The organism is Pseudomonas sp. NFIX10, from assembly GCF_900111955.1.
Classification (GTDB): domain Bacteria; phylum Pseudomonadota; class Gammaproteobacteria; order Pseudomonadales; family Pseudomonadaceae; genus Aquipseudomonas; species Aquipseudomonas fluorescens_AA.
This window is the reverse complement of record NZ_FOKH01000022.1, coordinates 1-56,510: the sequence shown is the minus strand read 5'-3', so window position 1 is coordinate 56,510 and position 56,510 is coordinate 1. Positions and strand designations below refer to the sequence as shown.

Genomic DNA, 56,510 nt, shown 5'->3' with positions numbered 1-56,510 from the left:
AAAAACCCGGCGCCTTCTACAGGGGCCGGGTTTTCCAGTGACGCAACCCTTAGCGGGCGGCGCCGAGATGGCCTTTTTCGTCGGAGAACACAATTTCAACGCGACGGTTCTGTGCCCGGCCCCGCTCGGTAGCGTTGACGTCCACCGGGTACTCATCACCGTAGCCTTCGACCTGGATGCGCTTTTCATCGATCCCCAGGTCCACCAGCACATCCGCCACCGACTGTGCGCGGTCTCGGGACAACTTGAGGTTTTCCTGCTTGCCGCCCGTGCTGTCGGTGTACCCCTCGATACGCACCACGCGCTTGGGATTGAGCTGCAAGAACTGCACAATCTTGAGCACCACCCGGTTGGCCGAATTCTTCAGTTCCGCTTCGCCGGTGTCGAACAGCACGTCGCCCAGGGTCATCACCAGGCCGCGATCGGTCTGGGTGGTCGCCATCGCCATGATCTGTTCTTCGAGCCATTTGCCCTGCTGCTGCACACTCAGCAACTTGGATTCACGCAGGGCCAGCTGCAAGCGCTGGCGCTCCAGTTCAAGCTTCGCCGCGCGCTCCTCGTTGAGCACCTGATTGCTGTGCTCCCGGGCGATCGCACTGTAGCGCTGGCTCAGGTAGGCGTAATGCTGCACATCCTCGCCACTGCCCCAGTAACTGGACAAGCGATCGGCACGGGCCAGGGATTCACCGGCGCGGATCACGTCCCGGGGGGCGGCACGCAATACGTTGGCGTCTTCCTTGACCTTCTGGAAATCGGTGCTGGCCTGCTCGAGCGCCGCTTCGCTGCGTTGGCCGGCGCAGCCATACAGGCTGGCCAGGCCGGCGAGGACCAGGCCGCCCAATACGCGGGAGTGCTTCATTGGGCATCCTCCCTCAGCTGTTTGCGCAAGCGCTTGATGCGGGTGTCGAGCACGTTCAGTTGCTCCTGGCTCTTGAGGGTCAACACCTTCGCTTCGGCCAGGCGGGCGTCGAGCTCAGCCTGTTCGGCCCGCATGCGCGCCTTCTTGTAGGATTCGTCGGCCATGTTGGATTTGGCGCGGGCGAATTTTTCTTCCGCCAGTTTCAATTCGGGCACTTCGTCGGCAGTAGCGCCAACGGCCCGGGCTTGCTGTAGTGCCTGTTCGGTCAGGCGGATCTGTTCATTCGGCGCCGGATCGGCTGCGCAGCCCGCCAGAGCCAGAACGGCCAGGGCAGCGAAAAGAGGTCGAATAGTCACTAATGTTCCCTACTGTTTTGGGGCACTGACAGGTGGCTGCAACTGTGTTTTCCACCGCTCGAGATTGCGCTGCAACACAGCCTCCGTCAGACCGGACGCGGCCAATTCTGTCATCTTTTGCGCCAGCTGTCCGCGTAACCATGGGTCGTTGCAGGCGGAGTTATGGGAAACCGCGAGGAACAGCCCGGGTTTGTCCACCGGTTGCGGTGCGGCTTGCAGGTCGTTGGCCATGCCCAGTGTCTGCGCCATCGCCAGGCCCGAATAGCGCCCCGCCAGGACATATTCCACTTCTCCCAGCAGCAATTTCTGAAAAGCCTGGGTCAGGTTGGGCGTGCGCACCAAGGTTAATTTCTGCTCGGCAAAAACGCCAAATCCCTGGGTCATACGCGCCTTTTCCGACAGGGCCCCGGGATGTCCTTGGAGGTCTTCGGGCTGGTTGATGACCAGTGCCGAATCCTTGCGGGTCCAGACCAGGTAATCGTTTTCCAGCAAGGGCGGGTGGACGTAGTCCAGCGCTTCAAGCCCCGTACTGGTCAGTGGCGCATCGGTGAGCAGGTCCATGCGCCCACTGCGCACTTCGTCCAATGCCTGGGCACGCTTGCCAGCGTAAAGCAGCTCGACCTTGATCCCCAGTTCGCCCGCCACTTGCGCCAGCAAGTCAGCACTGGCGCCGATCAGGTGCTTGGGATCCTGAGGGTCTTGCCAGAGGTAAGGCGGCGCGTCCGGGCTGCCGGTGGCGATCAGCCGTTCACATTTGCCGGCGGCGACAGACAGGCCCGGCATGACCGCCAACGTCCACAGCAACGACCAGTCGGTCAAACGACGCAGATCCATGGCGATACGCTCCCCTTGCAGCGAAACAATCAGTGCGGAAAATAAAAAGCCCGGCCAAAGGGCCGGGCTCTTTATAAGTGAAGACGCCGGATTAGACCAGCTTCTCCAACTCAGGGATGGCTTCGAACAGGTCCGCTACCAGGCCATAGTCGGCCACCTGGAAGATCGGCGCTTCTTCGTCCTTGTTGATCGCTACGATCACCTTGGAGTCTTTCATGCCGGCCAGGTGCTGGATCGCGCCGGAGATACCGACGGCGATGTACAGCTGTGGCGCAACGATCTTGCCGGTCTGGCCGACCTGCATGTCGTTGGGTACGAAACCGGCGTCGACCGCCGCGCGGGAAGCGCCGACAGCGGCGCCCAGCTTGTCGGCCAGGGCGTACAGATGCTTGAAGTTGTCACCGTTCTGCATGCCACGGCCGCCGGAAACGACGATCTTGGCAGCGGTCAGTTCAGGACGATCGGACTTGGCCAGTTCTTCGTTGACGAAGCTGGAGATGCCGGCGTCGTGGGCAGCGCCGACGGCTTCGATGGCAGCCGAGCCACCTTCGGCGGCAACCGGGTCGAAACCGGTGGCGCGGACGGTGATGACCTTGACCGACGCGTTCGACTGCACGGTGGCAATGGCGTTACCGGCGTAGATCGGACGCTTGAAGGTATCGGCGCTTTCTACCGAGATGATCTCGGAGATCTGGTCGACGTCCAGCGCAGCGGCGACGCGCGGCAGGATGTTTTTGCCGTTGGAAGTGGCGGCTGCCAGGATGTGGCTGTAGCCCTTGCCCAGCTCGGCTACCAGTGGCGCCACGTTTTCCGGCAACTGGTGCGCGTAGGCGGCGTTGTCGGCCGACAGCACTTTTGCCACGCCCGCGATTTTAGCGGCGGCTTCGGCAACGGCGCTTGCGCCCTCCCCGGCCACCAGGACGTGCACATCGCCACCGATTTTGGCGGCAGCAGCAACGGTGTTCAGCGTGGCCGGAGCCAGCACCTTGTTATCGTGTTCGGCGATTACCAAGATAGTCATGATCAGATTACCTTCGCTTCGTTTTTCAGTTTCTCGACCAGTTCAGCCACCGACTTGACCTTGATGCCCGCGCTGCGTGCAGCCGGCGCTTCGACTTTGAGGGTCTTGTTGGTGGAGGCGGTGGAAACGCCCAAAGCGTCAGGCGTCAGCACTTCAAGCGGCTTCTTCTTGGCTTTCATGATGTTTGGCAGGGACGCGTAGCGCGGCTCGTTCAAACGCAGGTCGGTGGTGACGATGGCCGGCAGTTTCAGGGAAACGGTCTGCGCGCCGCCGTCGATCTCGCGAGTCACGGCAACGCTGTCGCCGCTGACTTCGACCTTGGACGCGAACGTGCCCTGACCGTAGCCGCTCAGTGCAGCGAGCATCTGGCCAGTTTGGTTGTTGTCGCTGTCGATGGCTTGTTTGCCGAGGATCACCAACTGAGGCTGTTCCTTGTCGACAACGGCCTTGAGCAGCTTGGCCACGGCCAGGGAGGTCAGGTCTTCGGCGGATTCGACGAGGATGGCGCGGTCGGCACCCAGAGCCAGCGCGGTACGCAGTTGTTCCTGGGCGGTGGTCGGGCCGATGGAGACGACGACGATCTCAGTCGCCACGCCTTTTTCTTTCAGGCGCACGGCTTCTTCTACGGCGATTTCGCAGAAAGGGTTCATCGACATCTTGACGTTGGCGAGGTCGACGCCGGAGTTGTCCGCTTTGACGCGGACCTTGACGTTATAGTCGACCACTCGTTTGACAGCTACAAGAACCTTCATGGATTCCTCGTTACTCTCCGGTGAAAAAAAGTCGCCTAGGCGAACCTGGCGGTTGATGCTCATGGGCGCAAGGGCACCTCTAAAAACGCCGGCATGAACCACACATGACCCTGCTCACGGGAGTGAAGACCATTCGTCAGTGATGACCGATGGGTCATTCATTATCGCGGCGTGTAAACTGCGCCTCGGAACCGCGCAATACGTCACTTTGTGCTGCCTTCGCCCTGTCTTTAGAGGTGCTCTTGAAACCAACAGTCAGCCTACGGCGAGCGCAAAACCGCCCGTATCTTGACCGGAACGCCTATTCCGGTCAATACGGCAAAATGGTCAGTCATAAGCCGTACGTCAGTGATTTATCTGGGCTGCGGCAATTTCAAACAAACGTTTGTATTGGACCCTGAGAGTGGTGTAGATATAATGCGCCGCTTAAGAGAGACCCGCGGTTCATCCATTGTCGCTTTCGTCGCTTTTCGCGAAGGAAACAACGGATGCGACGCCAAACCTCCAATTAGAAAAACTGTGAGCCTTGAGTAGGAGATAGCCTGTGGAACGCGAATACATGGAATTCGACGTGGTCATCGTCGGTGCCGGCCCCGCTGGCCTGTCTGCCGCTTGCCGACTGAAACAGAAGGCCGCCGAAGCCGGTAAGGAAATCAGCGTCTGCGTGGTCGAAAAAGGTTCCGAAGTCGGTGCGCACATTCTCTCCGGCGCGGTGTTCGAGCCCCGCGCCCTGAACGAACTCTTCCCGGACTGGAAAGAACTCGGCGCGCCGCTGAATACGCCTGTCAAACGCGATGACATTTATGTCCTGAGAAACGCCGAGGCCGCGAGCAAAATCCCTGACTTCTTCGTGCCCAAGACCATGCACAACGAAGGCAACTATATTATTTCCCTGGGCAACCTGTGCCGCTGGCTGGCCCAGCAGGCCGAGAACCTGGGCGTGGAAATCTACCCCGGCTTCGCCGCCCAGGAAGCGCTGTTCGACGAAAACGGCGTGGTGCGCGGGATCATCACCGGCGACCTGGGTGTCGACCGCGAAGGCAAGCCGAAGGAAGGCCTCTACACCCCCGGCATGGAGTTGCGTGGCAAGTACACGCTGTTCGCCGAAGGCTGCCGTGGTCACATCGGCAAGCAGTTGATCAAGCGTTTCAACCTGGACAGCGAGGCCGACGCCCAGCACTACGGCATCGGCCTGAAGGAAATCTGGGAAATCGATCCGGCCAAGCATCAACCCGGCCTGGTGGTGCACACCGCTGGCTGGCCCCTGGACATCATGGGCACCGAGAACACCGGCGGCTCCTTCCTCTATCACCTGGAAAACAACCAGGTGGTGGTGGTCGGTCTGATTATCGACCTGTCCTACAGCAACACCTTCCTGTCGCCGTTCGACGAGTTCCAGCGCCTCAAGCATCACCCGGTGCTCAAGCAGTACCTGGAAGGCGGCAAGCGCGTCAGCTACGGCGCCCGTGCCATCTGCAAGGGCGGCCTGAACTCGTTGCCAAAAATGGTCTTCAAGGGCGGCGCGCTGATCGGTTGCGACCTCGGCACCCTGAACTTCGCCAAGATCAAGGGCAGCCACACCGCCATGAAATCCGGCATGCTCGCCGCCGAGGCCGTGGCCGATCGCCTGTTCGCCGAGTCCGAAGGCGGTGATGAACTGACCGCCTACGTCGACAATTTCAAGAACAGTTGGCTGTACGAAGAACTGTTCGCCAGCCGCAACTTCGGCGCGGCGATCCACAAGTACGGCGCGATCGTCGGCGGTGGTTTCAACTGGCTCGACCAGAACATCTTCGGCGGCAAAATACCGTTCACCCTGCACGACAACAAGCCGGACTATGCCTGCCTCAAGCTGGCCGCCGATTGCAAGAAGATCGACTACCCGAAACCGGACGGCAAGCTCAGCTTCGACAAACTCAGCTCGGTGTTCATCTCCGGTACCAACCATGAAGAAGAACAACCCTGCCACCTGAAGCTGACCGACCCGAGCATTCCGATCAGCAAGAACCTGCCGCTGTACGACGAACCGGCCCAGCGTTACTGCCCGGCTGGTGTGTACGAAGTGGTGACCAAGGAAGACGGCGAGAAGCGCTTCCAGATCAACGCCCAGAACTGCGTGCACTGCAAGACCTGTGACATCAAGGACCCGGCGCAGAACATCACCTGGGTATCCCCGGAAGGCGCTGGCGGGCCGACTTACCCGAACATGTAAGCCGCCACGCTGAACATCGAGGCTCCCGCAATGGGGGCCTTTTTGTTGCCTGCCATTCCAGGAACACCACAACCCAATGTGGGAGCGAGCTTGCTCGCGATGACGTCAGCCCATTCAACATTGATGCAAGCTGAACCACCGCTATCGCGAGCAAGCTCGCTCCCACAGGTGAACATCACAGGATCAGGCGGCGCGCTCTTCCCCGGGGTTGCGCTCGAAGTAGCGTTTGTACTCCCGACTGAACTGCGACGGGCTCTGATACCCCACCTGATGCGCCACCTGGGCCACGCCCATGCCCTCGATGAGCAGCAGCCGCTGGGCCTTGAGCAGGCGCAACCGCTTGAGGTACTGCACGGGCGAGAGCAAGGTGCTGCGCTTGAAATGCTCATGAAACGTCGAAGCGCTCATGTTGGCGCAACTGGCCAGTGTCTCGACGTTCAGCGGCTCGGTGAAGTGCGCATGCAGATGGCTCAAGGCAGCGGCAATCCGAGCGAACTGGCCCTGCTGCTCCACCAGCGCCCGCAGCACATCGGCCTGGGGCCCGCGCAACGCGACGAACAGCAACTCCCGCAGCCGCGCCTGGCCCATGACCTGGCGCTCCAACGGATCGTGCAAGCAGCGTAACAAGCGTTCGACACATCCACGCATGGCGTCATCGAGCACTGCGCAGGTCATTGATTCCGGCGTCTGCGGCGCCAGGTTTCGACCCGGTACCAGCCCCATGGCCAACACCAGTTCCCCCAGCATCGCCCGATCGATCGCAACGGAAACCCCAAGCAGGGGAGCATTGGGCATGGCGTAGGTTTCGCATTCGAATGGCACCGGCAAGGCCTGGATCAGATAATGCCCGGCGCCATATTCCAGCGTGCGCGGCCCCAGATACGCCAGTTTGCTACCCTGGGCAATGATCACCAGACTCGGTTCGTAGAGCTGCGGGCCACGCGCGACGTCCTGGCTGGCCCGAAGCACATGTACGCCGGGCTGTGGCGTCGGGACGAAACCGTCGCGGGTCGCCAAGGGTTCTATCAATGAGACCAGCGTAGCGTTGGCATCGAGATGGCGGGTCAACAACATGGCGAAAACTTCACGAAAAAAGGGATGAAACCATCATCGCAGGTCTGGCGCCACATAGGATCAAATCCTGGCCAAGACCGGAGGATTAGGCATGACAGGCGGAGGAATTACCATCGCCGCCTGCCGCCAGGACTCCCAGAATGAAACCCTCACCGTTCACTGCTTTAGCGAGGTTCATCATGTACACAGCCATCGGATATGCCACCCAATCGCCCACCGCTCCCCTCGCCCCGATGAAGTTCGAGCGCCGCAGCCCGCGAGCCGACGATGTGGCGATCGATATTCTTTACTGCGGTGTCTGCCACTCCGACATTCACCAGGCCCGCAACGAATGGGGCATCGCCGTTTACCCGCTGATGCCCGGCCATGAAATCATCGGCAAAGTCACCGCCGTCGGCGCGGACGTCACCCGCTATAAAATCGGCGATCTGGTGGGCGTTGGCTGCATGGTCGACTCCTGCCGCGAGTGCGAAGCCTGTCGCGCCGACCTGGAACAATACTGCTACCAGGGCATGACCCAGACCTACGCCAGCCCGGATCGTATCAGCGGCGGCCACACCATGGGCGGCTACTCCAACAGCATCGTGGTCAAGGAGCACTTTGTGCTGCGCATCCCGGAAACACTTGACCCGGCCGGCGCCGCGCCGATTCTTTGTGCCGGTATCACCACCTACTCGCCCCTCAAGCACTACGGTGTGAAGGCCGGCGACAAGGTCGGCGTGCTGGGCATGGGCGGTCTCGGTCACATGGGCATCAAGTTCGCCAAGGCCATGGGCGCCGAAGTGACGTTGTTCACCCGCTCGGCCAGCAAGGCCGAAGAAGCCCGTCGCCAGGGCGCAGACCATGTGATCGTGTCCACCGACGCCGAGCAGATGGCCGCCGCGGCCGGACGCTTCCACTTCCTGCTGGACACCATTCCGGTGCAGCACGACCTCAACCCCTACCTCAGTACCCTGCGGTTTAACGGTGTACACATCCTGGTGGGCCTGATCGAACCGATCGATCCGCCAGTCCATGCGGCCAACTTGATCATGGGCCGTCGCGTCCTGGCCGGCTCGTTGATCGGCGGTATCGCCGAAACCCAGGAAGTGCTGGACTTCTGCGCCGAACACAACATCAGCTGCGACATTGAAATGCTCGACATCCGCCAGATCAACGAGGCCTACAGCCGCATGATCGCCGGGGACGTGAAGTACCGCTTCGTCATCGACATGGCAACGCTCAAGGCCTGAGGTTCGTCAGACCTTGGCGCCCAGTTCCGCCGACAGCCGGGCTGTGACCCCTTTGACCAGGGGAATCAGCTCGGCCATCTTTTCCAGGGGCATGTACGGCACGGTGCTGGCGATGCTGATACCGGCGACGATGCGCTTGCCAGCGTCACGGATCGGCGCCGCCACACAGCGAATCGACGGTTCGTTGTCTTCCAGGTCGAAGGCATAGCCCCCCGCCACGTACTCCAGCATCCGTTGCTGGAACTGCTCCCAGGATTGCTCCTGATGCTGGGGCCAGAACTGATTTTTCCCACCCGCCGGCAGGCTGATTTCATACAGCCGCTTCCATTGTTCCTGAGTGTCATCGAGCATCAGCGCCTTGCCGATCCCGGTACGCGCCAACGGCATGCGATGGCCTACGCGCGAACGCATTTCCGGGCCGTTACGCCCCGGATTCTTCAGCAGGTACAAGACTTCGTCGCCCTCGCGAATCGCCAGGTGAACGGTGTCCCCGGTCAGCGCCGACAGCTCGTCCAGGTACGGCCCCGCCAAGCTTACCAGTGGCAGTTCTTCCCGGGCCTGGAAGCCCAACTCGATCAACTTCGGCCCCAGCAGGTAGCCTACTTGCGGCACCACGCGCAGGTAACGCTCGTCCACCAGGCAACTGGCCAGGCGATGGGTGGTGCTGCGGGTGGTGCCGATCAGCCGGGCGATTTCCTTCAAGTCACGGGCGCCACTGGCGACCGCCTGGACCACGCCCAGACCACGCAGCAATGTCTGCGTGCCTGTCGGCGCGGCGTCCTTGGTGATTTTTGGATCGTCTTGCTGCATAGCCGGCCTTCAACAGTGAGCGGGGAACGGGCGGCATTATGGTCGCCCGCCCCGTCGGACTACAACTCGATGCGCTCGACCTTCCCCACCAGCAGGATGTAGGACAGCGCGCCAGCCAATGCCAGGACAGAGATATAGGTAATGGCCGGGGCGAACGAATCGCCGCTGGCGAGGAAGCCAATCACGATCGGCGTGGCGATGGCCGCCAGGTTACCGATGAAGTTGAACACCCCGCCGGTCAACCCGAGCAATCGTGCCGGCGCCAGGGTCGACACCAGCGACCAGGTGATCGACGCCAGGCCATTGCCGAAGAACGCCAGGGCCAGGAAAGCGATCACCAGCGGCGTCGACTCGACAAAGTTGGCGCCGATGATCGAAGTCGAAATCAGCAGCCCGCCAATGATCGGCAGCTTGCGCGCGAACCCCACGGTGGCGCCGCGACGAATCAACCAGTCGGAGAAGAACCCGGAGCACAGCACGCCGACAAACGCCGCGAGGAACGGCAACGACGCCAGCAAGCCGGACTTGATGAAGTCCATGCCGCGATACTTCACCAGGTAGGTGGGGAACCACGTCAGGAAAAACCACAGCGTGGAGTTGAGGCAGAACTGCCCCAGGTAAATGCCCCACAACTTGCGTTGCGTCAGGACGATGCCCAGGTCGGACCAACTGAATTTCGCCTTGGCCTTGGCGGTATCGGCCTGGATATCCACCAGCCCGCCGCCTTCACGGATCAACTCGATTTCGGCGGCGTTGGCGCCTTTGAAATCCCGGGGCTCGCGATACACCGCGTACCAGATCACCGCCCAGAGAATGCCCACCGCGCCGGTGGCGACAAACACCATGTGCCAGCCGAAGGCGTGTTGCAGCCAGGCCAAGACCGGCGTCAGGAAGGCCAGCCCGACAAACTATCCGGAGGTGTAGAAACCGATGGCCGTGGCCCGCTCGCGCTCGGGAAACCAAGTGGTCACCACGCGACTGTTGATCGGATAAGCCGGCGCTTCCAGGGCACCGACCGCCATGCGCAACACGAACAACGCGATGAAGCTGGCGGCGAACCCCAGCATCACCGTGGCCACCGACCACAACAGCAACGCCACGCTATAGAGAATGCGCGGCGGCACTCGGTCCACCAGCCAGCCACCGGGAATCTGCATGGCGGCGTAGGTCCAGCCGAACGCCGAGAAAATCAGCCCGACGTGGATGGGGTCGATGCCCAGGTCGCTGGTCAGCGCGGGGGCGGCAATGGAGAGGTTGCTGCGATCCAGGTAATTGATCACCACGGTGATGAACAGCAGGACCATGATGAAAAAACGCTTGCGGCTGGGCGTCACCAACGACGCCTGCGCGCTCAGGGTGTGCGCTTGCATGTGAGGTGCCTCTTCTTATGTTTATTGAGGAGTCGAGCACGCCCGATCGTTCCCACGCAGAGCGTGGGAACGATCAAATGGCTTGCACAGGGTGATCAGGCGTGACTCACCACTCGGCAAAACTGCCATCGGCATGGCGCCAGATCGGGTTGCGCCAGCGGTGGCCGATGGCCGCGCGTTCGATGACGTATTCCTCGTTGATCTCGATGCCCAGGCCCGGGCCATTGGGGATCTTCACAAAACCCTTGTCATAGTCGAACACCTGCGGATCCTTGATGTAGTCCAGCAGGTCGTTGCTCTCGTTGTAGTGGATGCCCAGGCTTTGCTCCTGGATGAACGCGTTGTAGCAGACCGCATCCAGTTGCAGGCACGCCGCCAGGGCGATGGGGCCCAGCGGGCAGTGCAGCGCCAGCGCCACGTCGTAGGCCTCGGCCATGTTGGCGATCTTGCGGGTTTCGGTGATGCCACCGGCGTGGGATGCGTCGGGCTGGATGATGTCCACGTAGCCCTCGCTGAGCACGCGCTTGAAATCCCAGCGGGAAAACAACCGCTCGCCCAGGGCAATCGGGGTGCTGGTCAGCGGCGCCAGTTCCTTGAGGGCTTCATAGTTTTCGCTGAGCACCGGCTCTTCGATGAACATCAGTTTGTAGGGGTCGAGTTCCTTCATCAGCACCTTGGCCATCGGCTTGTGCACCCGGCCATGGAAGTCCACGCCAATGCCGACGTTCGGTCCGACCGCATCGCGCACCGCCGCCACATTGGCCAGGGCCAGGTCGACTTTTTCGAAGGTGTCGAGAAACTGCAGCTCTTCGGTGCCGTTCATCTTCACCGCCGTGAAGCCCCGCGCCACCGCCTCTTTCGCTGCGCGAGCGGTGTCCGCCGGCCGGTCGCCGCCGATCCACGAATACACACGGATCTTGTCCCGCACCTGGCCGCCCAGCAGGTCGCTGACCGACACGCCCAGGGCCTTGCCCTTGATGTCCCACAACGCCTGGTCGATGCCGGCCAGGGCGCTCATGTGAATGGCCCCACCACGGTAAAAGCCGCCGCGATAGAGCACGGTCCAGATGTCTTCGATGTTGCGGGGGTCTTTGCCGATCAGGTAGTCGGACAACTCCTCGACGGCGGCCGCCACCGTGTGGGCACGGCCTTCGACCACTGGCTCGCCCCAACCGGTCACGCCCTCGTCGGTCTCGACCTTGAGGAAGCACCAGCGCGGCGGAACGATAAACGTGGTCAGCTTGGTGATTTTCATCTTGTTGTCTCTCTTGTCAGATGCAGCGCGCGGGGCGCTGGAAAAGTCTTCAGTTCAAGGCGTTCCATGCGGCTACATAGGCCTTGGCGCGCACCGCCACTTCATCCGCTGTCAGGCCCGGCTTGAACAACCCGGAACCAAGGCCGAAACCCTTGACGCCGGCTTCGACGAACACCGCCATGTTGTCCGGCGTAATCCCACCCACCGGCACCAGCACGGTCCCGGCCGGCAGCACCGCGAGCCAGGCCTTGACCACCGCCGGGCCCATTTGCTCGGCGGGAAACATCTTCAGCACATGGGCGCCCTCGGCGAGTGCGGCAAAGGCTTCGGTGGGCGTGGCGACGCCTGGCGACAAATACAAGCCCGCCGCTTTCGCCGCACGCAGCACCTTCGGATCGCTGTGGGGCATGACGATCACTTGGCCACCGGCGGCTTTCACCTGTTCCACCTGTTCCGGCGTCAGCACGGTGCCGGCACCGATCAGGCAATCGGCGGGCAAGGTACTGCGCAGGATGCGAATACTTTCGTACGGCTCGGGGGAATTGAGCGGTACTTCGATGACGCGAAATCCGGCGCCGTACAGTACCTCGCCAATGGCCGCCGCCTCTTCGGGACGCAGGCCACGCAGGATCGCGATCAGCCCGTTGTGCGCCAGTGCTTGTGTGAGCATGTCAGACCTCCAGTCAGGTTCAGGGGGCGGTGGAATCGAGCAACCCGGCCGCCACGGCCAGTTGCCACAAACCGCGTTCGGTGGCCTGTTCGGCCAGGACCACCCGGGCGAAGCCGCAGGCGTCGAGGGCCCGTTGATAACGGACACAGAGTTGGGAGTTGCCGATCAGCACCACCGTCGGCAGGTGCAGGCTGTCGCGGCGTCGGCGTTGTACCTGGGCCAACGCCGTCAGCTCATGGCCGATCAACAGGCCCGAGAGGTAGTCCGCTTGGGCACTGGCGCTCAACTCGCCGGTCAAGCCCAGGCTGCGGGCGCTGAACACGGTGGACAATGGGCCGATCTGGCCGTCCACCGACAACGCCACTTGCACGCCGCGATCAAAGGCCGCGCCATCGAAGGTCGCACTCCGTTGCTGGGTGCGGCCGAGAATGCTGTGGTCACTGAGCACGGCGAAGATCTCGCCGGTCATGAAGGTATCGAAATGCACGATGCGGCCATCGGCCACTTCCACCCATTTCGAATGGCTGCCCGGCAGGCCGATCAGCACCGCTTCGTCCGGCAGGCTGGCCAACGCACCGAGCACCTGGGTTTCTTCGCCGCGCATGACATTGGGCAAGCGTGAACGCTGAATCACGCCCGGCACGATGTGCACATCGACACCGCGAAGGCTGCGAACGGTTTGTAGGGAATGTCCGAGATTGGCGACGTTGGCGGGTGTGTCGCAGTACGGCGCTTCACGCCAGCCCTGAGCACTGCCGACCATACCGCAGGCAATGACAGGCAAGCCTGGCTGGGCATCGAGCCAGTCGCCGCAGGCCTCGTCGAAGGCCAGCTCGAAACCGTCGATGCACATCTGGCCGGCCACGTTTCGCGGCCCGGAGGGCAACTGCATGATCCCCGACGACAGCGAACGCTGCTCGAGCACCTCGCCATCGGCTGCGAGTTTGTAAGCCCGTAATGAGGTGGTCCCCCAGTCGAGCGCGATCAATTGCGCCTGCATCCGCTTCACCTGTTTTGTTTTTTGGCAGTGAGTGAGACGGACTATAAACCTGGGGGCAATTAAATCTCAATATATAAATATCACTCCCATATATTGGGACAAAAATACATTACCTACAAAGCCAATCGCCATCCGCCCAAGACCCTGCTACGTTTTCTGACCGGACACCAGACAACAGGGAAAAAGTGATGGGACAACTGCTGAAAATCCTCGGCCGCACGTCTTCGATCAACGTCAGAAAAGTGCTGTGGACCTGCCAGGAACTGGACATCGCCTACGAGCGCGAAGATTGGGGCATCGGCTTTGCCTCGACCCAGGACCCGGCGTTCCTGGCCCTGAATCCCAATGCCCAGGTGCCGGTGATCATTGATGAGAACGGCGTGTTCTGGGAATCCAATACCATCTGCCGCTACCTGGTGGGCAAGCATGGGCCCAGCGATCTGCTACCTGTCGAGCCTGCCGCCCGGGCGCGGATCGAACAGTGGATGGACTGGCAAGCCACGGAGCTCAACCCATCCTGGGGCTACGCCTTCCACGCCTTGGTGCGCAAGAATCCGGACTTCCAGGACCCGCAGCGCATCGCCACCGGCATCAAGGGCTGGAACGAGAAGATGGGGTTGCTGGAGCAGCAGTTGAACCGCACCGGCGCCTACGTGGCCGGTACGGCGTTTTCCCTCGCGGACGTGCTCATCGGCCTGTCCGTACACCGTTGGCGCCAGGCGCCCATGGAGCGTCCCGACTATCCGGCCGTGGCGGCCTACTGCAAACGCCTCGAGCAACGACCGGGGTTTGCCGAGTACGCGTCTGCCGCACACTCATGAAGTGCTCAGTGGCCGTTAGCGAAATCCCTTAGCACCTTGCCGTCCATTCGGTAGCGCACCCACTCTTCCTGGGGTTGCGCGCCGAGGGATTTGTAGAACTCGATGGCCGGTGTGTTCCAGTCCAGCACGCTCCATTCGAAGCGACCGCAATCGTTGTCGCAGGCGATCTTCGCCAGGTGGCGCAATAGCGTCTTGCCCGCCCCGCCACCGCGCTGCTCAGGCGTGATGTACAGGTCTTCGAGGTACAAGCAGTTACTGCCCAGCCAAGTGGAATAACTGAAGAAAAACACCGCGAAACCAATCGGCACGCCATCACGCAGGCAGATCAACCCGTGGGCGGTCGCGCCTTCGCTGAACAGGCTGCGCTCGATGTCGGCCACACTGGCGATGACTTCGTGGCGGGCCTTTTCGTAATCGGCCAACTCGGTGATGAAGGCAAGGATTTGAGGCGCATCGCTGGGTTGCGCAGGACGGATCTGGATCGACATGAACAGGCCTTGTAGCCAATTGAAAGCGCCATACTAAGCCGCTGCGCGACGCTCGTCACATACCGATCCAACTATTTGATCGCCGACGCGAGCTTCCCTCACACGTGCCATTCGTCGCGCCCAAGGCACCAACCCCAAGCCACCACGGCCCAAGATCAGGTAAGCATTCTGAAAAATGGAGGCGACACCATGATCACTTCAAGGCTGACTGCATTCACACTCGCCACGCTGCTGTCTTCGGTGGCTTTCGCGGCTTCCACTTCCGGCACCGGCCCCACCGACCCGGTACAGGCGCCCAATTCTCCAGCCACGCAAGGCCTGCCCAAGTTGAACACCGACGGCACCGGCGGCGGCCTGAACAACGGCCAGCCACCTGCCACCGGCACCGATCCCCGCGTGCAGGGTAATGACATGGGGCGCCAGGGCGGCATGAATACGCCTGACTCCACCGCCCCTGACAACGCCGAGACCGGCGTGGGTTCGAAAACCACGACCGGTGGCTCGGGCTCCGAAGGTGGCGCTGCCAGCCAGTAAGCAGCCTCTGCCCGGACATTTGAGGAGGAAAATCCCATGCCTCGTGGAAGCAAAGACAAATACACCGCCGAGCAAAAACGCAAGGCCGAACACATTGAAAAGAGTTACGAGAAAAAAGGCGTGTCGGAGAACGAAGCCGAGGCACGGGCCTGGGCGACGGTGAACAAGCAGTCCGGCGGCGGCGAACGCTCCGGTGGTTCGGGGAAGACCAAACCGGCTGTGGAAAAGAAAACCGACCGCAAGGAATCGGCCCGCCGCGCCGCCAAGACCCGCGAAGGTCACCCGCGCAGCAGCAAGGCCTCCCATGGGACCCAGACGGTGGACAGCCTGATGAAGGAGGCCCGGGCGAAAAACATTCCCGGACGGTCGAAGATGCGCAAGCAGGAATTGGTCGAGGCGTTGCGCAAAGCGGGATGATCGTTGGCGTCAGGGAGGACGCCATCGCGGGCAAGCCCGCTCCCACATAGGATCGGCGGTGTGTCGCGATGTTGTGCCGGACACAAAAACCTGTGGGAGCGAGCTTGCTCGCGATAGCGGTGGGTCAGCTTGTATCAATGCTGAATGTACCCCCGCCTTCGCGGGCAAGCCCGCTCCCACATAGGATCGGCGGTGTGTCGCGATGTTGTGCCGGACACAAAAACCTGTGGGAGCGAGCTTGCTCGCGATGGCGGTGGGTCAGCTTGTATCAATGCTGAATGTACCCCCGCCTTCGCGGGCAAGCCCGCTCCCACATAGGATCGGCGCTGTGTCGCGATGTTGTACCGGACACAAAAACCTGTGGGAGCGAGCTTGCTCGCGATAGCGGTAGATCAGTCACAAATGATCTTCAGCGTTGCTTCAAACGGTCGATCACCACCGCCAGCAACAGGATCGAGCCGCGGATGACGTATTGGTAGAAGGTGTCGATGTTCTTCAGGTTCATCGCGTTCTCGATGATCGCCAAGATCAACACCCCGGCGATAACGTGGCGAATCATGCCGATGCCACCGCTCAACGACACCCCACCCAGCACGCAGGCCGAGATCACGGTCAATTCGAAGCCTTGGCCGATCATCGGCTGGCCCGAGGTCATGCGCGACGCCAGGATGACCCCGGCCAAGGCACCGATCAAGCCATGCACGGCGAAGATGATGATCTTGGTGCGATCGACGTTCACCCCCGCCAACAACGCCGCTTCCTGGTTACCGCCGATGGCCATGGTGTTGCGCCCGTAGGTGGTGTAGTTCAGCAGCCAGCCGAAAAACAGGAAGCAGACGATGGTGATCAGGATCGGCACCGGCACGCCGAACAATTGGCCGTTGCCGAACACGAAGAACGATTCCTGCGAGACACCCACCGCCTTGCCGTTGGCAAAGATATAGGCCAGGCCACGGACGATCTGCATGGTCGCCAGGGTGGTGATCAAGGCGTTGACCCGCAGCTTGGCGATGACGATGCCATTGATCAGGCCGACAATCAGCCCCATCGCCAGCGCCGCGCTGACGCCGAGGAACACGCTGTTGGTGTCGCGCATCACCACCGCCGCGACCACGCCGGCACAGGCAATCACCGAACCGACCGACAAGTCGAAATGCCCGGACGCCAGGCAATACAACATGGTGCACGCGGCGATGCCGGTGGTGGAAATCGCCAGGCCCAGGCCGCGCATGTTCAACGGCGACAGGAAGTTGTCGATCATCAAGGTGCAGAGCACGAAGATACCGATGGCCGCCAGCAGCATGACCCAGTCATCCAGGAAACGACGCAGGTCCAGGGGTTTGCGTGCCGTTGGCAGTGCATTGTTTTGAATGGTCATGATTTACCTCTCAGTTCGCCGCGTCGGCAACGCGTTGGCGCGGCAGCGCCAGTTGCAGCAGGTTGGATTCGTTGGCCTGGTCACGCGACAGCTCGCCGCGCATGGCCCCTTCGCAAAGCACCAGGATTCGGTCGGAAATGCCCATCACTTCCATCAGGTCGCTGGACACCACAATTACCGCGATGCCATCGGCCGCCAGGTTGTGGATAATCTGGTAGATCTCCGCCTTGGCGCCGATATCGATGCCACGGGTCGGTTCGTCCAGCAGCAGGACTTTCATCGGCATCGACAGCCAGCGACCGAGGATCGCCTTCTGCTGGTTGCCGCCGGACAGGTACATGATTTTCTGGCTGGCCGCCGGGGTCTTCACTTTCAGCGACTTGATCTGCTTGTCGGCATTGCCCCGCTCCCAGTCGCCGCGCAGCAAGCAGCCGAGCGCGGAATGAGCCGGACGGGCACTGATGTTGATGTTCTCGCCCACGCTGCCCAGTGGGATGATGCCTTCCTTCTTGCGATCTTCCGGGCACAGCAGCACGCCAGCGGCGATGGCATCCCGTGGCGAACGCAGTTTCAATTCCTTGCCGTGCAGCACGAGGCTTCCCTCGCTCTGGCGCTCCAGGCCACTGAGCAAGCGAAACAGCTCGGTACGACCGGCACCGACCAGCCCGAACAATCCAAGGATTTCACCCTTGTGCACCTGGAAACTCACCGGTTCGCGCAAACCCGGCCCCAGCAGGCCCTTGACCTGCAGCGCCACATCGCCGCGCTCCCGAGGGCGGTAATCATAGATGTCCTGGATATCGCGACCGACCATGCACGTGACCAACTGATCGTGGGTCAGCTCGCTCATGTTTTCGAAGGTCCGGACATAACGACCGTCCTTGAATACCGTCACCGCGTTACAGATACGGAACACTTCTTCCATGCGGTGGCTGACGTACAGCACCACTTTGCCCTCGTCGCGCAAGCGGGCGATGATCGCCATCAAACGGTCGATCTCCCGGGCCGACAGGCTACTGGTGGGTTCGTCGAAGGCAATGACGTGGGCGCCACGGGACAAGGCCTTGGCGATTTCCACCAATTGGCGCTGGCCGAGGGACAGGCGACCGACTTTTTCCTGCGGGTCGATTTCGTCGGCCAGGCCTTTGAGCAGCGCCAGCGCCTGCTGGCGCAACACGCCACGGTTGACCAGGCCGAAACGCGCCGGCAAATGGCCGAGAAACAGGTTTTCGGCGACGGTCATTTCCGGCACCAGGTGCAGCTCCTGGTGAATCACCGCCACCCCGCTGGCGATGCTGTCGGCGGTGCCTTTGAAGGCCATCGTCTGTTCGCCGATCTGCAGGTCGCCGCTGCTCGGGATGTAGGCGCCACCGAGGATCTTCAGCAACGTGGACTTGCCCGCGCCATTCTCGCCCATCAAGGCATGCACCTGCCCCGGATGCGCGACGAAACTGATATTGGCCAGCGCCTGCACGCCGGGAAAGGATTTGCCGATCCCGTTGAACCGCAAGCTACCGCCGATGTTGTGTTGCAGTGTCGCTGTTTGCGCTTGCATAACCACCTCGAACTTACAGAGATCAAGCGACCCCGCCACTCATGTGGCCAGGGCCGCTTTTGAATCAACCGACCGTCAGTTCCACAGGCCGATCTTTTCCAGCTCCTGCTTGAAGTTCTCCCGGGTGATCAGCGTCACCTCGTCCATGGCGGTGTACTTCGGCGGTTCCTTGCCGGTGGTGATCCACTCGTACATCATCTCGGCGGTCTTGTAGCCTTCGATGTGCGGGCTTGGCAGCATCGAACCGAAGAAGCCGCTGTCGGGCTTCTTCAATTCACCGATGGCGTCGGTGCCGTTAATACCGATGCCAATCACATTGGCCGCCTTGAACCCGGCCGCTTCGGTAGCGCGCACGCCGCCCAGCACGGTGTTGTCGTTCATGCCGCCGATGATCAGGTTTTTCGCGGCGCTTGGCAGCTTCACCAACGCCGAGTTGGTGGAGTCCATGCTACCGGGTACGTCGAGGGTCTTGAGTGCCGAATAAAGGATGTGGTCTGCCGGCATCCCGGCCTTCTTCAGGGCATCGACCGAACCGTCGGTGCGCTTCTTGCCGGTGTCCAGCTCGTTGAAGGTGTTGATTACCGCGTAGGTATCTTTCCACTCCCAGTTGCGCTTTTTCGCTTCAGCGGCCATGGCGGCACCCTGCTTCTGGCCCACCTCGAACGCGGCCATGCCCAGGTACGGCACGTCCTCCATGAATTTGCCGTTGGCATCGACGAACCGGTCGTCCACGGCAATCACCTTGAGATCATTGAGCTTGGCCTTGGCCATGATGGCCGGGCCGAGAGACACGTCCGGCGGGCAGATCACAAAGCCCTTGGCACCGTTGGCGGCCAGGCTGTCGATGGCCGAGAGGGTCTTCTCGCCGTCAGGCACGGCGATCTTGATCAACTCGAAGCCTTTGTCCTTGCTCGCCTTCTCGGCGAACGCCCATTCGGTCTGGAACCAAGGCTCCTCAGCCTGCTTGACCAGGAAACCGATTTTTACGGGGTCGGCCGCCAGCAAGCTGCTGCTGAGGCTGACCGCGGTGACCGCCAGGGCGGCGCGACACAGGGAACGGATCCCACGACGATGATTCATAGTTGACTCCTTGTTTTTTTTATTGAAAGCCAAACGTCCAGGGTCTGCTCCACCGACGGTGGAAGTGCGCAGGCTGGGCGGTTACATCAAGTTGCTACACAGCATAGGCCTAAATAGTCATATCGTATGATGATTGGATTACAGACGAAGTTTCCCACTGCAATCCAGGCATATTCAGTCGTGGTACATGACCGAACGTCCTCCATCGATGGTGATGCATGAGGCATTGATAAACGGTGCTTCGTCACTGGCCAGGAACACGGCCGTCATTGCCACTTCGATCGGTTGCCCGATGCGGCGTGGCGGGTGCAGATCCCGTGCACGCTGGCGTTCGGCATGGGGGTCGGCAAAACCATTCCAATAGTCGATGTTCAGTTGGGTTTCGATGTAGCCCGGGGCGATGGCGTTGACCCGTATGCCCTTGGGGGCGTACTCGATGCCCAGGGCGCGGGTCAGGCCGAGCAGGCCATGCTTGGCCACCGGGTAAGGGAAACAGCCGGGAATGATGTGAGACGAATGGGTCGAGGCGATGTTAATGATGCTGCCCACGCCCTGCTCGATCATCTGTGGCAACACCGCCTTGCAACCGTACCAGGCGCCATCCAGGTCGATGGCGAAGCAGCGGCGCCAGTCCTCTTCGGTCATTTCCAGCGGGTCACGGAAGACATTGACGCCCGCGCAGTTGACCAACACATCGATGCGCCCGTGCAGCTCGACGGCACGACGGGCCATGGCCTGCAAATCCTGCTGCTTCGACACATCGGCCTGCAGTGCGTGCACATCGGCGCCGCGTTCACGCCAATGGGCGGCCACCGCCTCGACCTTCTGCGCCTGGATATCACTGATCACCAGCCGGGCCTGTTGCGAAGCGAATGCCGCGACGATGGCTTCGCCAATGCCCTGGGCGGCGCCGGTCAACAGCACCACCTTGTCCTTCAGGCGTTCGCCCTTGGGTGGCTCCGGCACGGGTGGCAAGACCAAGGGCTCAGCCATGGCTCAGGACTCCTGTCCCCAGGCACGACAAAAACCGGGCATCCACGGATGACCGGCGCGAAGGCGCTTGAAAGAACAGTGGCCGGCGTACGCCGCCGGGGCGTACGGGGAAAGATCGTTGCATCACTTCACCTGTCTTGTTTTTTTAGTGTGAGTGCGTATTGCCGATGGAGCCGACTATAAACCCGGCCGCCAAACAATCTCAATATATATATTTACATCCCATATTTTGGGATTCAGCCAGCAAACCTTGTACAGGCCACCCCAGGCACGTCGACACGCATCGACAGCACGGCACCGTCCAGCGGATGACCCAATAGGCTCGCCGCGCTGGTGATGTACAACGTCTTGAGGTCTTCGCCGCCGAATACACAACTGGTCGGGCGGCTGACGGGCAATTCGATCACCCGATCAACCTGCCCGTCCGGGGTCAGCCGCAACAGGCAACTGCCGTCCCAGCGGGCGTTCCAGATATGCCCTTGGGCATCCATCGCCGAGCCATCCGGACCGCCACGCGGGTGCGGACCGAACCAGACCTCGGCAGGCGCCAGGTTGCCTTCCGGGTAAATAAAGTGCCGATACAACGTGCCATCCAGGCTGTCGCCGAAATAGACCGTGGTGCCATCGGGGCTCCAGAGCAAGGTGTTCGGGATGCCCAGCCCGCGCAACAAGGGCAAGACCCGGCCATCACTCGCGACGCGAAACAGGCCGCCAGACCGATGCTCGATCGGCAAGTCCTCGCCTTCTGCACCGAGGTTGTTCTGCATCGTGCCGAGCCAGAGTTGACCCAGGGGGTCGCAACGGGCCTCGTTGGCGCGGTTGCCTGGCTGAGGGTCGGCCATGCACAGCAATCTCAGGCGCGGTTCCAGGCCCGGCGAATCAAGATCGAGGCGGTAGACGCCACTGCTCAGGGTCACCAGCGCGTCGCCACTTTGGGTCGGTATAAAGGCGGAGACATGCTCGGGCATCTGCCAGATCTCCACATTGGCGCCGATCAGCCGCAGGGCCTGCTTGCCGGCGATATCGACCCAATACAACGCTTGGGTCGGCGCATCCCAGAACGGCCCTTCGCCCAATTTCGCCCGGTGTTCCGTCACAGCCATCCACTTCATTGAAACCTCCCGTTCCCGACTTGCCCGGCGGCGTCTGTTCGACCCGCCATGACATTGGGGTAAAAGCGTTTGATCGCCAGGTCAGCGTTATCGATCAGGGTCATGCAGGCCCAGACGCCCCGCGCCGCGTCACGGGCGGCGATGGCGTCGGCGATGTCCTTGTGGATGGGCAAGGTGCGGCGCAGCTCATCCGGGTCGGCCGCCGACACCTCGAATGACACCGCCAGCAGCGCCCCCAGGGCCGGGACCATTTGTTCGATGAATTGATTATGGCTGGCGGCCAGAATGCACTCGTGGAAAAACTGGTCCGCGCGGTTGTAATCGGTGCCGCTGTCCACCGCCCGTTCCAGCGCATGGTAGGCCAGGCGGATCGCCTGCACCTGATCGGCGGTGGCCCGCTCGCAGGCCCAGCGCACCGCCATCGGCTCGATGGTACGGCGCAGGTCCAGCAAATCATCGACGAAGTTTTCCGGCAGGCCGCTGCGTGACAGCCAACCCACCACCTGGGGGTCGAACAGGTTCCAGCGGCGCACCGGCAACACCCGTGTGCCGACTTTCGGCCCGACCTCCAGCATCCCCTTGGCCACCAGAGTCTTGATCGCCTCGCGAATCACCGTGCGACTGACACCCAGTTGCTCGCCCAAATCCGCTTCGACCTTGATGGTTTGCCCAGGCTTGACCTGGCCGGCGGCTATCCAGCCCCCCAGCCAATCGACGGTCGATGCATGAAAACTGCTGGACATGACAACCCCGCGGGCCACTCTTGTTGGAGGCTCACGCTAATCATCATACGATTGGGTGTCAATTTTAATTTGACTTGACCACTGTGGGAGCGGGCTTGCTCGCGAAAGCGGTGGGTCAGTCAAGAAGATACTGGATGTGCCGACGCCTTCGCGAGCAAGCTCGCTCCCACAGGGTTTGGTGGCGTACACAGATATTGCAGGCGCCCCAAATTCACTGTGGGAGCGAGCTTGCTCGCGATAGCGGACGTCCAGCCAACACAGACGTTGGATCAGCCATCGCTCCCACAAGAGCTCAGGGTTCCAGGCCTATCGGGAAGAACACGCCACCACTCCACACGCCCAGCCAGCGCTGCCCGTCGATCTCGCGACTGACCGCCAGCTCCACCAATTGGTAGAACACATTGCGATGGACCAGCGCTTCGAGATTGCTGCGCACATGTACGTAGGGCGCCGGTTCCTGGGTCTGGGGATCGATCATCACCCGCAACGGATGCTCGGCGCCAGCCTCAGTGGTTTCCTCGACATTGGTGGTGAAGCGCAACAACTGCCCTTCCCCCTGCCCTTCAACCTCAAGGGTCACGGCCACGAACGGCGCGTCGTCGACCTTGATGCCGACTTTTTCCACAGGGGTAATCAGGAAGTAATCATCGCCGTCGCGGCGGATGATGGTGGAGAACAGCTTGACCATCGGTTTTCGCCCGATGGGCGTGCCCAAGTAGTACCAGGTACCGTCCCGGGCGATACGCATGTCGATGTCACCGCAGAAATCCGGGTTCCACTGGTGGACCGGCGGCAGGCCTTTGGTCTTTGGGATCTGCCCCAGCAAGTCATTGGCTTTTTGCGGTCCGCTCATGGTGACTCCTTGTGATTACTCGTCGCTCATCCCCAGCAGGCTGCGGGCATATTCACGCAACGGCGTGGCGATGAGGTCCTGGGGCTGTTTGTCGTGCAACGTCAGTAAACCGCCACGACTCTTGATCCGTGCAGTATCAATCAAATACTGGGTACTGGTCTCGATCAACATGATTTGAATCACGCTGGTATCGACACCGAGGCGATCCACGGCTTCTTCATCCAGCCATTCGTCGGAGTTGCCGATGCGGTTATCGGCCTTGGCGAAGCGGGTGTACAACAGGTAATGAGCACCCGCGGCACGGGCTTCGCCCATGGCCTGGTCGAGGCCTTCGGGAACACGGGCGCGACGGACCATGGGGAAATATTCGATGAAGCCATTGAAGGCTTCTTCGGCCACCACGTTGGGACGCGGATAGGCACTGCCCGGCGGAGCGAAGGCGCCCTGGGCGATGTAGATGAACGAGTCAGGCTGAATACGCAGGTTGTTTATACGACGGCTGTCGCTATGGTCCAGCAGGCCGGCGTCGCTCATGTGATAACGAACGCCCTCTCCCATGTCGCTGACATTCATGCAACCGCCAAGCACCAAAACGGCCAGCAGCAAAACCAGGCTACGCATCCTACCCTCCAGAAACCGGTGTCGGAAAACCGGCGAATGGTCGTGGGATGCAGCTTTTGCGCCAGCTCATCGAGATGGGGAGTCAGATGTACCCAGGGAAATGGAAAATTGCTATCGCGGGCAAGCCTTGCTCCCACAGGGTAAGCATCGTACTTGTGGGAGCAAGGCTTGCCCGCGATAGCAATGGATCAGCCGCCGATGATCTTCATGATGGTCGCACCACCGGAGAACGCCACTTCCTGCTTGTCTCCCAAGGCTTTGACCAGCAAGCGCTGAAGAGCGGGCAACGCCTGGTGACGCGGCTTGTCCAGGAGATCGCCGACAAAGTGACGGTTACTGGAGGAAAGACAGCCATGCAACCACCCCGTAGAGGACAGCCGCAGGCGCGAGCAGGTCCGGCAGAAAGGCACGCTTTCATTGGCGATCACGCCGAAATACCCCAGCCCCGGGATTTCATAGCGCACCGCCGTGGCATCCACCGGCGCGTCGGCTTGCAGGTATTCGTACTGGTCGCCGATCAGGCTGAGCAGTTGCTGGAGGCTGACGAACTGCTGCAGGAAGGCGTTGGAGTCGCTGGCCAGGTGGCCCATGCGCATCAACTCGATGAAACGCAACTCATAACCACGTTCCAGGCAGTATTCGAGCAACGGCATCACCTGGTCCAGGTTCTGTCCGCGCAACGGCACCATGTTGACCTTGATCTTCAACCCGGCGGCCCGAGCCTGTTCCATGCCGTCAAGCACGGTCGCCAAGTCGCCGCCACGGGCGATGCTGCGAAACGCAACGGGGTCCAGGGTATCGAGGGAAACGTTGATGCGACGAATACCGGCGTCCACCAGCAGGGGCAGTTTTTTCGCCAGCAACTGGCCATTGGTGGTCAGGCTGATGTCTTCCAGCCCCATCTGCCCCACAGCCGTCATGAAACGCTCGAGCTTGGGGCTGACCAGCGGCTCGCCACCCGTGATGCGCAGCCGCTCGATACCGGCGGCCTCGATCAAATAGGCCACGCCGCGCGCCATGGCGTCGGCCGACAATTCATCCTGCGCAGCCACCAACCGCTTGCCATCAGGCACGCAATAGGTACAGGCGTAATTGCAGGCTGAGGTCAGGCTGATCCGCAAATTACGGAAACGCCTGCCTTGACGGTCAACGATCATGGATCACTCCGGCACAAGAAAAATCGGACTCGCGATAATTGACCTGGAAATCAAGATTTCGCAAGACCCAAGCCTGAGTATATTACTGGGGCACTGCGCCATGTAAGCGGACATGGCGCAATAAGGCAGCTGAATGTCTCGTTGCCGTGCGGCCAGTCAGTTGCTCGGGACGTCGGTGTCGCGCTTGCGCTTGTTGCCCATGCGCACGCCGATGTCCATCAGGAACTGGAAGAAACCTTCCTGGTCTTCCAGCACGTTGCTCCAGAACGGCGAGTGGTACAGCGCCACCGCGCCATGCACCAACGCCCAGGCAGCGCAATAGTGGAAATAAGGCGGCACGTCCTCGAGCTTGCCCTCGCTGATCCGGCCCTTGATCAGCAGGGTCAGGCGTTCGAAGTTCGAGGCGCGGATCTTGTGCAATTCCTCGACCATCTCCGGCACCTGGTTGCCCTTGACCACCTTCTCTTCCAGACGGTCGAACAAGCGGTAGCGCTGCGGGTCGCGCATGCGGAACTCGAAGTAGGCCCGGGACAGGGCCTCCTTGTCCTTGTCCACATCGGCCGAGTGCAACAGCTCGTTCAAATCGCGCTCGTAGTCGAGCATCAGGCGCAGGTAGATCTCCGCCTTGGATTTGAAATGTTTATAAATCGTGCCTTTGCCGATACCCACGGCATCCGCAATCATCTCGACGGTGACACTGTCTTCACCCTGGTCGAGGAACAACTTGAGCGCGGTGTCGAGAATTTCCTGCTCGCGGCGGCGAAACTCACGGACCTTACGGGGTTCTTTGTGCATAAGAAAAAGGTCTGAAGGGTCAAAATTCGAAGCCGGGTATTATGCCTAACTTACGCAAAAATGCACGGATCATCCGTTCCCGGCCACTGTTCTTCACAAAACCATACACACCCGGCTCGCCGTTTCCCGGGTCAATGCGCCGCCCTGGCGAGCTTTGCCGACAGTGAGAACTTATCCGAAGCGAGCGTATTCCAAATTTGTTTAAAAACCGCCCCGGCCCGACTGGACGCGTTGGCATACTGATCAATACTTGAACTGTCGGCGCGACATCTCCCCCAAGTGACGCGCTGATAAAGGTACCAACGGACCGCGTGCCTTTGTTTTACTCCTAATGGTCTTAACCCGGATTCACCCCCCAGAACCCGGGTTTTTTTTGCATGGGATTCAGGTATCCACCGAACGGACGTGAGCCAGCGGAAACAATTGCTTAAAGTTTTCCGTCGTCTGCTCGGCAAACCGCTCGTAGGATTCCCCGCGCAACATCGCCAGAAATTCTGCCACTTCCCGTACGTATTGCGGAAGGTTCGGTTTGCCGCGATACGGAATCGGCGCCAGGTAAGGCGAGTCGGTTTCCACCAACAGCCGATCGGCCGGCACTTTGCTCGCGACGTCGCGCAAGGCATCGGCATTGCGGAACGTGACAATCCCGGACAAGGAAATGTAATAGCCCATGTCCAGGGCGGCCTTGGCCATGTCCCAGTCTTCGGTGAAGCAGTGCAGCACACCGGCCTGGGGCAGCGCGGCGTCACGCAGCAGGGCCAGGGTGTCGGCCCGGGCGCCACGGGTGTGGATGATCACCGGCTTGCCGGTCTGCCGGGCAGCTTCCAGGTGCAGCCGGAACGAGGCCTGCTGCACGTCGGCGGCTTCTGGCTCGTAGTGATAGTCCAGGCCGGTTTCGCCAATGGCGACCACCCGTGGATGATCGAGCTCATGCAACAGCCAATCGAGCGCCGGCGCGGCGTCGGGCTGGACATCCAGTGGGTGGACACCGACTGAACAATCGACATCGGCATAACGTTCGGCCAAGGCCTTGACGTCGGCGGCGTTGTCGGCACTGACGCCGATGCACAGGAAGTGCCCCACACCCCGCTCACGGGATGCGTCCAGCGCAGCATCCAGGGAACCGCCGTGGGCAACGAGGTCGAGACGGTCAAGGTGACAATGGGAGTCTACAAGCATAAAAGGCCAGGCTACATCGTATGGGTGGGACGGTCGGACTTCAGGGAGCCGGCCAAGTGGGTTTCGATCTGATTGCGGGCCGAATTGTCGCCGTCGTTGAACTGCACGCCCACGCCGGCGGCCCGATTGCCCTGGGCGCCCTTGGGGGTCAGCCAGATCACCTTGCCGGCGACCGGGATTTTCTCCGCCTCGTCCATCAGACTCAAGAGCATGAACACTTCATCGCCCAAGCGATAATTCTTGTTGGTCGGAATGAACAGGCCGCCGTTCTTGATGAAGGGCATGTAGGCGGCGTAAAGCACCGACTTGTCCTTGATGGTCAGGGACAGGATGCCGTTGCGTGGACCGGGACTGACAGGTTCGTTCATGCTGATCTCCGCTGCGGTTGAGCTGAGTTTAGTCGCTAGCTCGTGTCTGTCAGTTTCGACCAGGCAAACTCGCCCACTGCACCAACAGCGCCTCGAGCAACAGCACCCGATTGAGGTTCGCCTTGCTCAGCACCTTCTGCCGTTGGGCAAGAATCCAGTCCTGGATGTTCAAGATTTTATCCTGGCTGCTTTTCTGCGCCAGGTACTGGATCACCTTGCGCATGTCCGCCAGCCCCAGGCCCGCCTCGTCTTCGGTCAACTGGTAACGCAGGATCAGGCTCGACCAGTCGCAGAACCAGTCAAACAGCAGGAGTAGCGGGATGGCGTTCCAACCCTCGGCCAGCTGCGTGGGGGATTGTTGCTGCTTGAGCAGTTTCTTCACTCCGTCCACCACCAAGGCCCGCTGTTCACGCACGCCTTGGGCCTGAAGGCTGACAGCCGCCAGGGGCGAACCGGCCGCGAGGGTCAGCAGCTCGATACGTTCTTCATCGGTGTTGTCGGGCAAGGCTTGGGCCAGCCATTGCAAGCTCATCGCTTCGCTCGGCAGCGGACAGGCCTGTTGCACGCAGCGACTCTTGATGGTTGGCAACAAGCGACTCGGCTGGTGACTGACCAACAGCAGCACGGTATCGCCGGAGGGTTCTTCGAGGCTCTTGAGCAAGGCGTTGGCAGCGTTGATGTTCATCGACTCGACCGGCTCGATCAGCACCACTTTGCGCCCGCCCATCTGCGAGGTCTGAACCACGAAGCTGACCAGGTCCCGGACCTGGTCGACCTTGATCGCCTTGTCCGCCTCTTCCGGTTCCAGCACGTAATTGTCGGGATGGCTGCCGGCCTTGAGCAGCAGGCAGGACTTGCATTCACCACAGGCGTTCGAAGCCCCCGGACGCAGGCACAGCAGGCTGGCCATCAGGCGTTCGGCCAGTGCCCGCTTACCGATACCGACCGGGCCGTGCAGCAGATAGGCGTGGGCATGCTGGGCACGACCGGCCAGTTGCTGCCAGAGACCGTCTTGCCAGGGATAGGCTTCAGCCACGGACACGCTCCAGCAAACGTGGCAGCAAGCCGTCCAGGGATTGCTGGACCTGGGTCAGCGGCTGCGCGGCATCGATCAGCAGGTAACGCGCCGGATCGGCCTTGGCGCGCCCCAGGAAGGCGTTGCGCACGGCATTGAAGAAATCCTGGCCCTCAAGCTCGAAACGATCCAGCCGGCCACGGGCGCTGGCGCGGGCCAGGCCAATTTCCACTGGCAAGTCGAACACCAGGGTAAGGTCCGGTCGCAGGTCACCCTGGACGAAGGTTTCCAGCGCGGCGATGCGCTCCACGGACAAGCCCCGGCCGCCGCCCTGGTAGGCGTAGGTCGAATCGGTAAAACGATCGCAGAGCACCACGGCGCCACGGGCCAGCGCCGGGCGAATCACCTCGGCCAGATGCTGCGCCCGGGCAGCGAACACCAGCAGCAGCTCAGTGTCAGGGTTCATGACCTCTTCAAGGGGAGCCAGCAGTACCTCGCGAATACGCTCGGCCAGCGGCGTACCGCCCGGCTCACGGGTCAATACCACCTCGATGCCGGCGGCCCGCAGGCGTCCGGCCAGGTATTCGCGGTTGGTGCTCTTGCCGGCGCCTTCCGGGCCTTCCAGCGTTATAAACAAGCCAGTCACGGGGCGATCCTTAATCAAAGTCATTGCGGGCTCGGCGGCTCGCTGGCGTCCGGTTCGGGGGCCGGTACCTGGGGCGGCACCTGGGGCACCGCTTCGGGGGCCGTGTCGGGCGATGCCGCCGGGATCGGCGCCTGCTCGTCCGGCGTTGCCGGGGCCGGGCTGGAGCGGTAGTCGGCACGGCGCTTGAGCTGGAACTCGCGCACCGCGTTGTTGTGCGACTCCAGGTCATCGGAAAACACGTGGCTGCCATCGCCACGGGCGACAAAGTAAAGGCTGTTGCCCGGTGCCGGGTTCAACGCGGCGTGAATCGCTTCACGTCCCACCATCGCGATCGGCGTCGGCGGCAAGCCCGGGATCAGGTAGGTGTTATAGGGGTTTTCTTCTTTCAAATGGGCGCGGGTGAGTTTGCCCGTGTAACGCTCGCCCAGGCCGTAGATCACCGTGGGATCGGTCTGCAGCAGCATGCCCAGGCGCATGCGCCGTACGAAGACGCCGGCAATCTGCCCGCGCTCCTGGGGCACGCCGGTTTCCTTCTCCACCAGGGACGCCATGATCAGCGCCTGGTACGGCAAGGTGTAAGGCACATCGGCGGAACGCTGTGCCCACTCTTTGGCGAGCACGTCTTCCAGGCGGTCGTAGGCTTTCTTCAGCAGGTCGACATCCGAGGTACCGCGCACGAAGCGATAGGTGTCCGGGAAGAACCGACCCTCGGGAAATACGCCCGAATGACCGAGACGGTCCATGACCTGGCTGTCGCTCAGGTCGGTGAGGGTCTGCTGGAGCTTTTCATCCTTGGCCAGTGCGGCGCGCACCTGGCGGAAATTCCAGCCCTCCACCAGCGTCACGCTGTACTGCACCACTTCGCCGCGCTTCCAGACGGCGATCAGACCTTCCATGGTCATGCCCGGCACCATACGGTATTCGCCGGAGTGCAATGGCTGGTCGGCAAGATTGAAGCGCCAATAGATCCGCAGCCAGAAAGCGTCCTTGATCAAGCCATCGGCTTCGAGGCGCTTGAGGGTTCCGGTCGGGGTGGTCCCGTTGGGCACGTCCAGCAATTCTTCCTGGGTGATATTCAGCGGCTGTTGCAGCGCCGAATGAATCTTCCAGGCCGAAGCACCCAACAACAGCCCCGCCAGGACCAGTCCGGTCTCCAGCAGCAGCAAGAATTTACGTCTCACGAATCAAACATCCAATAGCGCACGGGCAAGGGTCTGCAGTTTACGGGTGAGCGGGCCAACCGACCAGCGCGCCGAACCGCATCCGCGTACCGGCCACACGCCATAAACGCTATTACAGACGAAGACTTCATCGGCCTGGTGCAGTTGTTCGAGGCTGATGTCGGTGATTTGCGTGACGATGCCTAGGGACTTGGCTTGAAACAATAATTCGGCGCGCATCACGCCGGCCACACCGCAACGGCTCAGGTCCGCCGTGAACAAGACGCCATCGCGCACCAGGAACAGGTTGCTGAACACACCTTCGATCACTCGTCCGGACGCGTCCAGCATCAAGCCTTCAGCGTACTGCGTATCGCGCCATTCGGCACGAGCCAGCACTTGTTCCAGGCGATTGAGGTGCTTGAGTCCGGCGAGCAAGGGCTGCTCGGACAAACGCACGGTGCAGGGAAACAGCAAAATGCCTTGGTCGCCATGGACGGCGGGATAGGCAGCCGGCGGACTGCCTTGCAGGATGCGCCTGGCCGGAGCCGAGGGATCGGCGGCATAACCGCGCAGGCTGTCGCCACGGGTCACGATCAACTTCAGCACACCGTCGCCCAGGTCGCGGGCGTAGGCGTCCAGCTCTGCGCTCAACGCGCTCATGTCGACGTTGAACGCCAACCGCTGGCAACCTGCTTCCAGGCGCTGCAGGTGACGCTCCAGCAACAGCAGGTTGCCACCGCGCACGGCGATGGTCTCGAACAACCCATCCCCGTAAGCCAGGCCGCGATCTTTCAGCGACAGGACGTCGGCTGGCTGACCGTCGACCCAGCTTTCCATCATCAACCGGCGAACCGGCGGAACACCAGCGAACCGTTGGTCCCGCCAAAGCCGAAGGAATTGGACAGCACCACATCGATGTCCATGCCGCGGGCAGTGTGCGGCACGAAGTCCAGGTCGCAGCCGTCGTCCGGCTCATCGAGGTTGATGGTCGGCGGCGCCGTCTGGCTGTTGATTGCCAGTACGCTGAAGATCGCTTCCACCGCCCCAGCCGCACCCAGCAGGTGACCGGTCATGGACTTGGTCGAGCTGACCGCCAGCTTGTAGGCGTGCTCGCCGAACACGGTCTTGATCGCCTGGGCTTCGGCCAGGTCGCCGGCCGGTGTGGAAGTACCGTGGGCGTTGATGTATTGCACCTGCTCGCCGTTGATTTTCGCGTCACGCAAGGCATTGGCGATGCAACGGGCCGCACCGGCGCCATCGGCCGGTGGCGAGGTCATGTGATACGCGTCGCCACTGGTGCCGAAGCCGATCAGTTCGGCGTAGATAGTCGCGCCGCGCGCCTTGGCGTGTTCCAGCTCCTCGAGCACCAGCGCACCGGCCCCGTCGGACAGTACGAAGCCATCGCGGCCCTTGTCCCATGGCCGGCTCGCGCGGGCGGGCTCGTCGTTGCGGGTCGACAGCGCACGGGACGCGCCGAAACCGCCCATGCCAAGACCGCAAGCGGCCATTTCAGCGCCACCGGCGATCATCACGTCCGCTTCGTCGTACATGATGTTGCGCGCGGCCATGCCGATACAGTGGGTACCGGTGGTGCACGCCGTGGCGATGGCGTAGTTGGGCCCCTGGGCACCCAGGTGGATGGACAGGAAACCGGAAATCATGTTGATGATCGAGCCCGGCACGAAGAACGGAGAAATCCGTCGCGGCCCCGAATCGTGCAGCGTGCGGCTGGTTTCTTCGATATTGGTCAAACCGCCAATACCCGAACCCATGGCCACGCCGATGCGTTCACGGTTGGCGTCGGTGACTTCCAGGCCAGCGTTACGCACTGCCTGGAAACCGGCGGCCAGGCCGTATTGAATGAACAGGTCGAGCTTGCGGGCCTCCTTGACCGACAGGTACTCCTCGACATTGAAGCCCTTTACCGAGCCGCCAAAACGGGTGGAATAGGCAGAAAGGTCGGTGTGTTCGATCAGACCAATGCCACTGCGGCCAGCCAGAATGCCCTGCCAACTGCTCGGCACATCCGTACCCAGTGGCGACAACATACCCATACCGGTGACTACGACGCGTCTACGCGACACAGCACTCTCCTTTTTCTAATGACGACTTTGCATCAGGCCTAAAGAAAAAACCGCACGCCGTGACGGCAGTGCGGTTTTTCCATGACAGCTAGCGACGACTAAAAACGATTACGCCTGGTGGCTGGTAACGTAGTCGATAGCAGCTTGTACAGTAGTGATCTTCTCAGCTTCTTCGTCAGGAATCTCGGTTTCGAATTCCTCTTCCAGAGCCATCACCAGCTCAACGGTGTCAAGGGAGTCGGCACCCAGGTCTTCAACGAAGGAAGCGGTGTTCACAACTTCTTCTTCTTTAACGCCCAGTTGCTCGGCAACGATTTTCTTGACGCGCTCTTCGATGGTGCTCATACCTTGTTTTCACTCCTAATGGACAAATTCAGGCAGCTGGCCGGTGGGTAAGTGTATAGAAGAACTTTTCGGTTTTTCAACCGAAAGCTTCACTCCTCAAACCCCGCGGCCCGCCGTCTATAAATTGATTGCAGCTTTATAACGGATTTTAGACAGCTCGTATGACATTTTTTTGAAGCAATCCGTCACATTTAACTCATGTACATCCCGCCGTTCACCGGGATTGTAGCCCCGGTCACGTATGCCGCACCGTCCGACGCAAGAAAAGCGACCACGGACGCGATTTCTTGAGCTTGCCCCAGACGACCCAGCGGAATCTGTGTCAACAAGGCGTCGCGCTGTGCTTCCGGCAGTTCACGGGTCATGTCGGTGTCGATGAAACCCGGTGCTACCGAGTTCACCGTAATCGAGCGCGAACCCACTTCACGCGCCAGCGCACGGCTGAAACCTTCCAGACCGGCCTTCGCCGCAGCATAGTTTACTTGGCCTGCGTTGCCCATGGCACCCACAACCGAGCCAATACTGATAATTCGCCCCCAGCGAGCCTTGGTCATGCCACGCAGAACGCCCTTGGACAGCCGGTACAGACTGTTCAGGTTGGTGTCGACGACGTCGAACCATTCGTCATCTTTCATGCGCATCATCAGGTTATCGCGGGTGATACCGGCATTATTGACCAGGATCGCCGGCGCGCCGAACTGCTCCTGAATACTTGCCAGCACCGCCGCAACGGACTCGTCGCGGGTGACGTTCAGCTCCAGGCCAGTGCCCTGGATGTCGTTTTCCTTCAGGGTCGCGGCGATACGCTCGGCGCCCGAAGCGGAAGTCGCGGTGCCGATGACGATGGCGCCTTGACGACCCAGCTCCAGGGCGATGGCCTGGCCGATGCCACGGCTTGCACCGGTCACCAGTGCAACTTTACCTTGCAGACTCATGCAAGTTTCTCCTGTTCAGGCCTGCGCTGCACGGGCGGCGGCGAAGGCATCTGGGGTATTGAGGTTGGAAGTCGACACGCCTTCGGCGCAGCGTTTGTTCAGGCCTGCCAGCACTTTGCCAGGACCGCATTCGACCAGTTCGGTCGCGCCCTTGGCTGCCAGGGTCTGCACCGACTCGACCCAGCGAACCGGCTTGTAGAGTTGTTCCAGCAGATCACGCTTCAAGGTCTCGAGATCAGGCGCCACGTCGGCGCTGACATTCTGCACCACGGGAATCTGCGGGGCCTGCCAATCGATGGCAGCGATGGACTCGGCAAAGCGCTCGGCGGCCGGACGCATCAGTTCACAGTGCGACGGCACGCTGACCGGCAGTGGCATGGCGCGCTTGGCACCACGGGCCTTGCAGCCCTCGATGGCACGCTCGACAGCCGCCTTGGCGCCGGCGACGACCACCTGGCCCGGGGAGTTGAAGTTCACCGCGCTGACCACTTCGCCTTGCGCCGCCTCGGCACAGGCCGCCAGCACATCGGCGTCTTCCAGGCCGAGGATCGCGGCCATGCCGCCCTGCCCGGCCGGAACAGCTTCTTGCATCAACTGGCCACGACGCTCCACCAGTTTCACCGCGGCGCCCAGGCTCAGGCTGCCAGCGGCCACGAGGGCGCTGTATTCGCCCAGGCTGTGACCGGCGACGAATGCCGGGCGCGCGCCGCCTTCAGCCAGCCACAGGCGCCACAAGGCGATCGAGGCGGTGAGGATGGCCGGTTGGGTTTTATCGGTTTGATTGAGCTGCTCTTCCGGCCCTTGCTGGGTCAGTGCCCACAAGTCATAGCCGAGCGCATCGGACGCTTCTTTGAATGTTTCGAGGACCAGCGGGTATTGCGCGCCCAGCTCGGCCAGCATGCCGAGGGACTGCGAGCCCTGCCCTGGAAAGACGAATGCGAGGGAAGCAGACATGAAAACAAAGCCCCTAATGATCTTGTCGTCAAAAATTGACGCCCCTGGGGGCGCTAGCAAACTGCAAGTTGGATGGCGGGTTGAACCGACCGGTCACATTTAAGCATTGTCGGACGAAAACGCCTAAGTTAACAAATCCTCAAGGCGACCGTGCAAGCGCTCCGGCAGGTTCTCCTGGATCTCGATCACCGCTCGGTTGATCGCACTTTGGAAACCCTGCACGCCCGCCGACCCGTGACTCTTGATCACGATACCTTGCAGCCCGAGGAAACTCGCACCATTGTGCCGCGCCGGCGCCAGGTCCGCCTGCAAGCGACGCATCAACGGCAGCGCCAGGGCACCGACCACCCGCGAAGCGAGGCTCTGCCTGAACAAGGTCTCGATGCGCTGGCCGATCATGGTCGCCAGCCCCTCGCTGGACTTGAGCAGGATATTGCCCACGAAACCGTCACAGACCACCACATCGGCCTCGCCACGGTACAAACCATCGCCTTCGACGAAACCGATGTAGTTGATGCCCCGCGCAGCCTGCAACAACGTGGCCGCCAGCTTGACCTGCTGGTTGCCCTTGATGTCTTCGGTGCCGATGTTCAGCAACGCCACGCGAGGACGCACGATGCCCAGGGTTTCGGCCGCGACCGAGCCCATCACAGCAAACTGCAGCAGATGCTCGGCACTGCAATCGACGTTCGCCCCCAGGTCGAGCAACTGACAGAATCCACGCTGGGTCGGGATCGCCGCCACCATCGCGGGCCGGTCGATACCCGGCAAGGTCTTGAGCACATAGCGCGACAGCGCCATCAGCGCACCGGTATTGCCCGCGCTGACACAGGCCTGGACCTTGCCATCACGCAGCAGCTCAAGGGCCACGCGCATCGAGGCGTCAGGCTTGCCGCGCAGGGCCTGGGCCGGCTTTTCGTCCATGGTGATGATTTCGGACGCTGGGACAATCGTCAGGCGCGCGCGATCCACAGCCGATTGGCCGCTGAGCATGTCTTCCAGGAGGGGGGATTGACCGACGAGGGTCAAGTGCAGCGAGGGTGTAGCATTCAGACAAGCAAGGCTGGCCTGAACAATGCTGCGGGGACCGAAGTCCCCGCCCATTGCGTCAATCGCGATGACTTGAGCGGACAAGTGATTACTCGTCGGCGCCCTTGTCGATCACTTTACGGCCACGGTATACGCCTTCTGGCGATACGTGGTGACGCAGGTGAACTTCACCGGTGGTCTTTTCTACGGACAGGGTGCTAGCCTCGAGAGCGTCGTGCGAACGGCGCATGTCACGGGCAGAGCGGGATTTTTTGTTCTGCTGAACAGCCATAATTGATTAACTCCTAAACGTTTGGGTCACGCTTTAACTGCGCCAATACACTGAACGGGTTGGACCGCGTTACCTCGTCCTCGCTCGGTTCGGGCTCATCTGCTCCCGCCGGCTGCTGGCATTCTTCCGGATGATGAGCAGGCACAATGGGCAAGGCGAGCAGAAGCTCCTCCTCGATCAGTGACTGCAGATCCAATGGATCTTCGCCCAGTTCCAGCACGTCATAACCTTTCGGCAACGACTGGGTATTCGCACCCTCCTTCACCACGGCGTAACTGCATTCGCTGTGGATCGGCAGGGTGACCAGCTCAAGACAACGCTGGCAAACCATTTTGACTTCAGTGTCGATAAAGCTGTGGATAACCACAGATTTACGTTCATCTCGTTCAAAAACGAATTTGGCCTGGACCGTACCGACATCGTCGGAAAGCGGGTCGCAGAGTCTCTTCAAATCGGCCAGCAGCAGTTCACCTTGAAGGGTGGTGCCACGGTCAGCCAATTTGCGCGGGTCAACGTGAGGTGGAATCGGGTCATTCAACATAGGCGCAGCATTATAGGGATGCCCCCGGCCATGTCAAAGGAAATTCAGCCCTGTCCGTCACTTGCGTGCCTCGCTAGAATTCGTCGCCGACTCCTGGAGATGCCCATGCTGCCTTTATTACTTGCCTCAAGCTCGGTCTATCGCCGGGAATTGCTCGCCCGCCTGGGACTGCCGTTCGTCTGCCACTCACCCGATATCGACGAAAGCCATCGGCCCGGCGAACCCGCCCTCGAACTGGTCAAGCGCCTGGCCCGGGAAAAAGCCCTGGCATTGGCTCAAAGTTATCCAGGACACCTGATCATCGGCTCAGACCAGGTCGCCGTGCTCGGCGAGCGCATCCTGGGCAAGCCTCACACCTTCGAGAACGCCCGCGAACAACTGCTGGCCGCCAGCGGCGCCCAGGTCACGTTCCTGACCGGCCTGGCACTGCTCAACAGCCAGACAGGCGCCTGCCAGGTCGATTGCGTTGCGTTTACGGTCAATATGCGCCCCCTGGATCCAGGGCGCGTCGAACGCTATCTGCGCGCCGAGCAACCCTATGATTGCGCCGGCAGCTTCAAGGCCGAGGGACTGGGCGTAAGCCTGTTCCAGAGCACCGAAGGATCGGACGCCACCAGCCTGGTCGGGCTGCCGCTGATTCGTCTTGTGGACATGTTGCTGGCCGAGGGCGTGCAAATTCCCTGAAGCGCCGGCATTGAGGGTAACCACTGCCAAATACAAAACTTGTAAATACAAAACTTGTGGCGAGGGGATTTATCCCCGTTGGGCGCTAAGCGCCCCTTAATCTGTCGCCTCGGTGCGCGGCTCCATTGATAGGGCCGCTTCGCGCCCCAGCGGGGATAAATCCCCTCGCCACAAGAGAGGCTGTCAGCCTCCCCTGCATTGAAACTCCAAGGCAATCAGCGCAACGCCGGGCCCTGGAACCCCATCCACATCGCCAAATGCTCGGCAATGCTTGCCCCCAGCTTCTTCGAGAAGCGGTCGAACGGCGATTCTTCGATGGTGAAGTCCACGAGATCTTTCTGGCCGATCACATCCCGCGCCACTGAGCTGGCACTGCCCAACCCGTCGATCAGGCCCAACGGCAAAGCCTGCTCTCCAGACCAGACCAACCCGGAAAACAGCTCGGGGTGCTCCTTGTCCTTCAGGCGCTCGCCCCGCCCCTTCTTGACGCTGGCGATGAACTGCTTGTGAGTGGTGTCGAGCACACCCTGCCAGAAAGCGGTCTCTTCAGGTTTTTGTGGCTGGAACGGATCGAGGAAGGACTTGTGCTCGCCAGAGGTGTACACCCGACGCTCCACGCCCAGCTTTTCCATGGTGCCGACAAAACCATAGCCGGCCGCCGTCACGCCAATGGAGCCTACCAGGCTGGCCTTGTCGGCATAAATCTGGTCCGCGGCACTGGCGATGTAATAGGCGCCGGAAGCACCGAGGTCGGCAATCACCGCATAGACCTTGATATCCGGGTGCAACGCTCGCAAGCGGACGATCTCGTCGTAGACGTACCCCGACTGCACGGGACTGCCGCCCGGGCTGTTGATCCGCAGCACCACACCCTTGACCTTCGAATCCTCGAAAGCCGCCCTCAGGCTGCCGACAATATTGTCCGCACTGGCAGGCTCCTTGTCGGCGATCATGCCTTCGATGTCGATCAACGCGGTGTAGGCCGAGCCGCTGACGGCGCTTTTCTCCATATTCATCAGCGGCGTGAACAAGGCCAGCGCGGCAAAGAGATAAATAAACGTCAACAACTTGAAAAAAATACCCCAACGACGGGAGCGGCGCTGCTCCTGGACACTCGCCAGCAAGGTCTTTTCCAACAGCTTCCAGCTCTTGTCGTCACCGCTTTCGGCGCTCGCCTTGACGGGTGCCTTCCATTCATCGGTCATGCGTGGATCCCCAGCAAACTTTATTGGGCGCGCCGGCTCAGCCAGGCGTGCAACTCAGGAAAATGGTCGATGGCCAATCGCGGCTCGAACACCCGTAGCGCCTCTATCGTTTGGGCCCCGTAGCTGACCGCCACCGACCCCATGCCAGCATTGCGCGCCATCTGCAGATCGAACGACGAGTCCCCCACCATCAGAGCCTGTTCCGGGCGCATGTTGCAGTGAGCCAGGATCTGCTCAAGCATCAGAGGGTGTGGCTTGCTGGCGGTTTCATCCGCAGCGCGGGTGATGTCGAAATAATTGTCCCAGCCATGGGATTTCAATACGCGATCCAGACCACGACGGGCCTTGCCGGTCGCGACAGCCAGGCGATACCCCTCGGCACGCAAGGCATCCAGGGTGGCCGCCACTCCATCGAACAACGGCGAAGGCTCGGCCTCCAGTGCAATGTAGTGATCGGCATAGTGCTGGCGAAAAACCACCAGCTCATCGTCATCGATCTCCGGGTACAAACTGCGAATCGCTTCCGGCAACCCCAAGCCGATGATGCCCTTCACCGCGAAATCGTCGCACCGGGCAAAACCCGAGCGATCCGATGCGACATGCATCGACTCCACGATCCGACCGATGGAATTGGCAAGAGTGCCGTCCCAATCGAATATCAGCAATTTGTAGTCAGGATGCACTCAACCGCTCCACCGTCTTGGCCCACATGTCGTCCACCGGGGCCTGCAATTTCAGCTCGCCGCCATCGGGCAGCGGCACAGTGAGCATATAAGCGTGGAGAAACAGGCGCTTGCCGCCCAGGTCGCGGATTTCCTTGGTGAAATCGTCATCGCCGTATTTGCTGTCACCGGCGATGCAGTGGCCGGCGTGCAGGGTATGTACGCGGATCTGGTGCGTGCGCCCGGTCACCGGCTTGGCCTCGACCAAGGTGGCGAAGTCGTCGAAACGGCGCAATACCTTGAACACCGTCAGCGCCTCCTTGCCCTCCTCGTTGACTTCGACCATGCGCTCGCCGGAACGCAGGTTGCTCTTGAGCAGCGGCGCACGCACTTGCTTGATGGAAGTTTCCCAGCGGCCACGCACCAGCGCCATGTAGCGCTTGTCGACGCCGTCGCCGCGCAACTGCTCGTGCAGGTGGCGCAACATGCTGCGTTTCTTGGCGATCATCAGCAGGCCGGAGGTGTCGCGGTCGAGGCGATGGACCAGTTCCAGCTCCTTGGCGTCCGGACGCAACTGACGAAAGGCTTCGATCACACCGAAGTTCAGGCCACTGCCGCCGTGAACCGCAATGCCCGCGGGCTTGTTGATCACGATCAGGGCCTTGTCTTCGTAGACGATCGAGGCTTCAAGGCGTTGCAACAATCCCTGGGCCAAGGGCACCGGCTCATCGCGCTCGGGCACGCGAACCGGCGGCACGCGCACGATATCACCGGCCTGGAGCTTGTATTCGGGCTTGATCCGACCTTTGTTCACACGCACTTCGCCTTTGCGCAAAATGCGGTAGATCAAGGTCTTGGGCACGCCTTTGAGCCGGGCCAGCAGGAAATTGTCGATTCGTTGGCCGGCATATTCCGGCGAGACCTCGAGCAGTTGAACGCCAGGGGTCGAAGGGGCAGTAGTTGTCATGGCGGCGATCATAACAATTTTTTATGGAATTGAAGCACTTAATCATTGCTGCTATAGTCGCGAACGCCGCCAAAAGTGGCTGGACAGTGGACCAGCGGTTAAAAACCGGCCCTGACCAACGCAATTCACGAGGACGAGAGGCCGTCCTACGGGGCTTTCGCTACGTAACGGTAGAGTTTTCAGGTGTAACGAGCGCAGGTGACATGAGGCCTGAAATACGCCGCAAAGCAGAGTTTTGACTCGCCTTGCGCGCCACATTCACGGCCAGTTCACAAAGTGCAGTCAGCTGCGAACGACCCCGAGCGAGAGCTTCGGAAACAACGCCTAAATTAGCCATGATGCGTGACCTCCCCTTCCGGAGCTCACGGTAAATGCCAACCCGCTGCGGATTCTGCGCGCGGCAGCACCCGAATTATCAGGGATACGTGTAGGGTGGAGACGTACAACCGTCGGACTGTGTAGCACTAGGCTTATATTTAGACGCTTCATCTCGTCCACAGACGCCGGTTGATTCCTCCTCCTGACTGAGTGCTTGAGTACCAGCAAGCAGGACGCGTCCGTCGCGACTTCGCCATCATTGGGTCGAACTCGCTGGACACTGGAATGGCCTCGCCATCTCCAGGACGCACCTGACACCGACCGTGAGAAGTCGTGTGTGCCGAACGCCGTTTCCGGCAGCCCGGAAACCGACGGTACTACATGAAAAGAATGCTGATTAACGCAACTCAACCCGAAGAGTTGCGTGTTGCACTGGTAGACGGCCAGCGCCTCTACGACCTGGATATCGAATCCGGTGCACGCGAGCAGAAGAAGGCCAACATCTATAAAGGCCGGATTACTCGCATCGAACCAAGCCTTGAGGCTGCCTTTGTCGATTTCGGCTCCGAGCGCCATGGCTTCCTGCCCCTCAAAGAAATCTCCCGCGAATACTTCAAGAAGGCCCCTGAAGGCCGCGTCAACATCAAGGACGTCCTGAGCGAAGGCCAGGAAGTCATTGTCCAGGTGGAAAAAGAAGAACGTGGCAACAAGGGCGCCGCCCTGACCACCTTCATCAGCCTGGCCGGCCGTTACCTGGTCCTGATGCCGAACAACCCGCGTGCCGGCGGCATCTCCCGCCGCATCGAAGGCGAAGAACGCAACGAACTGCGCGAGGCCCTCAACGGCCTGGTCGCGCCAGCCGACATGGGCCTGATCGTGCGCACTGCCGGCCTGGGCCGCAGCAGCGAAGAAATGCAGTGGGACCTCGACTACCTGCTGCAACTGTGGACCGCCATCAAAGAAGCCTCGCTGGATCGTTCCGCGCCGTTCCTGATCTACCAGGAAAGCAACGTGATCATCCGCGCCATCCGCGATTACCTGCGCCAGGACATCGGCGAAGTGTTGATCGACAGCGTCGAAGCCCAGGACGAAGCCCTGACCTTCATTCGCCAGGTGATGCCGCAGTACGCCAGCAAGATCAAGCTCTACGAAGACAGCGTTCCGCTGTTCAACCGTTTCCAGATCGAAAGCCAGATCGAGACCGCCTTCCAGCGCGTCGTCGAACTGCCGTCCGGCGGCTCCATCGTCATCGACCCGACCGAAGCCCTGGTGTCCATCGATATCAACTCGGCCCGCGCCACCAAAGGCAGCGATATCGAAGAAACCGCCCTGCAGACCAACCTTGAAGCCGCCGAGGAAATCGCCCGTCAGTTGCGCCTACGCGACATCGGCGGCCTGATCGTCATCGACTTCATCGACATGACCCCGGCCAAGAACCAGCGCGCCGTGGAAGAAAAGGTCCGTGAATGCCTGGAAGCCGACCGCGCCCGCGTACAGGTCGGTCGCATCTCGCGCTTCGGCCTGCTGGAAATGTCCCGTCAGCGCCTGCGTCCGTCCCTGGGCGAAAGCAGCGGCATCGTTTGCCCGCGTTGCAACGGCACCGGCATCATCCGTGACGTCGAGTCGCTGTCCCTGGCGATCCTGCGCCTGATCGAAGAAGAAGCCCTGAAAGACCGCACCGCCGAAGTTCGCGCCCAGGTGCCGATCCCGGTGGCCGCGTTCCTGCTGAACGAAAAACGCAACTCGATCACCAAGATCGAACTGCGCACCCGCGCCCGCATCGTCATCCTGCCGAACGATCACCTCGAGACGCCGCACTTCGAAGTGCAGCGCCTGCGCGATGACAGCCCGGAAGCCCACACCAATCAGTCCAGCTACGAAATCGCTGCCGCTGCTGCCGAAGTGGAAGAAGTCCAGCCGGCCGCCGCCACGCGCACCCTGGTTCGCCAGGAAGCCGCGGTCAAGACTGCTCCGGCCCGCGCCAACGCTCCGGTTCCGACCGAAGTGGCCGCTCCGGTTGCCGCCCCGGCCGCAGCCCCCGAGCCAAGCCTGTTCAAAGGCCTGGTGAAGTCGCTGGTCAGCCTGTTCGCCACCAAGGAAGAACCCGCTACCCCGGCCGTCGTCGCCAAGCCTGCCGCTACCGAGCGTCCTGCCCGCAACGAAGAACGCCGCAACGGTCGCCAGCAGACCCGCAACCGCAACGGTCGTCGCGATGAAGAGCGCAAGCCTCGCGAAGAACGTGCACCGCGTGAAGAACGTGCACCACGTGAGCCGCGTGAAGAACGCCAGCCGCGCGAAGCCCGTGAGGAAGCGCCAGCCGTAGCCCGCGAAGAACGCGCACCGCGTCCGCCCCGTGAAGAACGTCAGCCACGCGCACCGCGTGAAGACCGCAAGCCACGTGGCGAGCGCGAAGAACGTGTTCGTGAGCTGCGCGAGCCACTGGATGCCGCCCCGGCTGCGGCTGCCGCCACCGCTGAAGAGCGTCCAGCCCGCCAGCCTCGTGAAGAACGCGCACCGCGTCCTCCTCGTGAAGAACGCCAGCCACGCGCCGAGCAGGCAGCCGCCGCTGCCAGCGAAGAAGAAGTGCTGAACGCCGAAGAGCAGTTGCAGGAAGATGGCCAGGACACCGCCGAAGGCGATCGTCCACGCCGCCGCTCCCGTGGCCAGCGTCGTCGCAGCAACCGTCGTGAACGTCAGCGCGACGCCAACGGCAACGTGATCGAAGGTTCGGAAGAGTCCGAATCCACCGAGAGCGCCGAAGCGCCAAGCGCCGCGGACCTGGCTGCCGGCCTGGCCGTGACTGCGGCCGTTGCCAGCAGCGCGATCAGCGCCCCGGCCGAAGCCCAGGCTCACGAACAAGCCGAACGTGCCACTGCTGCGGTGGAAAGCACGCCGGTTGAAGCGCCTGTGGTCGAAGCCACCACCCCGGTAGAAGCCACCGCCTCGCCAGAAGTGGAACTCGCACCGGCTCATGAAGCCCAGCCTGAAGCCGAAGTCGCCGTCGAGCCTGCACCGGTCGTCGAGGCTCCAGTCGTTGCTGCCGAACCGGTCGTCGAAGCACCGGCCGAGGAAAAGGCACCAGAGCCTGTCCGCGAAGAGCAGACTGCGTTCAACTGGAGCGCCGAGCCAGCCGCACCGGCACCTGTTGTCGAGCCTGAGCCGACACCAGAGCCCGTGAAAGCGGTCGAGCCAGAAGTGGTCGAGCCTGCTCCAGTGGTCGAGGCGCCGGTGGTTGCCGAAGCCCCTGCCCCGGTGGAGCCTGCACCTGCCAGCGCCCTGACCGCGAATGGCCGTGCACCGAACGATCCACGTGAAGTGCGTCGTCGCAAGCGTGAAGCCGAGCGTCTGCAGAAGGAAGCCGAACTAGCTGCCGCTGCTGCCGCTCAAGCGCCTGCTGCCGAGCCTGCGCCAGTCGTGGAAGAAGTTGCCGAGGCAGCCCCTGCCCCGGTCGCCGAAACCCCGGTTGAATCAGCTCCGACGTTCGACGAGCCTCAGCACACCGCTGAAGAAATCGCGCCACGTCACCCTGAAGCCCTGGAAAAAGAGCACGAGCCCAAACCTCACGCCTGATTCCACCGCCCAGTAAAAAGCCCCGCCTGGTAACCCCAGGCGGGGCTTTTTTATGCCTTCAGACTTATCCACAGGGGACCGGGACCAGGCACAAGACTTATGCCCACTGAAGATCCAATGTGGGAGCGAGCTTGCTCGCGATGGCGCCGGGTCAGCTTGCATCAATGCTGAAGTCAGACCGCTTTCGCGAGCAAGCTCGCTCCCACAGGGTTCCGCGTCGCCTGTTATTTGAAGACCAGTGCCTCTGGCACATCCACATCCCACGTCACGCCAGGGTCGTCGACCGGCACTTCGACCACTTGCGCCCCGGCAAACAATACCTTGGCTCCCCGATCGCCGGTCAATGCCATCAGTTTCGGCCCAAACTCACCACCGAATCCCACCGGATGCCCATACTCACCGGCCAGGACCGGCACGCTGATGCCGTCCGTGCGAATCGCCGCCACCACCTGCTCGATGCTCGACGGCAGGATGAAGGGCATGTCACCCAGCACCATCAGCCAGCCATCAAGCTCAGGGCAGGCCTGGACACCGGCGGCAATGCTGTCGCCCAGGCCGGGGGAGTCCAGTTCCACGAAATCGCAGCCATAGGCCTGGGCCATGCGAATGGCTTGCGGCCGGTCCTTGCGCGTCACCAGCACGCGCCTTTCCAGGGAGGCTGGCAGATTTACCAGCACATGCTCGATCACCGAGCGCACGGCACCGTCACGCCCGGTGCAATCGGCGAGCAATTTATCCTTGCCGGGGCCTGCAATCCCGCGAAAACGGCTGCCCGTTCCGGCCGCCAGGATGATCACGCCAATCGACTCGCTCATACGCCCTCCTTACCCACGGCTTACAGCGTTTTTTTCTGCCGCAGTTCCACGCCATTCTTGATGGCCACGATTTCGGCCAGCAGCGACAAGGCGATTTCCGCCGGGGTGTGGCTGCCGATGTGCAAGCCGATCGGTCCATGCAAGCGGTCAATCGCCTCCGCAGACAAGCCTAGCTGAGCCAGGTTGTCCCGGCGTTTCTGGCTGTTGACCCGCGAACCCAGGGCGCCGACATAAAACGCCCTGGAGTCCAGGGCCGTGAGCAGCGCCATGTCGTCCAGGCGTGGATCATGGGTCAGCGCCACAATGGCCGTGCGCTCGTCGGTCTGGATACTCAACACGGCTTCGTCGGGCATCCCCGAGACGAAGCGCCCATGCTGCTCTTCCCAACCATAGACGAACTCCTTGCGCGGATCGCAAATCAGCACTTCGAAGTCCAGCAGCCGGGCCATTTCCGCCACGTAGCGCGACAATTGCCCGGCACCGATCAGCAGCAACCGCCAACGCGGGCCGTAAATGGCCCGCAGCACCTGCCCGTCGAACACCAGGGCGTCGGTCTTGCTGGCCGGGGTCAGGACCACGTTGCCACTGGTCACCGTCAGCTCACGGGCGACGATTTCATGGGCTTCGCAGCGCTCCAGCAGCTCTGCGACCCACTGCGGATCGCCCACCCGCTCCTCGGTCAGGCGCAGGGTCCCGCCGCACGGCAGGCCGAAGCGCGCCGCTTCTTCGCGGGTAACGCCATAGGTGATCAATTGCACCGGCGGACCGTCCGCCGGAATACGGCCGTCGTGCAGCCGGGCGATCAGGTCATCCTCGACACAACCGCCCGACACCGAACCGATCACCACGCCATCTTCGCGCAGGGCCAGCATCGCCCCTGGAGGCCTTGGCGCAGTGCCCCAGGTCTGGACCACGGTGAACAACACCACCCGCTGCCCGGCGCGGCGCCACTCGAGCACGCTGCGCAGGACATTCAGATCGACGCTGTCCATCAGGCCTTGGCCTGTTGCCAGCCTTGCAGCTGATAGCGCACAGGCAGGTTACGGATACGCTGGCCAGTGGCGGCGAAAATCGCGTTGCACAGGGCCGGCGCAATCGGCGGCACGCCCGGCTCGCCAACACCCCCCAACGGTACCTCACCCGGCGGCGTGACCAGGTGCACGACCACTTCCTTGGGCGCCAGGGACATGCGCGCCACTTCGTACATATGGAAATTGTCCTGCTGCACCTTGCCATCCTTGAAACTGATTTCGCCCACCATGGCATTGCCCAGGCCCATGACGCAGGCGCCTTCGAATTGGGAGCGGATGCGCTCGGGGTTGATCTGCGGGCCGCAGTCCACGGCGATGTCCGCCTTGTGCACGATCACCGTGCCATCGTCCTTGACCTCCACCTCGAGCACCGCCGCCACGTAGGTGACGAAGCTGTAGTGCACCGCCAGCCCCAGCCCACGGCCCTTGGGCAGTTCCCGACCCCAACCGGCGGCCTTCGCGGCGGTTTCCAGCACCGTGCGGATCCGCGCCGTATCAATCGGGTAACGCTCGGGGGATTCGCCGTAGTTCCATTCTTCGCTCAAGGTACGCGGATCGATCTTGCGGTCCGGCCCGAGCAATTTGACCTGGTACTTCAGCGGATCCTGGCCGGCTTTGTGAGCCAGTTCGTCAATGAAGCTCTGGATTGCGAAGCCGTGAGGAATGTTCGACACCGAGCGATACCAGCCCACCCGGGCATGGGCCACCGCTTCGGGGTTTTCCAGGCGCAGGTTGGGAATGGCGTAGGCCATGTTGGTCACCCCCATGCCTATTTCGAACGGCGCCTCATGAGTCATGCCCGGTGCAAACAGTGCGGTGATGCTCGGGGCTACGGTGCGGTGCAGCCAACCGGACGGCATGCCGTCCTGGTTCAGGCCGGCCTTGAGGTATTCGGCCGATACAGTGTGGAAGTACGAGTGATGAATGTCGTCCTCGCGGGTCCATTGCACCCGTACCGCCTGGCCGGGAAACTCCTTGGCGAGGACCGCCGCCTCGACGACAAAGTCGGGTTTTGACTTGCGTCCGAAACCGCCGCCCAGCAACGTGATGTTCACCGTGACCTTCTCGAAAGGAATACCCAGGCGTTCGGCGACACGTTCACGGGTCACCTGCGGCGCCTGACTCGGCGCCCAAGCCTCGCATTGGCCGTCCTTGAACCGGGCGACGGCAACCATCGGCTCCATGGGGGACTGGGACAGGTGCGGCAAGTAATACGACGCTTCCAACGTCGAATCAGCCTTGGCCAGCGCATCGTCGAGGTCACCGCTGCTGCGCACGACTTTTCCAGGCTTGAGGGCGGCCGCTTCCAGTTCCTTGCGATAGGCAATGGAGTCATAACCGGCATTCGGGCCATCGTCCCACTGGATTTTCAGCGCCTCGCGGCCCTTGATCGCCGCCCAGGTGTTCTTCGCCACCACCGCTACGCCGCCCAACGGCTGGAATTCCGAGGGCAGCGGACGTCCCTCTATCTGGACCACCTTGAGCACGCCCGGTACCTTCAGCGCCGCGCTGCTGTCCACGCTCTTGACCTTGCCGCCATAGACCGGCGGACGCGCGATGACCGCATAGAGCATGCCGTCGAAATGCACATCGGCACCAAACACCGCACGACCGTTGACGATGTCCGCGCCATCGATGGCCCGGCTCGCTTCCTTGCCGATGTAGCGGAACTCGGATGGCTGCTTGAGACGCAAGCTGTCACGGGCCGGCACCGGCAAGGCACTGGCGGCGGCAGCCAATTCGCCATAGCCCAGTTCGCGTCCCGACGGCTGGTGCAGCACTTTGTGCAGTTGGGCATGGCATTCACCCACCGGGACCTTCCACTGGGCGGCAGCGGCCAGCTCCAGCATGGTCCGGGCGGCAGCCCCGCAACGGCGCATCGGCTCGTACCAGTGACGCATGCTGCGCGAACCGTCGGTGTCCTGGTTGCCGAAACGCGCCTCATCGGCTGGCGCCTGCTTGACCTTGACGAGCGCCCAGTCAGCGTCCAGTTCGTCGGCGACCACCATGCTCAGGCTGGTGCGCACGCCCTGGCCCATTTCCGAACGGTTGCAGATCACGGTCACGCTGCCATCGGTGGCAATGCTGACGTACACCTTCGGGTCGTCGACCGCGCCATGGGGCATGCCCTCGGCGCCGAATTTCTTTTCCTCGGCAAAGGCATCCGGCAGACCCCACGTCGCCGCCAGCACCAGTACGCCGGTGGCGCTCGCACCCTTGAGGAAACCACGGCGGCTGAGGTTGCTCAGTACAAAATCATCGGGCAAGCGGCTCATGCCTTGGCCTCCTTCAGGTGAGTGGAAGCCTGGCGGATCGCGGTCTTGATCCGGTTATACGTGCCGCAACGGCAGATGTTGCCGACCATGGCTTCTTCGATCTGCTCATCGCTCGGATTGGGGTTGGTCTTGAGCAACGCGGTGGCGGACATGATCTGCCCGCCCTGGCAGTAACCGCACTGGGCCACCGCCGTGTCGAGCCAGGCCTTCTGGACGATTTGCCCGACCGGGTCGGCATGAAGCCCGTCGATGGTGCTGACGTCCTGCCCTTTCACCGAGCCGATGGGTGTGATGCAACTGCGCGCCGGGGCGCCGTCGATGTGGATGGTGCAGGCGCCACACAGGCCCATGCCGCAGCCGAACTTGGTGCCGTTGTAACCGGCCACATCCCGGATAGCCCACAGCAGCGGCATGTCCTCGGTCACATCCAGTTGATGGTCTTTTCCATTGAGTTTCAGGGTAATCATGGGCACGCCCGCATAGTGATCGAGTTATGGGGTCGAGCAATCTGCCGCTTGGGTAACAGGTCGGTTGTCGCAGACTGGCTCAGGCTGATCGGGCTCTCTTATGCAGGCGCACGCAGGCGTCTGCATCGGGCCTTTAGGATGCGATGATCGCATCGTTAGCGAACTAAATTAACCCAGGATCAAGCAAAACGCCCTGCACAATCCTGCACAAATGTTCATGTGCAAGAGTGTGCAAGGCGTTTTTTCAGGTGCTGGGTGAGGCGGCTCAGTACCGATTGGGCTCCATTTCCAGCTCGACCTGGAAACGTTCGGCAATGTCTTTCTGGATCCGCAGGGCCAGGTCCAACAGTTGCGGGCCGGTGGCATTGCCGTAGTTGACCAGTACCAACGCCTGCAACTTGTGCACCCCGGCATCTCCCTCGCGAAAGCCCTTCCAGCCGGCCCGTTCGATCAGCCAGCCGGCGGCGATCTTCATCTGCCCTGCTGGCTGTGGATAAGCCACAAGATCAGGGTATTGCTGCTTGAGATACGCCACGTGCGTGGCCGGCACCAGCGGGTTCTTGAAGAAGCTGCCGGCATTGCCCAGCATGGCCGGGTCGGGGAGTTTTTCGCTGCGGATGCTGCAAATGGCCCGACTCACATCCGTGGGCGTCGGCTGATCGATGCCCTGTTCGGTCAATCGCTGGCGGACCGGGCCGTACTCCAGGTGCAAGTGTGCGGCGCGGCTCAGGGTAAAGCGCACCCGCAGGATCAACCAGCGACCCGCTTGCTGCTTGAACAGACTGTCGCGATAAGCAAACCGACAGTCTTCAAGGGTGAAGTCCCTCAGCTCGCCGGTCTGGCGATCCAGCGCAGTGAGGCCGGCGAAGACATCCTTGATCTCCACACCGTAGGCGCCGATGTTCTGCATCGGTGCCGCGCCTACGGTACCGGGAATCAGGCTGAGGTTTTCCAGGCCCGACCAACCTTGCGCCAGCGTATGTTGGACGAAGGGATGCCAGGGTTCCCCGGCTTCGGCCTCGATCACCACCCGTTCGCCATCATCGCTGAGCAAACGGATCCCCTGGCTGGCCATGCGCAGTACCAAGGCGTCGATGTCGCCGGTCAGCAGCAGGTTGCTGCCGCCGCCGATCACCAGCAGCGGCACGGTATGCTCGCGGGCATAGGCCAGCGCCTGGCGGATCTCCCCATCGTCGCGGGCTTCGGCGAATAATCGGGCGCTGACGTCCACGCCAAAACTGTTGAAGGGCTTGAGGCTGACGCCCGCCCGTACCTGCAAGGTCATAACCGCCCCTTCAATTCGATCACCAGGCGATCGGTGGCCCGCTCGATCAAGTCCAACACCTGCTCGAAGCCCTGCTCGCCGTCGTAGTACGGGTCCGGCACGTCATCGAGTTCGGCTTCGTAGCGCCGCAGGAACAGATCCAGCTCGGCCTTGCCATTGGCCGGTTGCAGGGCCTGGAGATTGCGCAGGTTGCTGCTGTCCATCGCCAGGATCAGGTCATAGGCGGCAAAATCGGCGCGCGTCACCTGTTGCGCGCGCTGGGCCGACAGGTCGTAGCCACGCTTCAAGGCCGCCGCCTGGCTGCGCTTGTCTGGGGCCTTGCCGACATGCCAGTCACCGGTGCCGGCGGAAGCGACTTCCACCTGCCCGGCCAGCCCGGCCTCTCGCAACTTGTGGCGCAAGATGCCTTCGGCGGTGGGCGAGCGGCAGATATTGCCGAGGCACACGAACAGGACCCGCATCAGGCCTCCAGCAGGCGACGAACGCGCTCGAGGTCTTCGGCGGTGTCGACACCGGTCGGCGGGGCCACCAACGCATCGGCGACATGGATCCGCACGCCATGCCACAGCGCTCGCAGCTGTTCCAGGGCTTCAGTGTTTTCCAGCCAGCACGGGCCCCAGGCGACGAAGTCCTGGAGGAAGCCGGCGCGGTAGGCGTAGATGCCGATGTGACGACGGTACGGCACGCCTTGCGGCATCACGTCGCGACCTTGGGCGAATGCATCCCGCGCCCAGGGCAACGTCGCACGGCTGAAGGTCAACGCCAGGCCATTGAGGTCGCTGACCACCTTGACCACGTTGGGGTTGAACAGGGTCTGCACATCCTCGATCGGCTCGGCCAGGGTGGCCATGCGCGCTTCGGTGTGGGCCGCGAGGTTGGCGGCGACCTGATCGATCACGCTCGGCGGGATCAACGGCTCGTCACCTTGTACATTGACCACAATCGCGTCGTCGGCAAGACCGAGCTTCGCCGCGACCTCCGCCAGGCGATCGGTACCGGAATTGTGGTCTTCGCGCGTCAGCACGACCTCGGCGCCAAAGCCTTTGCAGGCTTCGACGATACGCGCATCGTCAGTCGCCACCACCACGCGCTGGGCGCTGCTTTTACTGGCTTGCTCCCAGACGTGCTGGATCATCGGCTTGCCGGCGATCGACAGCAATGGCTTGCCGGGCAGGCGCGTCGAGGCGAAGCGCGACGGAATGACAACGGTAAAGGCAGTAGTCATTTATCCAGACGCTCGTCGGTGGTCAGGGTGCGGGCTTCGCTTTCGAGCATCACCGGGATGCCGTCGCGAATCGGGTAGGCCAGGCCGGCACCCTTGCTGATCAGTTCGGTCTTGTCGGCGCTGAGCTTGAGCGGACCTTTGCAGACCGGGCAGGCCAGAATATCGAGCAGTTTGGTGTCCATGGAATTCCCCTGGATAAACAGTGTTAAGGCAAGAGCCGATCCGGCAACAGGCGCATCAATTGCGTATCGAACCAGGCCGCGAAGGCCGGCGACGGCGTGGCGTCCACCGCCAGGTACCACCAGTCGGGCGCGGCGAAGGCACGGCATTTGACCGCGTCCTTTTCCGTCATGACCACCGGCAGGGATGGCGTGAAGTTCAAGGCCTGGGCGCTGTATTCGGCATGGTCGGCAAACCCGTGCGGTATTGGCCGCCAGTGTAGCGTTTCGAGGGTCGTGAAGAAACGCTGGGGGTTGCCGATGCCGGCCACGGCGTGCAGGGCCTGGCCGGGTGGAAAATGGTCGAGGGGGCGGCGTTCGCCACTGGCCAGGTTCACCAGTTCGGTGGGACGCAATTGGAAGGCGAAGCCGTCTTCACGGTCGGTACTGGCGCCGTTGTAGAGCACGGCGTCAACCGATTGCAGGCGCTCGACCGGTTCGCGCAACGGCCCGGCGGGCAGGCAACGCCGGTTGCCCAGGCCCCGGGCGCTGTCGATCAGCACCAACTCAAGGTCCCGGGCCAGCCGATAATGCTGCATGCCGTCGTCGGACAGGATCAGGTCCAGCGGCTCGGCCTCCAACAGCGCCTGGACCGCGCGGCTGCGGTCGGGGTCGATCATCAACGGCACGCCCGTGCGCTGGACGATCAACAGCGGCTCGTCGCCCGCGACATCGGCGCCCTGCCCGGCCGCGACCCGCCACGGCAGTTGCGGCGGCTTGGCGCCATAGCCCCGGCTGACCACCCCGACCCGCAAGCCACTGCGCTGGCAGTGCTGGATCAGCCACAGGATCAACGGCGTCTTGCCAGTGCCACCCACAGTGATATTACCCACCACCACCAACGGCACGGGGGGCTGGTAGATCGGGCCTTCACCCGCCAGGAAACGCTCGCGCTTGCCCACCACCACCCGCCGGTACAACCACTCCAGGGGCCGTAGCAGGGTCAAGGCCGGGTGGCCTTCGTACCATGCGGCAAGCAATCGATCGGACATGGCCATCAGGGTGCGGGAGCCGCCTCGACCGTGGTCATGCGCAGATGGCTGAAACCGAGCTTGCCGGCCGCGTCCATGGCGGTGATCACCGATTGATGAGGGGTCTTGCCGTCGGCGCTGATGGACAGCGGCAGGTTGGTGTCGCCGCCGGATTCTTTCTGCAGGGCCTCGATCAGGCTCGCCAGGTCGCTCTTGGGCAGCAACTGGTTATTCACCGAGAACGCCCCTTCGGCGCTGATGGTGACTTCCAGGTTCTTCAATTGCTGGTCTTCGGCCGGCGAGCCGCTGACGGCTTGCGGCAATTCAACCTTGAGCTGGGTTTCCCGGGTGAACGTGGTGGTCACGACGAAAAACAGCAGCAGGATGAACACCACGTCGATCAGCGACGCGAGGTTGATCTCGATGTTTTCCCGTGGCTTGCGGCGGAATTTCACTGCTTGCCCCCAGCCAGGTCCACGTCACGGTCACCCTGCACCACCTCGACCAGCTTGATGGCCTCCTGCTCCATGCCAACGACCAACTCGTCGACGCGGCGTTGCAGGAACCGATGGAAGAACACCGCCGGAATCCCCACCATCAGGCCGGCGGCGGTGGTGATCAGGGCCTTGGAAATCCCCCCGGCCAGTACCGCGGCATTGGTGGTCATCCCGGAACCGGTAAACGCGCTGAAGATGTCGATCATGCCCAGCACCGTTCCCAGCAGCCCCAGCAACGGGGACATGGCGGCGATGGTGCCCAGGGCGTTGATATAGCGCTCCAGTTCATGGATGACCCGGGCGGCGGCTTCCTCGATGCACTCCTTCATGATCTCGCGACCATGCTTGGAGTTCGCCAGGCCTGCGGCGAGGATTTCCCCCAGCGGCGAACTGGCCCGCAGCTCCTTGAGCTTGTCCTTGTTCAGCTGCTTGTCCTTGATCCAGACCCAGACCTGCCCGAGCAGATGCTCCGGGGTCACGCGGCTGGCCCGCAGGGTCCACAGGCGTTCGGCAACGATACCCAGTGCCGCGATGGAACTCAGAATGATCGGCAACATCATCCAGCCGCCGGATTTGACCAATTCCCACACAGTGACTGCCCCCTCGAAAAAGTGCGCCACTTTATCACACACACTCGCCTTGCAGACCCGCCCCGCCGATAAGCGCATCAGCCGATTGCCCTGGATCAATGTTGCCCCGGTGGCCCGACGGCGGGCGGGTCGCGCCAGTAACGTCGGTGCCCGGCCTCGGTGCGCGGCAACTCGAACGCGCCCAGTTGCAGACGAATGGCGCCCTGCTCGGCGCTGTCGTAGATCGCCAGGCCCGAGCGGCGGTAGCGGGCCATCACTTGGGGGTGGGGATGACCGAACGCGTTGCCCTGCCCTCGAGAGATCAGCACCGAATGCGGCTTGAGGCGCGACAACAACGCCATCGACGACGAACTGCGGCTGCCGTGATGAGGCGCGGCCAGCCACTGGATCGGTCGCGCCAGGGCCTCGTCGAGCAAAGCGCGCTCGGCAGGGGTGTCGATATCGCCAGTCAACAGCAGGCGTTCGCCGCCGGCCTCCACCAGCAAGACACAGGACTTCTGGTTGCTTTCGACAGCAGATGCCCAGCGCCACAGCTCGAACCCGACGCCATCCCATTCCCAGCGCCTGCCGCTGTCGCAAGGCCCGGCTTGCAGTTCATCGGGCAGCGCGTCCGGATCGCCACTGATGACTTCCATCGTCGGCAGCCCATTGCGCACCGCTTGGGCGCCGCCGGCATGATCGGCGTCGGCATGGCTGAGGAGCATCAGGTCCAAGCCGTGCACACCGAGCTTGCGCAAGGTCGGCAGTACGACGCGTTCGCCCGCATCGGCCTCGCCAAAGCGCGGCCCGGCGTCGTAAAGCAGGCTGTGATGCCGGGTGCGTACCAGCACCGCCAGCCCTTGGCCCACGTCCAGTTGCCAGACCTCGGCGTGCCCTTGCGGCAGGTGTTCTCGCGGGGGAAACACCATCAGCAGCACCATAGGCCACCCCAACACACGCAGCGGCACGCCTTTGGGCAGTAGCAGCAGAAATGCCCCTGAAGCGGCGATGCCCAAGGCCCACGGCGGGACCGCAGCGGGGACCCAGGCGGGTATTCGTCCGGCAATCAGCCCCAGCCCCTTGAACAACAGATCGAGCAACCCGCCGGCGATCCACAGCAGGCCTTCACCGATGAGCGGCACCGGCAACAACGCCGTGCCGAGCAGCGCTGGCGGCAAGACCAGCAGGCTGATCCAGGGCACCGCGAGCAAGTTCACCAGCGGCCCGCTGAGGCTGACCGGCAAGCCCACGATCAACAGCAACGGACACAGGCCGACCGCAACCAGCCACTGGGCACGGGTCCAGGTTTGCCACCAGCGCCAGGGCCCCAGGCGAGCGCCAAAGGTGAATATCAAGATGGCGACGGCCGCAAACGACAACCAGAACCCTGGCCGCAGGCTGGCGAGCGGGTCGAACACCAGCACCCCGGTGAAAGCCAACAGCCATGCCCACCACGGATCCGGCTGTTTGAAACGCAAGCGCCACAGCAACACCAGGCCAATCATCGCGCAGGCCCGTCGCACCGGCACCTCGAAGCCGGCGAGCAAGCCGTAGCCCAGGGCGGCGCAAAAGGCCAGCGCACAGGCCCAGGGCAACCACGCCAGCCCTGCCGGCCACAGGCCATAACGCGCCGCGCCGGCCACCAGCAGATACACCAGGCCGGCCAGCAGACCGATGTGCTGCCCGGAGATCACCAGCAAATGGACCGTGCCGGTGTCTTGCAAAACCTGCCAATCCTCGCGACTCAGCCCGCCGCCGTCGCCCAGGACCAATGCCGCCAGCGCGCCGGAGCGGCCGTGGGCGTCGACCTGTGCCAGCGCCTGGCGCACCTCGTCACGCCAGGCGCCCCGGGCCGCTTGCAGGAGACGCCCGTCCTTGACGGTACCAGTCGCGCCAACGCCACGGCTCAACAACCAGGCGGCATAGTCGAAACCGTGTGGATTCAACAACCCGGCGGGCCGCTTGAGCTTCACCGCCAATCGCCATCGTTCGCCACTGTTGATGGGCGGCCCCCCGAACCAGGCCAGGCGCATCGTTGTCGGTAAGCGGGTACGACGTGAATGGGCATCGGCCAGTTCGAAGCGCACCACGCCGTCGCCCTGTTGCGGCAAACCGACGACGCGCCCTTCGACCCAGCGGGTTTCTCCGTCCAGGGCGGCGGGCAATCGATTGTCCAGCGCCCACTGCGCCGACAGGCAGGCCCAGGCCAGCCCGAACAGGAAAAAACCCAGCGGGTAGGTTCGAAACGGCAACACCATCAGCGCCAGCGCCGGCATGGCTGTCACCAGCCACAACGGCGGCAGTGCCGGTAAAGCAATCGGGGCCAACAACCCCAGTGCAAGCGCGACTAACCCTGTGCGCATAACCCGTCCTTGAGAGTGCCCCTCTTCAGGCATAGACGCTCGGCGGCACCCCTGGCGTTATCAATTGTCACAAAGTCTGAATCTGCCAGCCGTAGAATCCAGACATACTTGCGGCCTTACTGCGTTGAACCGACCGAGAAGCCTATGCCCCGGCGCCTATTCAAACGTTACATGCCAGACCCAGAGAGCATTCGGGAACATAAGTCCTTACGTTTTCTCGGCACCCTGCTGCACGATCCCAACCTTTGGCACCTCAATCGGCACTCCGTGGCCCGGGCGATGGCTGTTGGCCTGTTTGCCGCGTTCTTGCCGATCCCGTTGCAGATGTTGCTGGCCGCCGCGTTGGCCGTGACGGTGCGCGGCAATATGCCGATCGCGGTGAGCCTGGTGTGGCTGACCAATCCGATCACCATGCCTGCGGTGTTTTTCTGCACCTACCAGACCGGCGCCTGGCTGATGGACGTGCCTGCCCGGACACTGCCCGAAGAGCTGACCTGGGAATGGATCAGCGGCCAGTTGTCCACCTTGTGGCAGCCATTCCTGCTGGGCTCGGTGGTGACCGGCCTGGTGCTCGGCGCCCTGGCCTACTTCGTCACCATGAGTTACTGGCGCTGGTGGGTGGCGCGACAGTGGCGGCGGCGCAAGAAAAGCCGGATGTGAGATGCAAAAAAGGCCTCCTGGGAATGGAGGCCTTTCTTGTATTTCGACTGACGCCATCGCGAGCAAACACCCGCAAGGGAATGCATTTCAATGTGGGAGATTCTATGGTGCAGGGCTACCCCCTAAATGCCTTTCGGTAAGTATTCGCTCTGATTCTTCAGCAGGGCGAATACCACTCGGGCAA

Annotated in this window: 57 protein-coding genes and 1 pseudogene; 8 read left to right on the top strand and 50 right to left on the bottom strand. The window is 62.0% G+C overall.

What is annotated here, in order from left to right; all coding sequences use genetic code 11:
- Window positions 1–49 precede the first annotated feature (49 nt).
- The 5 genes from BM321_RS19740 to BM321_RS19720 form a co-directional block, all read right to left on the bottom strand.
- Window positions 50–859, bottom strand: a complete 810-nt coding sequence (locus BM321_RS19740; RefSeq protein WP_092444139.1) for an OmpA family protein — start codon at window positions 857–859, stop codon at window positions 50–52.
- Complete coding sequence (locus BM321_RS19735) at window positions 856–1,215, bottom strand: DUF4398 domain-containing protein (RefSeq protein ID WP_072406275.1); 360 nt, start codon at window positions 1,213–1,215, stop codon at window positions 856–858. The genes BM321_RS19740 and BM321_RS19735 overlap by 4 nt, the downstream gene beginning before the upstream one ends.
- Window positions 1,216–1,224: 9 nt before the next feature.
- Window positions 1,225–2,049, bottom strand: coding sequence for a substrate-binding periplasmic protein (locus BM321_RS19730; RefSeq protein WP_092444137.1), 825 nt, complete (start codon window positions 2,047–2,049; stop codon window positions 1,225–1,227).
- 91 nt (window positions 2,050–2,140) lie between these two features.
- A complete protein-coding gene (locus BM321_RS19725; RefSeq protein WP_092444135.1) occupies window positions 2,141–3,070 on the bottom strand; it encodes an electron transfer flavoprotein subunit alpha/FixB family protein in 930 nt (309 codons plus the stop codon).
- A gap of 2 nt (window positions 3,071–3,072) precedes the next feature.
- Window positions 3,073–3,822: an electron transfer flavoprotein subunit beta/FixA family protein gene (locus tag BM321_RS19720; protein ID WP_007908338.1), complete on the bottom strand. Its 750-nt coding sequence runs from the start codon at window positions 3,820–3,822 to the stop codon at window positions 3,073–3,075.
- Window positions 3,823–4,366: 544 nt separating this feature from the next.
- Between BM321_RS19720 and BM321_RS19715 the strand changes: the two genes are divergently transcribed.
- Window positions 4,367–6,034, top strand: coding sequence for an electron transfer flavoprotein-ubiquinone oxidoreductase (locus BM321_RS19715; RefSeq protein ID WP_092444133.1), 1,668 nt, complete (start codon window positions 4,367–4,369; stop codon window positions 6,032–6,034).
- Between the two features lie 183 nt (window positions 6,035–6,217).
- Here BM321_RS19715 and BM321_RS19710 read toward each other — a convergent pair whose 3' ends face one another.
- A complete protein-coding gene (locus BM321_RS19710) occupies window positions 6,218–7,108 on the bottom strand; it encodes an AraC family transcriptional regulator (RefSeq protein ID WP_092328237.1) in 891 nt (296 codons plus the stop codon).
- A 179-nt stretch (window positions 7,109–7,287) separates the two neighbouring features.
- Between BM321_RS19710 and BM321_RS19705 the strand changes: the two genes are divergently transcribed.
- Entirely contained in the window at window positions 7,288–8,340 is a 1,053-nt protein-coding gene (locus tag BM321_RS19705) for an NAD(P)-dependent alcohol dehydrogenase (RefSeq protein WP_092444131.1), read from the top strand.
- A gap of 6 nt (window positions 8,341–8,346) precedes the next feature.
- Here BM321_RS19705 and BM321_RS19700 read toward each other — a convergent pair whose 3' ends face one another.
- The 5 genes and pseudogenes from BM321_RS19700 to BM321_RS19680 all read right to left on the bottom strand — a co-directional run bounded on the left by BM321_RS19700 (window position 8,347) and on the right by BM321_RS19680 (window position 13,445).
- Window positions 8,347–9,150 (bottom strand): IclR family transcriptional regulator, encoded by an 804-nt coding sequence (locus BM321_RS19700; protein WP_072406290.1) that lies wholly within the window; start codon window positions 9,148–9,150, stop codon window positions 8,347–8,349.
- A gap of 59 nt (window positions 9,151–9,209) precedes the next feature.
- A pseudogene (locus BM321_RS19695) lies at window positions 9,210–10,520 on the bottom strand (MFS transporter).
- A 106-nt stretch (window positions 10,521–10,626) separates the two neighbouring features.
- The gene (gene dgoD, locus BM321_RS19690; RefSeq protein WP_003179439.1) at window positions 10,627–11,775 is read right to left on the bottom strand and encodes a galactonate dehydratase; all 1,149 of its coding nucleotides are present in this window, start codon (window positions 11,773–11,775) and stop codon (window positions 10,627–10,629) included.
- A 49-nt stretch (window positions 11,776–11,824) separates the two neighbouring features.
- Window positions 11,825–12,445 (bottom strand): 2-dehydro-3-deoxy-6-phosphogalactonate aldolase, encoded by a 621-nt coding sequence (locus tag BM321_RS19685; RefSeq protein ID WP_047228220.1) that lies wholly within the window; start codon window positions 12,443–12,445, stop codon window positions 11,825–11,827.
- 19 nt (window positions 12,446–12,464) lie between these two features.
- Complete coding sequence (locus BM321_RS19680) at window positions 12,465–13,445, bottom strand: 2-dehydro-3-deoxygalactonokinase (RefSeq protein ID WP_092444129.1); 981 nt, start codon at window positions 13,443–13,445, stop codon at window positions 12,465–12,467.
- A gap of 188 nt (window positions 13,446–13,633) precedes the next feature.
- On the opposite strand from BM321_RS19680, the gene BM321_RS19675 reads away from it, so the two are divergent.
- Window positions 13,634–14,266 (top strand): glutathione S-transferase family protein, encoded by a 633-nt coding sequence (locus BM321_RS19675; protein ID WP_092444127.1) that lies wholly within the window; start codon window positions 13,634–13,636, stop codon window positions 14,264–14,266.
- A gap of 5 nt (window positions 14,267–14,271) precedes the next feature.
- Here BM321_RS19675 and BM321_RS19670 read toward each other — a convergent pair whose 3' ends face one another.
- Entirely contained in the window at window positions 14,272–14,754 is a 483-nt protein-coding gene (locus BM321_RS19670) for a GNAT family N-acetyltransferase (RefSeq protein ID WP_092328245.1), read from the bottom strand.
- Window positions 14,755–14,943: 189 nt separating this feature from the next.
- On the opposite strand from BM321_RS19670, the gene BM321_RS19665 reads away from it, so the two are divergent.
- Together BM321_RS19665 and BM321_RS19660 are read left to right on the top strand one after the other, a co-directional pair.
- Window positions 14,944–15,288 carry a hypothetical protein gene (locus tag BM321_RS19665; RefSeq protein ID WP_060741249.1) on the top strand — a complete coding sequence of 115 codons (345 nt, stop codon included), beginning with the start codon at window positions 14,944–14,946 and terminating at the stop codon, window positions 15,286–15,288.
- Window positions 15,289–15,324: 36 nt separating this feature from the next.
- Window positions 15,325–15,705: a Rho termination factor N-terminal domain-containing protein gene (locus BM321_RS19660; protein WP_092168536.1), complete on the top strand. Its 381-nt coding sequence runs from the start codon at window positions 15,325–15,327 to the stop codon at window positions 15,703–15,705.
- A 409-nt stretch (window positions 15,706–16,114) separates the two neighbouring features.
- On the opposite strand, the gene araH is transcribed toward BM321_RS19660, so the two are convergent.
- The 23 genes from araH to BM321_RS19545 all read right to left on the bottom strand — a co-directional run bounded on the left by araH (window position 16,115) and on the right by BM321_RS19545 (window position 36,543).
- Complete coding sequence (gene araH / locus BM321_RS19655) at window positions 16,115–17,083, bottom strand: L-arabinose ABC transporter permease AraH (RefSeq protein WP_025214842.1); 969 nt, start codon at window positions 17,081–17,083, stop codon at window positions 16,115–16,117.
- 10 nt (window positions 17,084–17,093) lie between these two features.
- The gene (gene araG / locus BM321_RS19650) at window positions 17,094–18,638 is read right to left on the bottom strand and encodes an L-arabinose ABC transporter ATP-binding protein AraG (RefSeq protein WP_092444125.1); all 1,545 of its coding nucleotides are present in this window, start codon (window positions 18,636–18,638) and stop codon (window positions 17,094–17,096) included.
- Window positions 18,639–18,713: 75 nt separating this feature from the next.
- The gene (locus BM321_RS19645) at window positions 18,714–19,718 is read right to left on the bottom strand and encodes a substrate-binding domain-containing protein (RefSeq protein ID WP_060741245.1); all 1,005 of its coding nucleotides are present in this window, start codon (window positions 19,716–19,718) and stop codon (window positions 18,714–18,716) included.
- A 174-nt stretch (window positions 19,719–19,892) separates the two neighbouring features.
- On the bottom strand, window positions 19,893–20,711 hold the full coding sequence (locus BM321_RS19640; RefSeq protein ID WP_092444123.1) for an SDR family oxidoreductase: 819 nt from the start codon (window positions 20,709–20,711) through the stop codon (window positions 19,893–19,895).
- A 236-nt stretch (window positions 20,712–20,947) separates the two neighbouring features.
- Entirely contained in the window at window positions 20,948–21,823 is an 876-nt protein-coding gene (locus tag BM321_RS19635) for an SMP-30/gluconolactonase/LRE family protein (protein WP_092444121.1), read from the bottom strand.
- Window positions 21,820–22,566: a FadR/GntR family transcriptional regulator gene (locus BM321_RS19630; RefSeq protein ID WP_092328259.1), complete on the bottom strand. Its 747-nt coding sequence runs from the start codon at window positions 22,564–22,566 to the stop codon at window positions 21,820–21,822. The genes BM321_RS19635 and BM321_RS19630 overlap by 4 nt, the downstream gene beginning before the upstream one ends.
- Window positions 22,567–22,858: 292 nt before the next feature.
- Entirely contained in the window at window positions 22,859–23,419 is a 561-nt protein-coding gene (locus BM321_RS19625) for a DUF1285 domain-containing protein (RefSeq protein WP_092444119.1), read from the bottom strand.
- A 15-nt stretch (window positions 23,420–23,434) separates the two neighbouring features.
- Window positions 23,435–24,040: a DUF4823 domain-containing protein gene (locus tag BM321_RS19620; RefSeq protein WP_092201928.1), complete on the bottom strand. Its 606-nt coding sequence runs from the start codon at window positions 24,038–24,040 to the stop codon at window positions 23,435–23,437.
- 188 nt (window positions 24,041–24,228) lie between these two features.
- Entirely contained in the window at window positions 24,229–25,197 is a 969-nt protein-coding gene (locus BM321_RS19615; protein WP_072406311.1) for a GTP 3',8-cyclase MoaA, read from the bottom strand.
- Window positions 25,198–25,353: 156 nt separating this feature from the next.
- Window positions 25,354–25,992 (bottom strand): TetR/AcrR family transcriptional regulator, encoded by a 639-nt coding sequence (locus BM321_RS19610; protein WP_060741238.1) that lies wholly within the window; start codon window positions 25,990–25,992, stop codon window positions 25,354–25,356.
- A 384-nt stretch (window positions 25,993–26,376) separates the two neighbouring features.
- Window positions 26,377–27,171 (bottom strand): TatD family hydrolase, encoded by a 795-nt coding sequence (locus BM321_RS19605; RefSeq protein WP_092444117.1) that lies wholly within the window; start codon window positions 27,169–27,171, stop codon window positions 26,377–26,379.
- 11 nt (window positions 27,172–27,182) lie between these two features.
- Entirely contained in the window at window positions 27,183–27,539 is a 357-nt protein-coding gene (locus tag BM321_RS19600) for a PilZ domain-containing protein (protein ID WP_092201924.1), read from the bottom strand.
- A 49-nt stretch (window positions 27,540–27,588) separates the two neighbouring features.
- Complete coding sequence (locus BM321_RS19595; protein ID WP_092168519.1) at window positions 27,589–28,575, bottom strand: DNA polymerase III subunit delta'; 987 nt, start codon at window positions 28,573–28,575, stop codon at window positions 27,589–27,591.
- Window positions 28,568–29,200: a dTMP kinase gene (gene tmk, locus BM321_RS19590; protein ID WP_092328468.1), complete on the bottom strand. Its 633-nt coding sequence runs from the start codon at window positions 29,198–29,200 to the stop codon at window positions 28,568–28,570. Before tmk ends, BM321_RS19595 begins: the two co-directional genes overlap by 8 nt.
- A gap of 20 nt (window positions 29,201–29,220) precedes the next feature.
- Entirely contained in the window at window positions 29,221–30,381 is a 1,161-nt protein-coding gene (gene mltG, locus BM321_RS19585) for an endolytic transglycosylase MltG (RefSeq protein WP_092255820.1), read from the bottom strand.
- Window positions 30,382–30,384: 3 nt separating this feature from the next.
- On the bottom strand, window positions 30,385–31,200 hold the full coding sequence (pabC, locus tag BM321_RS19580) for an aminodeoxychorismate lyase (protein WP_092444229.1): 816 nt from the start codon (window positions 31,198–31,200) through the stop codon (window positions 30,385–30,387).
- 2 nt (window positions 31,201–31,202) lie between these two features.
- Window positions 31,203–32,447: a beta-ketoacyl-ACP synthase II gene (fabF, locus tag BM321_RS19575; protein ID WP_092255817.1), complete on the bottom strand. Its 1,245-nt coding sequence runs from the start codon at window positions 32,445–32,447 to the stop codon at window positions 31,203–31,205.
- A gap of 108 nt (window positions 32,448–32,555) precedes the next feature.
- Window positions 32,556–32,792, bottom strand: a complete 237-nt coding sequence (acpP, locus tag BM321_RS19570) for an acyl carrier protein (RefSeq protein ID WP_003175607.1) — start codon at window positions 32,790–32,792, stop codon at window positions 32,556–32,558.
- Between the two features lie 191 nt (window positions 32,793–32,983).
- Entirely contained in the window at window positions 32,984–33,727 is a 744-nt protein-coding gene (fabG, locus tag BM321_RS19565; RefSeq protein ID WP_092328268.1) for a 3-oxoacyl-ACP reductase FabG, read from the bottom strand.
- A 15-nt stretch (window positions 33,728–33,742) separates the two neighbouring features.
- Entirely contained in the window at window positions 33,743–34,681 is a 939-nt protein-coding gene (gene fabD, locus BM321_RS19560) for an ACP S-malonyltransferase (RefSeq protein ID WP_092444115.1), read from the bottom strand.
- A gap of 123 nt (window positions 34,682–34,804) precedes the next feature.
- A complete protein-coding gene (gene plsX, locus BM321_RS19555) occupies window positions 34,805–35,815 on the bottom strand; it encodes a phosphate acyltransferase PlsX (RefSeq protein ID WP_072406324.1) in 1,011 nt (336 codons plus the stop codon).
- A gap of 4 nt (window positions 35,816–35,819) precedes the next feature.
- Window positions 35,820–36,002, bottom strand: coding sequence for a 50S ribosomal protein L32 (gene rpmF, locus BM321_RS19550; RefSeq protein ID WP_003179396.1), 183 nt, complete (start codon window positions 36,000–36,002; stop codon window positions 35,820–35,822).
- A gap of 13 nt (window positions 36,003–36,015) precedes the next feature.
- Window positions 36,016–36,543, bottom strand: a complete 528-nt coding sequence (locus tag BM321_RS19545) for a YceD family protein (RefSeq protein ID WP_003204262.1) — start codon at window positions 36,541–36,543, stop codon at window positions 36,016–36,018.
- A gap of 105 nt (window positions 36,544–36,648) precedes the next feature.
- Here BM321_RS19545 and BM321_RS19540 point away from each other — a divergent pair, with 105 nt between their 5' ends.
- Window positions 36,649–37,227, top strand: coding sequence for a Maf family protein (locus BM321_RS19540; RefSeq protein WP_092444113.1), 579 nt, complete (start codon window positions 36,649–36,651; stop codon window positions 37,225–37,227).
- Between the two features lie 215 nt (window positions 37,228–37,442).
- On the opposite strand, the gene BM321_RS19535 is transcribed toward BM321_RS19540, so the two are convergent.
- Genes BM321_RS19535 through rluC form a run of 3 tightly spaced genes read right to left on the bottom strand, consistent with a single transcriptional unit; the run spans window position 37,443 to window position 40,061 of the window.
- Window positions 37,443–38,432, bottom strand: coding sequence for a S49 family peptidase (locus tag BM321_RS19535; RefSeq protein ID WP_092328274.1), 990 nt, complete (start codon window positions 38,430–38,432; stop codon window positions 37,443–37,445).
- A gap of 20 nt (window positions 38,433–38,452) precedes the next feature.
- Window positions 38,453–39,115, bottom strand: a complete 663-nt coding sequence (locus tag BM321_RS19530; protein ID WP_092444111.1) for an HAD-IA family hydrolase — start codon at window positions 39,113–39,115, stop codon at window positions 38,453–38,455.
- Entirely contained in the window at window positions 39,105–40,061 is a 957-nt protein-coding gene (gene rluC, locus BM321_RS19525; RefSeq protein ID WP_060743156.1) for a 23S rRNA pseudouridine(955/2504/2580) synthase RluC, read from the bottom strand. The genes BM321_RS19530 and rluC overlap by 11 nt, the downstream gene beginning before the upstream one ends.
- Before the next feature lie 699 nt (window positions 40,062–40,760).
- On the opposite strand from rluC, the gene rne reads away from it, so the two are divergent.
- The gene (gene rne / locus BM321_RS19520; RefSeq protein WP_092444109.1) at window positions 40,761–43,949 is read left to right on the top strand and encodes a ribonuclease E; all 3,189 of its coding nucleotides are present in this window, start codon (window positions 40,761–40,763) and stop codon (window positions 43,947–43,949) included.
- A gap of 224 nt (window positions 43,950–44,173) precedes the next feature.
- Here rne and BM321_RS19515 read toward each other — a convergent pair whose 3' ends face one another.
- From BM321_RS19515 to BM321_RS19460, 12 genes are all read right to left on the bottom strand, one after another.
- A complete protein-coding gene (locus tag BM321_RS19515; protein WP_092444107.1) occupies window positions 44,174–44,764 on the bottom strand; it encodes a nucleotidyltransferase family protein in 591 nt (196 codons plus the stop codon).
- 20 nt (window positions 44,765–44,784) lie between these two features.
- On the bottom strand, window positions 44,785–45,756 hold the full coding sequence (locus BM321_RS19510) for an XdhC family protein (RefSeq protein WP_092444105.1): 972 nt from the start codon (window positions 45,754–45,756) through the stop codon (window positions 44,785–44,787).
- On the bottom strand, window positions 45,756–48,071 hold the full coding sequence (locus BM321_RS19505; protein ID WP_092444103.1) for a xanthine dehydrogenase family protein molybdopterin-binding subunit: 2,316 nt from the start codon (window positions 48,069–48,071) through the stop codon (window positions 45,756–45,758). The genes BM321_RS19510 and BM321_RS19505 overlap by 1 nt, the downstream gene beginning before the upstream one ends.
- Window positions 48,068–48,538: a (2Fe-2S)-binding protein gene (locus tag BM321_RS19500; RefSeq protein ID WP_092328283.1), complete on the bottom strand. Its 471-nt coding sequence runs from the start codon at window positions 48,536–48,538 to the stop codon at window positions 48,068–48,070. Before BM321_RS19500 ends, BM321_RS19505 begins: the two co-directional genes overlap by 4 nt.
- Window positions 48,539–48,803: 265 nt before the next feature.
- Window positions 48,804–49,823 carry a UDP-N-acetylmuramate dehydrogenase gene (murB, locus tag BM321_RS19495; RefSeq protein WP_092444101.1) on the bottom strand — a complete coding sequence of 340 codons (1,020 nt, stop codon included), beginning with the start codon at window positions 49,821–49,823 and terminating at the stop codon, window positions 48,804–48,806.
- Entirely contained in the window at window positions 49,820–50,284 is a 465-nt protein-coding gene (locus tag BM321_RS19490; protein WP_060741219.1) for a low molecular weight protein-tyrosine-phosphatase, read from the bottom strand. Before BM321_RS19490 ends, murB begins: the two co-directional genes overlap by 4 nt.
- Window positions 50,284–51,048, bottom strand: coding sequence for a 3-deoxy-manno-octulosonate cytidylyltransferase (gene kdsB, locus BM321_RS19485; protein WP_092444099.1), 765 nt, complete (start codon window positions 51,046–51,048; stop codon window positions 50,284–50,286). Before kdsB ends, BM321_RS19490 begins: the two co-directional genes overlap by 1 nt.
- Entirely contained in the window at window positions 51,045–51,230 is a 186-nt protein-coding gene (locus BM321_RS19480; RefSeq protein WP_003179363.1) for a Trm112 family protein, read from the bottom strand. The genes kdsB and BM321_RS19480 overlap by 4 nt, the downstream gene beginning before the upstream one ends.
- Before the next feature lie 23 nt (window positions 51,231–51,253).
- Window positions 51,254–52,264: a tetraacyldisaccharide 4'-kinase gene (gene lpxK / locus BM321_RS19475; RefSeq protein ID WP_092444098.1), complete on the bottom strand. Its 1,011-nt coding sequence runs from the start codon at window positions 52,262–52,264 to the stop codon at window positions 51,254–51,256.
- A complete protein-coding gene (locus BM321_RS19470; RefSeq protein ID WP_053123850.1) occupies window positions 52,264–52,692 on the bottom strand; it encodes an ExbD/TolR family protein in 429 nt (142 codons plus the stop codon). The genes lpxK and BM321_RS19470 overlap by 1 nt, the downstream gene beginning before the upstream one ends.
- Complete coding sequence (locus BM321_RS19465; RefSeq protein WP_162491247.1) at window positions 52,689–53,324, bottom strand: MotA/TolQ/ExbB proton channel family protein; 636 nt, start codon at window positions 53,322–53,324, stop codon at window positions 52,689–52,691. The genes BM321_RS19470 and BM321_RS19465 overlap by 4 nt, the downstream gene beginning before the upstream one ends.
- Window positions 53,325–53,419: 95 nt before the next feature.
- Window positions 53,420–55,666 carry a DNA internalization-related competence protein ComEC/Rec2 gene (locus tag BM321_RS19460; RefSeq protein WP_092444096.1) on the bottom strand — a complete coding sequence of 749 codons (2,247 nt, stop codon included), beginning with the start codon at window positions 55,664–55,666 and terminating at the stop codon, window positions 53,420–53,422.
- A gap of 144 nt (window positions 55,667–55,810) precedes the next feature.
- Between BM321_RS19460 and BM321_RS19455 the strand changes: the two genes are divergently transcribed.
- Window positions 55,811–56,326 (top strand): DUF2062 domain-containing protein, encoded by a 516-nt coding sequence (locus BM321_RS19455; RefSeq protein WP_046063671.1) that lies wholly within the window; start codon window positions 55,811–55,813, stop codon window positions 56,324–56,326.
- Window positions 56,327–56,510 lie beyond the last annotated feature (184 nt).

Coding starts and splice junctions, on each gene's coding strand:
- BM321_RS19740 (WP_092444139.1), bottom strand. CDS start 859: ATGAAGCACTCCCGCGTATTGGGCGGCCTGGTCCTCGCCGGCCTGGCC.
- BM321_RS19730 (WP_092444137.1), bottom strand. CDS start 2,049: ATGGATCTGCGTCGTTTGACCGACTGGTCGTTGCTGTGGACGTTGGCG.
- BM321_RS19725 (WP_092444135.1), bottom strand. CDS start 3,070: ATGACTATCTTGGTAATCGCCGAACACGATAACAAGGTGCTGGCTCCG.
- BM321_RS19720 (WP_007908338.1), bottom strand. CDS start 3,822: ATGAAGGTTCTTGTAGCTGTCAAACGAGTGGTCGACTATAACGTCAAG.
- BM321_RS19710 (WP_092328237.1), bottom strand. CDS start 7,108: ATGTTGTTGACCCGCCATCTCGATGCCAACGCTACGCTGGTCTCATTG.
- BM321_RS19705 (WP_092444131.1), top strand. CDS start 7,288: ATGTACACAGCCATCGGATATGCCACCCAATCGCCCACCGCTCCCCTC.
- BM321_RS19700 (WP_072406290.1), bottom strand. CDS start 9,150: ATGCAGCAAGACGATCCAAAAATCACCAAGGACGCCGCGCCGACAGGC.
- dgoD (WP_003179439.1), bottom strand. CDS start 11,775: ATGAAAATCACCAAGCTGACCACGTTTATCGTTCCGCCGCGCTGGTGC.
- BM321_RS19685 (WP_047228220.1), bottom strand. CDS start 12,445: ATGCTCACACAAGCACTGGCGCACAACGGGCTGATCGCGATCCTGCGT.
- BM321_RS19680 (WP_092444129.1), bottom strand. CDS start 13,445: ATGCAGGCGCAATTGATCGCGCTCGACTGGGGGACCACCTCATTACGG.
- BM321_RS19675 (WP_092444127.1), top strand. CDS start 13,634: ATGGGACAACTGCTGAAAATCCTCGGCCGCACGTCTTCGATCAACGTC.
- BM321_RS19670 (WP_092328245.1), bottom strand. CDS start 14,754: ATGTCGATCCAGATCCGTCCTGCGCAACCCAGCGATGCGCCTCAAATC.
- BM321_RS19665 (WP_060741249.1), top strand. CDS start 14,944: ATGATCACTTCAAGGCTGACTGCATTCACACTCGCCACGCTGCTGTCT.
- BM321_RS19660 (WP_092168536.1), top strand. CDS start 15,325: ATGCCTCGTGGAAGCAAAGACAAATACACCGCCGAGCAAAAACGCAAG.
- araH (WP_025214842.1), bottom strand. CDS start 17,083: ATGACCATTCAAAACAATGCACTGCCAACGGCACGCAAACCCCTGGAC.
- araG (WP_092444125.1), bottom strand. CDS start 18,638: ATGCAAGCGCAAACAGCGACACTGCAACACAACATCGGCGGTAGCTTG.
- BM321_RS19645 (WP_060741245.1), bottom strand. CDS start 19,718: ATGAATCATCGTCGTGGGATCCGTTCCCTGTGTCGCGCCGCCCTGGCG.
- BM321_RS19640 (WP_092444123.1), bottom strand. CDS start 20,711: ATGGCTGAGCCCTTGGTCTTGCCACCCGTGCCGGAGCCACCCAAGGGC.
- BM321_RS19635 (WP_092444121.1), bottom strand. CDS start 21,823: ATGAAGTGGATGGCTGTGACGGAACACCGGGCGAAATTGGGCGAAGGG.
- BM321_RS19630 (WP_092328259.1), bottom strand. CDS start 22,566: ATGTCCAGCAGTTTTCATGCATCGACCGTCGATTGGCTGGGGGGCTGG.
- BM321_RS19625 (WP_092444119.1), bottom strand. CDS start 23,419: ATGAGCGGACCGCAAAAAGCCAATGACTTGCTGGGGCAGATCCCAAAG.
- BM321_RS19620 (WP_092201928.1), bottom strand. CDS start 24,040: ATGCGTAGCCTGGTTTTGCTGCTGGCCGTTTTGGTGCTTGGCGGTTGC.
- BM321_RS19615 (WP_072406311.1), bottom strand. CDS start 25,197: ATGATCGTTGACCGTCAAGGCAGGCGTTTCCGTAATTTGCGGATCAGC.
- BM321_RS19610 (WP_060741238.1), bottom strand. CDS start 25,992: ATGCACAAAGAACCCCGTAAGGTCCGTGAGTTTCGCCGCCGCGAGCAG.
- BM321_RS19605 (WP_092444117.1), bottom strand. CDS start 27,171: ATGCTTGTAGACTCCCATTGTCACCTTGACCGTCTCGACCTCGTTGCC.
- BM321_RS19600 (WP_092201924.1), bottom strand. CDS start 27,539: ATGAACGAACCTGTCAGTCCCGGTCCACGCAACGGCATCCTGTCCCTG.
- pabC (WP_092444229.1), bottom strand. CDS start 31,200: ATGGAAAGCTGGGTCGACGGTCAGCCAGCCGACGTCCTGTCGCTGAAA.
- acpP (WP_003175607.1), bottom strand. CDS start 32,792: ATGAGCACCATCGAAGAGCGCGTCAAGAAAATCGTTGCCGAGCAACTG.
- fabG (WP_092328268.1), bottom strand. CDS start 33,727: ATGAGTCTGCAAGGTAAAGTTGCACTGGTGACCGGTGCAAGCCGTGGC.
- fabD (WP_092444115.1), bottom strand. CDS start 34,681: ATGTCTGCTTCCCTCGCATTCGTCTTTCCAGGGCAGGGCTCGCAGTCC.
- rpmF (WP_003179396.1), bottom strand. CDS start 36,002: ATGGCTGTTCAGCAGAACAAAAAATCCCGCTCTGCCCGTGACATGCGC.
- BM321_RS19545 (WP_003204262.1), bottom strand. CDS start 36,543: ATGTTGAATGACCCGATTCCACCTCACGTTGACCCGCGCAAATTGGCT.
- BM321_RS19540 (WP_092444113.1), top strand. CDS start 36,649: ATGCTGCCTTTATTACTTGCCTCAAGCTCGGTCTATCGCCGGGAATTG.
- BM321_RS19535 (WP_092328274.1), bottom strand. CDS start 38,432: ATGACCGATGAATGGAAGGCACCCGTCAAGGCGAGCGCCGAAAGCGGT.
- rluC (WP_060743156.1), bottom strand. CDS start 40,061: ATGACAACTACTGCCCCTTCGACCCCTGGCGTTCAACTGCTCGAGGTC.
- rne (WP_092444109.1), top strand. CDS start 40,761: ATGAAAAGAATGCTGATTAACGCAACTCAACCCGAAGAGTTGCGTGTT.
- BM321_RS19515 (WP_092444107.1), bottom strand. CDS start 44,764: ATGAGCGAGTCGATTGGCGTGATCATCCTGGCGGCCGGAACGGGCAGC.
- BM321_RS19510 (WP_092444105.1), bottom strand. CDS start 45,756: ATGGACAGCGTCGATCTGAATGTCCTGCGCAGCGTGCTCGAGTGGCGC.
- BM321_RS19505 (WP_092444103.1), bottom strand. CDS start 48,071: ATGAGCCGCTTGCCCGATGATTTTGTACTGAGCAACCTCAGCCGCCGT.
- BM321_RS19500 (WP_092328283.1), bottom strand. CDS start 48,538: ATGATTACCCTGAAACTCAATGGAAAAGACCATCAACTGGATGTGACC.
- murB (WP_092444101.1), bottom strand. CDS start 49,823: ATGACCTTGCAGGTACGGGCGGGCGTCAGCCTCAAGCCCTTCAACAGT.
- BM321_RS19490 (WP_060741219.1), bottom strand. CDS start 50,284: ATGCGGGTCCTGTTCGTGTGCCTCGGCAATATCTGCCGCTCGCCCACC.
- kdsB (WP_092444099.1), bottom strand. CDS start 51,048: ATGACTACTGCCTTTACCGTTGTCATTCCGTCGCGCTTCGCCTCGACG.
- BM321_RS19480 (WP_003179363.1), bottom strand. CDS start 51,230: ATGGACACCAAACTGCTCGATATTCTGGCCTGCCCGGTCTGCAAAGGT.
- lpxK (WP_092444098.1), bottom strand. CDS start 52,264: ATGGCCATGTCCGATCGATTGCTTGCCGCATGGTACGAAGGCCACCCG.
- BM321_RS19460 (WP_092444096.1), bottom strand. CDS start 55,666: ATGCGCACAGGGTTAGTCGCGCTTGCACTGGGGTTGTTGGCCCCGATT.
- BM321_RS19455 (WP_046063671.1), top strand. CDS start 55,811: ATGCCCCGGCGCCTATTCAAACGTTACATGCCAGACCCAGAGAGCATT.